The organism is Sphingomonas sp. CFBP 13706 (genome assembly GCF_014842355.1).
Taxonomy (GTDB): domain Bacteria; phylum Pseudomonadota; class Alphaproteobacteria; order Sphingomonadales; family Sphingomonadaceae; genus Sphingomonas; species Sphingomonas aerolata.
Map to the genome: position 1 here is coordinate 57490 of NZ_JACYVM010000011.1, position 56131 is coordinate 113620.

The window sequence follows — 56131 nt, forward strand, 5'->3', positions numbered from 1 at the left end:
TGGCGGTTCGTCGGCTATCTCTGCCTCGGTTATCCCGAAAGCGACGCGGACATGCCTGAATTGGCGCGCGAGGGGTGGGAAGCGCCGCGTCGCACGCCGATCCTGTGTCGATAGGCCCGCGCGCACCCGAGCGTTGTGACCGAGACGGTGTGGCCGGTGCGCAACATCCATGGTGTCAACACCGCGCCTGGCGCAATAATCGCTTGTGCAGTGCATCAACGACTGTCATTCATTTGTCACCGCAGGAAAGACCGCGCTCGGAGGCCATGCCTCGATAGATGCGGCGTCCGCGGGTGCAGGCGGGGACATCGAATTTCCAGTTTCGAAAGGGAAACGATGCGCTTCTCCACTATCCTCTTCGGCGGCCTCGCGCTGGCTGCCGCACCCCCTGCGTTCGCGCAGGATACGGCGCCACCCAAGGACGTCACGGTCAGCGGATCGGTCGGACTTGTCAGCGACTATCGCTTTCGCGGCGTGTCGCAGTCGGACGAAAATCTCGCAGTCCAGGGCGGCATCACGATTGCGCACAAGAGCGGCGTCTATATCGGCACCTGGGGGTCGAACCTCGCCGGCTGGGGCACGTTCGGCGGCGCCAACATGGAGCTCGACCTGATCGCCGGGTACAAGCTTCCCGTCGGTGGCGGCACGCTCGACGTCGGCGCGACGTGGTACATGTACCCGTCGGGCTTCGACAATACCGACTTCATCGAGCCCTATGCCAAGCTCTCGGGCACTGCCGGCCCGGTCGCGCTGACCGCGGGCGTCGCCTATGCGCCCAAGCAGCAGGCGCTGGGGCCTTGGTATTCGAACGGCACCTCGGCCGCCAACGGGGTCTATGACCGCGTCAACGCCAAGGATTCGAACCTGTACCTGTGGGGCGATGTCAGCAGCGGCATTCCTGATACCGGCCTGACCGTGAAGGCGCATGTCGGCTATTCGAACGGCAACAAGGGGCTCGGGCCATTCGCCACCAGCGTGTCGCCGACCGGCGAATATTTCGACTGGCTGGTGGGTGCCGATTACGTGATTCCTGGCACGCCGCTGACCCTGGGCGTCGCCTATGTCGATACTGACATCAGCAAGGCGGAATCGGCGTATCTCCAGCCGAGCTTCAGCCGCGGGCAGGACGGCGTCGGTTCGATCGCCAACGGAAAGGTGCTGGCGTCGCTGACCGCCGCGTTCTGACGTAGCGCGAGTGCTGTCGTCGTCCTGGCGTTCGGCCGGGATGGCGGGAGCGCGCGGTTGCGGCACTTTGCACCGCCGCTTCCTGCCTACCTCTCGTCACCCCAGCGGAAGCTGGGGTATCCACGGGACAGGGGCGGGCGGGGTGGCCATCGACCGAACACGAAAAAGGGCGGCCCCCCTGGGGAGCCGCCCTTTTTCACGTCTTGCGGCAACCGCTCAGTTGGCGGTTGCGCGCGCGTCCTGGCCGTCGCCTTCGGGGGCGGCGACGATGTCGCGCGTGGTCGAGCCCTTGTCGATCACGGTCGTGCCGGGATCGCCCGCGCTCGACCGGATGCCGGGATCGGCCGCGCTGGGGCCAGCTTCGCTCAGCACGCCGGCTTCGGCAGGGCTGCGCGCAGCGGTGCCGCCGAACAGCGCGTCGAGCGTCTGTGCATTGGCGGCGGTATCCTGCGGCCGTGCGGCACCCGGCTGTGGCGGAACCAGCGCGAAATCGGGCGGGATGACCAGCGGAGCCTGGCGGGCGACGGCGAACTCGTCCGGCCGCGCACGATCAAGGCTCTTGCCGGCGCCACAGCCGGACAGCAACGCGACGCTCGCCAGACCGGCAGCCAGGGGCACAAACTTACGCATGGGAATTCTCCACAGGGGGCTTCTCGCGCACGAGCAGCGCCCGGACAAGCAGGACGAGCACGCCGACAGTAATCGCTGCATCCGCGACATTGAAGACCAAAAACGGGCGCCACTCGCCGATATGCAGGTCGGCAAAATCGACGACATAACCGAGCCGGATCCGGTCGAGGATATTGCCGACCGCACCGCCGAGCACGAAGCCCAGCGCGATCTGATCCGCCCGGTTCTTTTCGCGCGTCATCCAGATCGCGACCCCGACCGAGATCGCCCCCGTCAGCAGCACCAGCGCCCAGCGCGTCAGATGGCCATCGGCGGGCAGCAACCCGAGCGAAATGCCGATATTGGGGACGAAGCGCAGGTCAAAGAACGACGTGATCGTCTGCGCATCGCCGAGCGAATCGATCCCGAGCGGGTGCGTCACAGCCCATTTGCTGAGCTGGTCGGCGAGGAACAGCGCGATCGCCGCCCCGAAGCCGGCCTTTGGCAGGTTACGCATGCGCCACCACCTCTTCGCACCGGTCGCAGAGCTCGCCGTCGGTTGTCACCTCGGGAAGGTGACGCCAGCAGCGGCCGCATTTGTGGAAGTCGGTGCGGGTCACGGTGACCGCATCACCCGGCGTGACCTTGGCGACGATGAACGCCTCGGCCAGCGCATCGGCGTCGAGCAGCATCGTCGGGACGGTGATCTCGGCCTCGAGGCTGGACCGCACGGTCTTCTCGCGGCGCAACGGCTCGATCGCCTCGGTGACGGCGACGCGTAGCGCGCGGATCTCCTGCCACTTGGCGCCGACAACATCGTCCGCGTCGAGCGACGGGAGCGACGGCCATTCGAGATAATGGACCGAGCTGTCCTCGCTCGGGAAGCGCGACTGCCAGACTTCCTCCGCGGTGAAGCACAGCACCGGCGCGGCGTAGCGGACCAGCGCGTGGAACAGCACGTCGAGGACCGTGCGATACGCGCGGCGCTTCACGTCGCCGGGCGCGTCGCAGTAGAGTGAGTCCTTGCGGATATCGAAGAAGAACGCGGACAGGTCCTCGTTCGCGAAGTCGGTCAGCAGCCGCGTGTAGCGGTTGAACTCATAGCCTTCCGCCGCCTGGCGCAGTTCGGTGTCGATCATGCCCAGGCGGTGGAGCACGTAGCGCTCAAGTTCGGGCATGTCGGACACCGCGACACGCTCGGACTCGTCGAAGCCCTCGAGCGCGCCGAGCATGTAGCGGAACGTGTTGCGCAACTTGCGGTAGGAATCCGACGCGGTGGCGAGCACCTCCTTGCCGATCTTCACATCGTCGAAATAGTCGGTCGAGGCGACCCACATGCGCAGGATGTCCGCGCCGCTCTCGCCGATGATCTTGAGCGGATCGACGACGTTGCCGAGGCTCTTCGACATCTTGCGGCCTTGGCCGTCGAGCGCGAAGCCGTGGGTGAGGACCGCGTCATAGGGCGCGCGACCGCGCGTGCCGCAGCTTTCGAGCAGTGACGACTGGAACCAGCCGCGATGCTGGTCCGACCCTTCGAGGTACAGGTTGGCGCGGGTGCCTTCGCCGTAGCGCGCTTCGACGGTGAAGACGTGCGTGCAGCCCGAATCGAACCAGACGTCGAGGATGTCCTTCACGACCTCATAGTCGGCGAGGTCGTAGTCGGAGCCGAGCAGCGCCTGGTGGCCGTCGGCGTACCACGCATCCGCACCGTTCTGGCGGAAGGCTTCGACGATGCGCGCGTTGACGGCGGGGTCGTTCAGATACTGGCCGGTGGCGCGGTTGACGAACAGCGCGATCGGCACGCCCCAGGCGCGCTGGCGTGAGATGACCCAGTCGGGGCGGCCCTGCACCATCGACGTGATCCGGTTCTCCGAGCGCGCAGGGATCCAGGTGGTCGCGGCGATCGCGTCGAGCGCGATCTCGCGGAGGGTTGCGCCGTTGCTCGACCCAGGCCCTGCTACTTCGTTCGGGGCGAACGGGGGTGCGGCCGCATCCCCAACCCCGTTCCTGCTGAGCGAAGTCGAAGCACCCTGGGTGCCGACCGACGTCGCCGCATCCATCGGGATGAACCATTGCGGCGTCGCGCGGAAGATCACCTTGGCCTTGGAGCGCCACGAATGCGGGTAGCTGTGCTTGAAGTCGTCGCTCGCCGCGAGCAGCGCGCCGGTCGAGCGCAGGTCGGTGCAGATCGGGCCGTCGGCGGCCACGAACTTCTTGTTGATGACGGACCCTTGCCCGCCGAGCCAGGCCCAGTCGGCGCGGTACATGCCCGCACCGTCGACCGCGAAGACGGGGTCGATGCCGTACTGCTTGCAGAGCTCGAAATCGTCCTCGCCGTGATCCGGCGACATGTGAACGAGCCCGGTGCCCGCGTCGGTCGTGACGAAGTCGCCGGGGAGGAACGGGCGCGGCTTTGCGAAGAACCCGCCGAGTGCGTGCATCGGGTGCCGCGCGGTCGCGCCTTCGAGATCCGAGCCCTTGCCGCGCCACATGATCGCGCCTTCTGCTCCGTCATCCCGGCGGACGCCGGGACCCACCTTACCGCCGTCTCCCACCTGGGTAGATGGGTCCCGGCTTTCGCCGGGATGACGGGAGGAGAGGGTACGGGCATTGAAACTGCCGACGAGCGCCTCTGCGATCAGGAACCGGCGATCGCCGTCCGCGAGTAGAACATACTCGATCTCAGGCCCATAGCTCAGCGCCTGGTTCACTGGGATCGTCCACGGCGTCGTCGTCCAGATCACCGCATGCGCGCCGACCAGCTCGGCCGCGTTCGGCGCGTCGACGATCTCGAACGCGACGTCGATCTGCGTCGAGACGATGTCCTCATATTCGACCTCGGCCTCGGCGAGCGCGGTCTTCTCGACCGGCGACCACATCACGGGCTTCGCACCGCGGTAGAGCTGGCCGCTCTCGGCGAACTTGAGCAGCTCGCCGACGATCGTCGCCTCGGCATCGTACTTCATCGTGAGGTACGGATCGGCCCAGTCGCCCATCACGCCGAGCCGCTCGAACTCGCCCTTCTGCACGTCGACCCATTTTTCGGCATAGGCGCGGCACTCGGCGCGGAACTGGTCGACGGGGACGTCGTCCTTGTTGAGCTTCTTGGCGCGATACGCTTCCTCGACCTTCCACTCGATTGGCAGGCCGTGACAGTCCCAGCCGGGGACATAGGGCGCGTCCTTGCCCATCAGCGACTGCGAGCGGACGATGATGTCCTTCAGCACCTTGTTCATGGCGTGGCCCATGTGGATGTCGCCGTTCGCGTAGGGCGGGCCGTCGTGCAGGATGAACCGCTCGCGCCCAAGCCGCTGTTCGCGCAGCCGGTCGTAAATGCCGAGCTTCGCCCAGCGCTCGAGGATCGCCGGCTCCTTGGCGGCGAGACCGGCCTTCATCGGGAAGTCGGTCTTCGGCAGGAAGACGGTGTCGCGGTAATCGCGGGCGGGCGCAGGAGTATCGGTCATAAGTGGGCCGGGCTGTAGCCGAGCGGAGGGCGCGTTGCCATCCCCCCTCCCGCACGCACCGGCGCCGCCGCGGTCAGCCGAGAATGGTGCGCGCGCGGTCGCAGTCGATGTCCATCTGCGCGATCAGCGCGTCGAGGCTGTCGAACTTCGCCTCGGGGCGCAGATAGTCGATCAGCGCGACCTCGATCGTCTGCCCGTACAGGTTTTCGGTGAAATCGAAGAAATGCGGTTCGAGCAGTTCCTTCGGCGGATCGAAGCTCGGGCGGATGCCGAGGTTCGCCGCGCCCTTGAGCACGCGGCCGTCCTCCAGCCGGCCGGTCACCGCGTAGATCCCGTAGGCGGGGCGCAGATAGTTGCCCATGTCGAGATTGGCGGTCGGATAGCCGATCGTGCGACCGAGCTTGTCGCCATGCTGCACCACGCCCTCGATCGCAAACGGACGCGTCAGCAGCCGCGTCGCGGTCGCCATGTCGCCGGCACGCAGCGCCTCGCGGATCCGGGTCGAGGACACCGTCTCGCCATCCAGCGCAACCGCGCCGACCGTTTCTGCGCGGAAACCGTGGACCGGCCCGCGCGCGGCGAGCGTGTGGACCGTGCCGCTCTTGGCATGGCCGAAGGTGAAATCCTCGCCCGTCACCACGCCGCCGATCCGCAGATTGCGTTCGAGCCGGTCGGCGACGAACTGCTCAGCGGTCAGCGCGGCGAGATCGCCATCGAAATGGAATACCACCATCGCATCGGCGCCAGCGTCTGCGAACAGCCGCTCGCGCTGGTCGAGCGTCGTGAGGCGGAAGGGGGGCGTATCGGGGCGGAAATGGCGAACCGGATGCGGATCGAACGTCGCCACCAGCGCGGGGCGACCCTCCGCCTTGGCCCACGCGATCGCGCGCGCGACCACCGCCTGGTGACCGAGATGGAATCCGTCGAAATTACCCAGCGCCACGATCCCGTCCGCCAGATGCGAAGGGATGGATGCGCCACCGTCGAGCCGTTGCATGCACGGGTCAGTACCCAGACGCCGCGGATGACGATAGTCCTTCCGTGTCGTTGTCTCCCGCGCCTCCTTGTTCTTCCGCGAAGGCGGGAGCCGAGTCCGAGCTCCCGCCTTCGCGGGGGGAACGGTCTTTACCGGCGGGTGAGGGTGACGAAGCTGTAGGGTGGACGCTGCTTTTCGCCCGGGTGGTCTTCGCGGGCAATCTCGTGCCAGCCGTCAAACGCGGGGACGAAGGCGTCGCCTTCGGGTTCGTCATGGACTTCGGTGAGCTCGATCCGGTCTGCATGGGGGAGCAGCTGCGCATAGATCTGCGCGCCGCCGATTACCGCGACGTCGTCCCCGGCCATCGCGAGCGCCTCGTCGATCGAATGCGCCACTTCCGCGCCGTCGGCGTGCCAGTGACCGCGGGTGAGGACGATGTGGCGGCGGCCGGGGAGGGGGCTCGGGAAGCTCTCGAACGTTTTTCGGCCCATCACCATCGGCTTGCCCATCGTCAGCGCCTTGAAGCGCTTGAGATCGGCGGGGAGGCGCCAGGGGAGCTGGCCGTCGCGGCCGATGACGCCGTTGCTGGCGCGGGCGAGGTAGAAGGTGATCATCGGCGCATCATGCCGGATATGGGGGCGGAGGGCTATGCTTGTATCACCACCCCGGCGAAGGCCGGGGCCCAGTTGGGGGACGTTGGTGGTGAAAGACGGCGCTCCGTTACGACCACCTTTCCACCTGGACCCCGGCCTTCGCCGGGGAGGTAAGAAGCGGGTGGATCAGTTCGGAGCGTGTTCCTTGACGTACGCCTCGGGATCCTTCTCGACGACCTTCACGCCGTTCAGGTGGTTCGCCTCGAACGCCGCGAACCGGACGCCCAGCTCGTGCCGCTCTTCCAGCGTCGCATGCTTGCGGAAGTCGGTCAGGCCCTGGCGCTCTTCCTCGGCGAGGTGATCGCTGTTCGCCTTGTTGCATTCGCCGACCGCCTCGAACCACGCGTCCGAGCCGACCGGATGCTTGTCGACCGCTTCGCCGGTTTCGCGGATCTCGTTGTGATCCTCGATCGCGTCCTCGGTCTCCTCGGCGGCCGAGTCGGCGTCGTTGCCGCCGGTGCCGATCTTCATCAACCGCGGGTAGAAGAAGCGCTCTTCCGCCTCGGCATGCGCGTCGAGCAGGTTCTTGAGGCGGGTCCACAGTGCCGAAAGCGCCTCGGTGTCCTTGGCGTCGATGCTGTCGATCTGGGCGAACAGCGCGCGCTGCTGGGCATGTTCGTCGAGGATGAGCTGGGTGATGTCCATGATGGCCTTCCGAATGGGTTCGGACGGTCAACCGCGCGCGCCGTCACGGGTTCCTATTGCGATTCGCTCTCTGTTCGGGCGGCGGGTCTAGACCGCGACGGGTGCCTTGATGTGCGGCTGCGCGACGTAATCGTGGAGTACGAAATCCTCATACTCATACGCATCGATCGAGTCGGGCGTGCGCACGATCTCGAGCCGCGGGAGCGGGCCGGGCGTGCGGCCGAGTTGCAGTCGTGCCTGCTCGAGATGGTTCGAATAGAGGTGGCAGTCGCCGCCGGTCCAGATGAACTCGCCGACCTCGAGTCCGCATTGCTGCGCGAGCATGTGCGTCAGCAGTGCGTAGCTGGCGATGTTGAACGGGACCCCAAGGAAGATGTCGCCCGAGCGCTGGTAGAGCTGGAGCGAGAGCTTGCCGTTGGCGACATGCGTTTGGAACAGGCAGTGGCAGGGGGCCAGCGCCATGGCGTGCAGATCGCCCGGGTTCCACGCGCAGACGATCTGGCGGCGCGAGGCAGGGTTGGTCTTGATCTGGTCGACCAGCTCGGCGATCTGGTCGATATGGCGACCGTCGCCGGCCACCCAGTCGCGCCATTGCTTGCCATAGACGGGGCCGAGATCGCCGCTCTCGTCCGCCCATTCGTCCCAGATCGCGACCTTGCGGTCCTGCAGCCAGCGAACATTGGTGTCGCCGCGCAGGAACCACAGGAGTTCGACGATGATCGAGCGCAGGTGAAGCTTCTTTGTCGTCAGCACGGGAAAGCCCTGCGCCAGATCGAAGCGCATCTGCGCACCGAAGACGCTGAGCGTGCCCGTGCCGGTGCGGTCCATCGTCTCGACTCCGGTCGAGAGCACGCGGTCCATGAGGTCTAGATATTGGCGCATCGCGACGGCCTAGCGGTGCGGGACGGATCGCTCAAGCGGATGCAGTTGTGGATGCGACAGGGGCGGCGATGCGACAGTCGAGGTGGTGCCCGCCTCGCCCGCCTCCGCTCCGATCATTGCCGACCTTGCAGCGGCGTGCGCGCTGTTCGCAAGGCTTGGGCATGCAGCGACCGAGGCGGTGGCGGTCGCCTATCTTGATCCGAATCGGAGGCTTTTGGGCATGCGGCATGTGGCGGGCGGGCGCGATCAGGTGCGGATCGCGGTACGCAGTATCGCTGCCGATGCGCTGGCGTTCGCGGCGCAGGGGGTGGTGATCGCGCACAATCATCCGAGCGGGGACGTGACCCCGAGTACCCGCGACGTGGCGTTTACCCGTGCGCTGGCGGCCGGGTTGCGGACCGTGGAGGTCGTGCTGCTCGATCACGTGGTGATCGCTGGCGACCGGGTGGCGAGCCTGCGCGCGATGGGGGTGGTCTGACGGTCCGGAGCAACACTTGCTCCACCCGGTGGCGCTATTTCGTCCGGCAGGCGCGGATCGCCTCGGGCGCGGGGCGCGGGCCGGTCGCACGGAACATGGCCATATAGCCGCCCGCCGACGGCATCTCGTCCCTGTCGACCTGCGTATAGCCGACCGCCGCGAACTCGCATTTGAGCAGTGCGGGCGGCGTGCCGTGGTTGCGCGTCTCGCGATCGGCATCGACGACGACGACGAGTCCGTCGGGTTTCAGGGAAGGGCGAAGCCGCCACAGGAATTCATAGGGCTGCTCGATCTCATGGTACATGTGCACCATCAGCACGCGGTCGAAACTCGCCGGGGGCAGCTTCGGATCATTGGCTTCACCGAGCCGCACGCTGACATTGGCGAGATCTTCGCGCGCGACGCGCTCCGCCAGCTGGTCGCGCACGCTCGCGACGATGTCCTCTGCGAGAACGCGACCGTCCTTGCCGACCCGCGCGGCGGCGCGGATCGTGTAATAGCCCTCGCCTGCGCCAATATCGGCGACGGTCATGCCCTTGCGGATATCCGCCTTGGTCATGACCTCGCCCGCTTCGTTCAACCGGTCGCGCGCTTCCTCGTTCGACCAGCGCGCGGAGACGATCGACGCGACCGGCCGGTCGGCGGCGGGGAAGGGGCCCGCATCCTTGGGTTCACGCTGGATCAGCGGTTTGCTGCCATCGCATGCCGCTAGCAGCCAGATCGGGGACAGCAGCAGGGCCAGGACGCGCGTCATCTTCAATCGACGTCCTCCACCTCGACCGCCTCGCCGGTCACACGCTGCGACAGCGCGGCGGCCATGAAGGCCTCGAGATCGCCGTCGAGCACGTCCGACGGACTGGTCGAGACCACGCCGGTCCGCAGGTCCTTCACCATCTGGTATGGCTGCAGCACATAGGACCGGATCTGGTGGCCCCAGCCAATATCGGTCTTCGACGCATTCTCGGCATTGGCTGCCTGCTCGCGGATCGCGAGCTCGCGCTCGTAAAGGCGCGCGCGGAGCTGGTTATAGGCCTCGGCCTTGTTCTTGTGCTGCGATCGCTGGTTCTGGCACTGCACGACGATGCCGGTCGGGACGTGCGTGATGCGCACGGCCGAATCGGTCGTGTTGATGTGCTGGCCGCCTGCGCCCGATGCGCGATACGTATCGATACGCAGGTCGCTCTCGTTATACTCGACCTCGATATTGTCATCGACGACCGGATAGACCCAGACGCTGGCGAACGACGTGTGACGACGCGCCGCGGAATCATACGGGCTGATCCGCACCAGCCGGTGAACGCCGCTCTCGGTCTTGGCATAGCCATAGGCGTTCTCGCCCTTCAGCAGCAGCGTCGCGGACTTGATCCCCGCCTGCTCGCCCGAATGCTGGTCGACTAGTTCGACCTTCAACCCGTGGCGTTCGCCCCAGCGCGAATACATCCGGCTGAGCATGCCCGCCCAGTCCTGGCTCTCGGTCCCGCCGGCGCCGGCATTGACCTCGATATAGGTGTCGTTGGCATCGGCCTCGCCCGCGAGCAGCGCCTTGATCTTGTCCTTGTCCGCGCGGGCGGCGAGTTCGGCGAGCGCGGCGACGCCGTCCGCTTCCATGGCGGTGTCGCCCTCGGCTTCGGCCATTTCGATCAGCTCGGACGTGTCGCTGAGCTCGCTTTCGATCGCGCGCGTTGCACTGATCGCCTCGTCGAGACGACGACGCTCGCGCATCACCTCCTGCGCAGCCTTGGGGTCCGACCAGAGCGCCTGATCCTCGACGCGCGCGTTCAGCTCGTCGAGACGACGCAGTGCGCGGTCCCAGTCGAGAAAACGGCGCAATAGCGCCAGCGCGTCCTTGATGGTGTCAACGTGAGCCTGCGCTTCGGCGCGCATGGGTATTCTCCAGTGTTGGGACAGGCATGATCGGCCAGCCCCGGAATATGGGGACGGCTAGTAGATTCCGCCCTGTCTTTGCAAGAAATCGCTGTCGCGCGGGGCCTCTGCCTTGGGGGCGGCGGTCGGCGCGGTGGTGGTGGTGGGGGCGGGGCCCGCACGGCGCGCGGCACGCCGCGGTTCGCTTTCGGGCTTGAACGCTTCCCAGATGACGCCCGGTTTGGGATCATCGGTGTTCGGCCATGTCCCATAGACCGGGCGGCCGCTCCCCCGGTCGATCCGGACCATCCGGATGCCCGCGGGTGCGCGGAATGGCAGCTTGGGCAGATCGGCATAGGCCTTGACCGCGAACTGCTTGAAGATCGGCGCGGCCAGCGTGCCGCCCTGCGCTGCGCTGCCAAGGTTCCGCGGCGTATCGAAGCCGATATACAGCCCGCCCACATATTGCGGGGTTCCGCCGATGAACCAGACGTCGGTCGGGCCATTGTTCGTGCCCGTCTTGCCGAACATCGGCCGATCGAGATCGCGCAGCGTCACCGCGGTGCCGCGCTGGACGACCCCTTCGGTGATGTGAACCATCTGATAGGCGGTCATCGCGTCGAGCACCTGGCGCTGGCGCGCGACCGGACGCGGCATCGGCTTGCCGTCCCAATCGGGGGCGTTGCAGCGATCGCAGGCGCGCCAGTTCTCGGGCCAGATGACCTTGCCGTGACGATCCTGGACGAAGTCGATCAGCGACGGCGGCCCGCCTTTGCCGTTGTTCGCGAGGATCGAATAGGCGTTGACCATCCTCCCCACGGTGGTTTCGCCGGCGCCCAGCGCGAAGGAGAGATAAGGCGCGTAATCGCCGACGCCCATCTTCTTGATGGTGGCAACGACCTTGGGCATGCCGGTCTGCGCGGCGGCGCGGACCGTCATCAGGTTGCGCGACTGTTCGATGCCCCAACGCATCGTGTGCGGCCCGGCGCCGCGCGAATTGCCGAAGTTGCGGAAGCATTTCTGCCCCAGCCGCGCACCCTGATAGACACAGAACGGCCCGTCGACGATGATCGAGGCGGGCGTCATCCCGTTGTCGAGCGCGGCGGAATAGACGATGGGCTTGATCGTCGATCCAGGCTGGCGCATCGCCTGGGTGGCGCGGTTGAACGCCTGGAGCCGGTCGTCGAAGCCGCCCTGCATCGCAAGCACGCGGCCGCTGGCAGGCTCCTCGACGACGAACGCACCCGAAACCTTGGGGATCGCCCGGAGCGCGAACTCGCCGCCTTCGGGTGCGACCGCGATGATGTCGCCGGTCTTGATCGCCCCGAACGCATTGCCGCCCTTGCCGCGCACCGCCATCTGCGCGGCATAGCGCGGCAGCGTGCCGGTCTTGCCGGTGCGGAAGCCCAGGTTCCAGCTATTGCCGTCCTTGCCGGTCACGATCGCCGCGACCCAGTTGCGGTAATCGAGCGCGATGTTGCTGTTGAGCAGCGGCTGGAGCCAGTTGTCGTCCTCGATCTCGACATGGCGGATCGGCCCGTTCCAGCCGCGCCCGCTGTCGAAGCGGACCAGGCCATCACGCAGGGCCTGCTGCGCCAGATCCTGCAACCGCGTGTCGAACGAGGTCCGCACCCAGAGGCCGCCCGAATAGACGCTGTAAGGGCCGTCCTTCGCGCTTTCGCCGAACTTGGCCATTAGCTGGCGGCGGACTTCCTCGACGAAATAGCCGCCGACGCTTTCAAACCGCGGCGTGCGTCGCAGCACGACCCCCAACGGTTCGGCGTTCGCCCCGTCGAATTGCGCGCGGGTGATGAACCCGTTCTCGAGCATCCGGTCGAGCACATAGTTACGCCGCGTCATTGCGCGGTCGTGATAGCGCACCGGATCGTAATTCGACGGACCCTTGGGCAGGATCGCGAGATAGGCGATCTGTGCGAGATCGAGCTGGTCGAGGTCCTTGTCGAAATAGGCGTGGCTGGCGGCTTCGACGCCGAACGCGTTCCGGCCAAGCGCGATCTGGTTCAGATAGAGTTCGAGGATCTGAGGCTTGGTCAGCGTATCCTCGATCTTATACGCCAGCACCGCTTCGCGAAGCTTGCGCGTCGGCGAATATTCGTTGCCGATCAGAAGATTCTTGGCGACCTGTTGCGTGATCGTCGATCCGCCGCGGGCGCGTCGGCCGCTGCCGATCTTCGAGACATAGTCAAAGACCGCGCCGGCAAGTCCCGGAAAGTCGACGCCGTGATGCTCGAAGAACGACTTGTCCTCCGCCGCCAGGAACGCATTGATCAGCATCGGCGGATATTCGGCGAAGCTGAGCTCGACGCGGCGTTCACGCGCATAGCTGTGGATCGGGGCCCCATCGATCCCGCGGACATTGGTCGGCAAGGGCGGTTCGTAGGTGCGCAGCGTATCGACCGAGGGAAGGTCGCGGACGACGATCAGCCAGAAGCCGAACAGCGCGATCAGCCCGAGGCCGAACAACGCGAGCGCCGCCTTGATCCAGCGGCTCGCCCAGACGCGCGCGACACTGCCGCGCAGCCTGTCGGTGGTCCGGCGGGTCGCCGTCGAAGAGTTTGGGGAAGGATCGGACGCCATATTCGTGCCCCGCGTCTAGCAGGTTCGCGCGTCCTTGCCAGCCGCGTTCGGCGGGGTGGGGGCTGGACACGACGGTCGCGGTGGTGCGCGGACCCCTGAAAAGCGGTTGCGCCACGACCGATCTGTGGCAGCAGGCGGCGATGACCCCGCCGCCGCTCCCGATCCTTGCCGTCCTGCCCGACCTGCTCGCTGCGCTGCGTGCGCGGTCCTCCGCCGTGCTCGTCGCGCCGCCGGGCGCGGGCAAGACGACCGCGGTCGCGCCTGCGCTGCTCGCGGAAGCCTGGTGCACCGGCGAGATCCTGCTGCTCTCACCCCGGCGCCTGGCCGCGCGGGCCGCGGCGGAGCGCATGGCGGCGACGGCGGGCGAGCCCGTCGGGCGCACTTATGGCTATGCGACGCGGATGGACAGCAAGCGATCCGCGGCGACGCGCGTCACGGTCGTCACCGAGGGCATCTTCGTCGCGCGGATCCAGTCCGACCCGGAACTGGCGGGGGTGTCCGCGGTGCTGTTCGACGAGGTGCACGAACGCAGCCTCGACGGCGATTTCGGGCTCGCGCTCGCACTCGACGTGCAGGCGGGCTTCCGCCCCGACCTGCGACTCGTCGCGATGTCGGCCACGCTCGACGGCGCGCGGTTCGCGGCGGTGATGGACGACGCGCCGGTGATCGAGAGCGAGGGGCGCAGCTATCCGTTGACGCTGCGGCATATCGGTCGCGCGGCCGAGGCGCGGATCGAGGATGGCATGGCGGCGGCGATCCGCCGGGCACTCGGCGAGGAGCAGGGCGGCGTGCTCGCCTTCCTGCCCGGCGTCGTGGAGATCGAACGGACCGCGGACCGGCTCGCGAACCTGCCCGACGACATCGTCGTGCACGAACTTCATGGCAGCCTCGATCCGGCAGCGCAGCGTGCGGCGATCCTTCCCGAACCCGATGGCCGTCGCAAGGTCGTGCTGGCGACCAGCATCGCCGAGACCAGCCTGACGCTCGACGGGATCCGGATCGTCGTCGATTCGGGTCTCGCGCGGCGCCCGCGTTACGACCGTGCGGCGGGCATGACCCGCCTCGTCACCGAACGCGCGAGCCAGGCCGCGGTCACGCAGCGCGCCGGGCGTGCCGCGCGTCTGGGTCCAGGCACCGCCTACCGGTTGTGGGAAGAGGCCGCGACCGCGGGACTGCCGCGGTACGATCCGCCCGAGATCCTCGAGGCTGATCTGTCCGCGCTGGTGCTCGCCTGTGCCTTGTGGGGTGTCGCCGACCCCCGCGACCTGCGCTGGATCGATGCGCCGCCCGCTGCGGCGATCGACGAGGCGCTGCGCCGGCTGGCGACGCTCGAGGCGATCGACGAAGACGGTCGCCCGACGGCGCATGGCCGTGCGATCGCGAAGCTGCCGATGCCGCCGCGCCTTGCCCATATGCTGTTGCGCGCCGGGGAGCGGGGACTCGCGGACGTCGCCGCGCAGGTCGCGGTGCTGCTCGGCGAGCGTGGGATCGGCGGTCAGGACGTCGATGTCGAAACCCGCCTGCGCCGCTGGAAGACCGAACGTGGCGTGAAGGCGCAGGCCGCGCGCGGGATGGCCGAGCGGTGGGCGCGCCTCGCACCGTCGCGCGGGTCTCTCTCGCCGGCAGACGGGGGCGTCGCCACGTGCATCGCGCTTGGCTATCCCGACCGCGTCGCCCGGCGGCGTGATCCGTCCGGCGAAACCTGGGCATCGGTCGGCGGACGCGGGTTCCGGCTCGATCCGACGTCGCCGCTGGCGCGTGCGGAATGGCTTGCGGTCGCCGATACGCAAGGGTCCGCGGCGGGCGCGCGGATCCTGTCCGCGGCGGTGATCGATCAGCCGACGGTCGAGGCGCTGTTCGCCGATCGGATCGAATCGCGCCGCACGGTCAGCTTCGACCCAGCGACCGGCGGCATCCAGGCGCTCCGCGAACGCCGGCTCGGCGCGATCCGGCTGTCGAGCGGACCCGACAGCGGCGCCGATTCCGACGCGATCCTCGCCGCGCTGCTGGAGGCGGCTTGCGAGCACGGTCTTTCGCTGCTGCCGTGGAGCGACGGCGGGCAGGCGTTGCGCGACCGCGCCGCTTATGCGGGGGTGCCGCTCGACGATGCGGCGTTGCTCGACCGCCTGGACGAATGGCTTGCGCCGCTGCTCGTCGGAAAGCGCCGACTCGATGCGATCGCCCCGGGGGCACTCGTCGAGGCGTTGCGCAACCTGCTCGGCTGGGATGCAATGCAGACGATCAACCGCCTCGCGCCGCCCGATTTCACGAGTCCGGCGGGGAGCACGCACGCGATCGACTATGCCGCCGAGGGAGGGCCCCGTGTCGAACTGCGCGTCCAGGCGCTGTTCGGGCTCGGCGTGCATCCGACCATCGGCGAAGCGCGCGTTCCACTGGTGCTGAGCCTCACGTCGCCGGCCGGACGCCCGATCCAGACGACGCGCGATCTGCCCGGTTTCTGGGCGGGAAGCTGGGTCGCGGTCGCCAAGGAAATGCGCGGTCGCTACCCCAAGCATCCCTGGCCCGACGATCCCGCCGCGGCATCGGCGACGCTGCGCACGAAAAAGGCGGATGCAAGGGGCGCAACTTCGCGATAAGGGGAGCCCATGCCAACCGCCCGTATCTTCCAGCGCCCCAAGAACGCCATGCAGTCCGGCAAGCACCGGACCGACAGCTGGCAGCTCGAATTCGAACCCTCGGAGCCCAAGCGCCCCGACCCGCTGACCGGCTGGGCCGGCAGCGGCGACACGCGCGACCAGCTCCGCCTGTTCTTCCCGACCGCCGAGGCCGCGATCGCGCATTGCGAGCGTGAAGGGTTCGGCTACACGGTCGTACCGGCGCCGCAGAAGACGCTGAAGCTGCAGAGCTACGCGGACAACTTCAAATAAGCGACTACCCGACGCCGTTCCGGCGACGGGGTTGAAAACGGCTCAGCGCGAGCGTCGCTAGAGGATCGATCCCGCGAGGATCAGCAGCATCTTCGCGTCGATCGCAACGCCCGCCTCACGCTTTGCCGCGACGAAGGCGGGAATGTCGGCGAGTGGTACCCGGTGCACGGTGATGTTCTCGTCACCATCGCCGCCGCCATCGCCGACCCTGGTCAGCCCGGTCGCACGGACCAGCGTGAAGCATTCGGACGTCATCCCCGGCGACGAATAGAAGAGCCCCAGATCCTCGATCGCGGCCGCGCGGTAGCCGGTTTCCTCCTCGAGCTCGCGCCCGGCGGCGACCGCGACGCTCTCGCCTGCGGTCTCGTCACCGACCAGCCCGGCGGGCAGTTCTAGGCAGGCGCGGCCCAGCGGTACGCGAAACTGTTCGACCAGAATGACGTCGCCCGCGTCGATCGCAACGATCACGGCTGCCGCGATCTGCCCGCGACGTTCCGCATATTCCCAAGTGCCTTCAGTCTGCACGGTCAGGAACTTGCCCGCCCATACGGTCGTGCTCATAATTCGATCAGCCTGTCGGGAAGTTCGTTGATCGCCGCACCGGCTCGCGGGAAATGCTCGGCGAGTACCGTGCCGATCTGCGCAACGGCATCGGCCATGCCGTCTGCCGGCCGGTCGTCGCGCACCGCAGTGAGGACGGCCGCCATCGCCGCACCCCAGATCTCGTTCGGCACGCGCGAATGGATGCCCGAGTCCGCGACGATCTCCGCGCGGTGTTCGGCTAGCGACAGGTACAGCAACACGCCTGTCGCGCCGCGCGTGCGCTTTTCGGCACCCGCCCGGAACAGCATCACCGCACGCCGGCGCACCCGCCGTGATTTCGTCGCGCCCGGCGTCAGCGCGAGTCGCAACGCGGGGATAGTGAGCAGCAGGCGCATGCCCAGGAACACCAGCGTCATCAGGACGAGCGCGATCGCGAACAACGCGCCCTGTGGTGCCGACTGCCCCCACGGATCGACAAGCCGCGCATAGATCTGGTCAGCCGCCACCGGGTGCAGCGCGAGCACCGCAAGGCTCAGCAGCATGGCAAGCACGGACCATTGCAGCGAGACGTCGTGATAGGCGTCCGACTGGCGCGCGACGATCGTGACGATCTCGCCCGTCGTCGTGGTCTCGGCCTGCGTCACCGCGGCGGTGACGCGGCCGTGATCGGCTTCGCTCAACCGCATGTCACCAACTCCCCGATGCGCCGCCGCCGCCGGCAGAGCCGCCGCCGCCGCCGCCAAAACCGCCGCCCATCCAGCCACCGCCGCCGCTGTCGCCGCCACCGCCGCCCCAGCTGCTGCCACCGCCGCCGCCGCGCCGTGACATCTCGTTGGCGATGCTCCACAGCACGATCGGCAGTGTCCCGTTGCCGCCGCCACCGCTTGAATAGCGGGTGCCACCGGCACGCCGCGAGATCATCGGAATGACGATCGCGGCGGCCACGATCCCGAAGATGATCAGCCCGATCGGCACGCCGCCACCGTTGCCGGACGGCGCGCGGCGATGCGTCTTGTCATATTCGGCCGCCGCTGCGCCGACCTTCGCGCGGGCCTCGGCGTCGGGCAAAGCGAGCTGGTCCGCGACCGCATTCGTGCCCGCGACGATCCCGCCGGTCATGTCCCCGGCCTTGAAGCGCGGCAGGATCTGCTGGTTGATTACGACGCTCGAAAACGCGTCGGTCAGGACCGGTTCCAGCCCGTAGCCGACCTCGATCCGCACCTTGCGATCGTTCGGCGCGACGAGCAGGATCGCACCGTTATTGGCGTCCTTCAGCCCGACCCCCCAGTTCCGCAGCAGGCGATAGCCATAATCCTCGATCGGATAGCCCTGCAGATCGGCGACGGTCGCGACGACCAGCTGGTTGCCCGTCGCCTTTTGCAGATCGTCGAGTCGTTTGGTGAGCGCCGCTTCCTGCTCGGGCGGGATCACGTTTGCCGAATCCACGACGAAGCCGGTGAATTTCGGGAAGGTCTGGGCGCCTGCGGTGCCGCTGCCGAGCAGCACCGCGAAGAGGAGCGCCGCGAGGACGCGGATCATGCCGCCGGCCCCGCGATCAGCTCGCGTTGCCGAAGTTCACCGTCGGCGCCGTCTCGGCCCCCGGCGTGGTCGCGGCAAACGGCACCATCGGCTTTGCGCCATAGAAGATCTTCGCGCCGACCGCGTCGGGGAAGGTGCGGATCTTGGTGTTATAAGCCTGGACCGCGCCGTTATAGTCGCGCCGTGCGATCGTGATGCGGTTCTCGGTGCCTTCGAGCTGGCTCATCAGCGTGGTGTAATTGGCCTGGCTCTTTAGCTCGGGATAGGCTTCCTGCAGTCGCTGCAGCGACAGCCCGACAGCACCCTGCACGCGCGAGAACTGCTCGATCTTCGCAGGGTCGGTCAGGTCGTCGCCAGAGACCTGCACCGTGCTCGCCGCGGCGCGCGCCTGCGTCACCTCGACCAGAATGCTCTTTTCCTGCGCGCCGGCCGCCTTGACCGTCGCGACGAGGTTGGGGATCAGGTCGGCGCGACGCTGATAGTCGTTCTGGACATCGGCCCAGCGCGCCTTCACATTTTCCTCGGCGGTCGGGATGCTGTTGATCCCGCAGCCGCCAAGCGTCGCCGCGAGCGCAACGACGGCGGATCCGCGAAGAATCTGGGCATAGGACGACATCGGGGCTCTCCTGCTGGTCTGTATCACCCCCATAGGACAGCGGACCGGCTTGGCGAAACCGAAATCGATGGCTAGCGTGCAGTGGACTGGAAAAGGGGGCGCAAATGCTCAAGGAATTCAAAGCGTTCATCATGCGCGGCAACGTGCTCGATCTGGCTATTGCGGTGATCATCGGGGCGGCGTTCAGCAAGATCGTCACCTCGCTGACCGACGACGTGCTCATGCCGGTGATCGGCAAGATTTTCGGTGGGCTCGACTTTTCGAGCTATTTCTGGCGGATGGGTCCCGTCCCCGCAAACTATGTCGGGTCGCTCAGCGACTATGCCGCGCTGAAGAAGGCGGGGGTGCCGTTGCTCGGCTATGGCGCGTTCGCGACGCAGCTTGTCAACTTCGTGATCGTCGCCTTCATCATCTTCATGATCCTGCGCGTGGTGAACCGCGCGGCGGCGCTGATCGAGCGTGAAACCGCGCGGCTCAAGCGTGAGGAAGAAGCGACGCCAGTCGCGCCAGCGCCCGAGCCGGTCGAGATCGCGCTGCTGCGGGAGATCCGCGACGAGCTCAAGGCACGCGGCTGATCGACCGGTCCCTCTCCCCGCGCGGGGAGGGGGAGATCAGGCTGCGGCCAGATCCTCGGCGTTGGCATCCGCCAGGCTCGTGCCGTCGAGGATCCGTGCAGTCTCGTCGCGGACGCGCATCATCGCAAAGCGGATCGCGCAGTCTGCCTCGCTCTTGCAGTCGAGGCAGGGCCGATAGGCGGTCCGGCTTACGCAAGGCACCAGCGCGAGGGGGCCCTCGATGATCCGGATGATCTCGCCGAGCGAGATCAGGTGGCTGGGGCGCGATAGGCGATAGCCGCCCATCTTGCCGCGATGGCTGTGCAGCAAACCGGACTCGCGCAGGTCCGCAAGGATCAGCTCGAGAAACTTGCGCGGTACATTGGCCTCGGCCGCGATGCGGGTCATCGGGATCGGTGGACCACCGACCGGGGCACCGCCAAGGAAGATCATCGCGCGAAGCGCGTAGCGAGAGCGCTGCGTCAACATAATACAGATTTCTATGCACGCGGTTTGTGGCGAGCGAAAGGCCGCAAAGGGCAAAATCACGGGCTTTTAATCGGCCGACCGCCGCTCTATATCACAAGCGTCATCGGGGGAATTCTCTCCTGGTGACTATGGCGATAAACCGTGGCGTGTCATAGACACAGCGGACCCGGGGGCAGTACCCGGCGACTCCACCACCGCCCTCTTCGCAAGAGGGGGACGATGACGGGGTCGAACTAGGATCGACGTGTGTTCAACGACGCTATGTTTCGCTCGGAATGGGACCACCGCAACGGCCCATACACAAGTGCCAACGATAACGAAGCACTCGCAATTGCCGCATAACTGACGGTCTAACGACCTAAGTTATACGGACGAAAGCGCGGTTCGGGCCACACCGGGCAACAGAAGTGGAAACCGGCGGTACGGGGGGCACCGAGCAACAGAAGCTCCCCACTCAAATCATACTCAAGCGCGCGCCCGCCGTCAGGCGGCAAGTTGCGCGACCAGCTTGTCGAGCCGCGGGCTGAACCCGACGATGTCGATCAGCAGCTGTACGAGGGTCAGCATTCCCGCGCCCCACCAATAGGCCAGGTGCACCCGCCCGCGCAGTTGCGCATCGAACAGCATCGCAGCCCCCAGATAGACCATGGTGGCGACGAATATCGCCCATGTGCCGGACGGGCCCATGAGCGGCATCGGCAGAATGCGCCCCAGCGCCGGCGACATGATCAGGATCGTCGCGCACAGCATCAGGCGCTTGTGCCAGTCGGACCGGTGTCTCAACTGGATCGCCCAGCCCGCCAGGATGGCAAAGCCGATGATCTGAAGGTCGAGCGCGAGGAAAAGGCCCGGCGTGAAGAAGGGCGGGACGCGGTTTAGCCGCACGGCCATGACCGTCGTCGCGACGCCCACCACGACCATGACCGGGATCAGGCATGCGGTCGCGACGCCCAGTCGCCGGTGCATCGCGATTGACCCCCGGTCGACCAGCCAGTTCTGCGCGACGTAGAGGATGATCCAGCCGAAGAAGACGGCAGCGTGCAGATGGACCTGGGCGGGAAGCCCGACGATGTTCCAGTCCGTCCGCTGCAGGTCCAGCCCGAACCCCGCGAAGACGGTGACCGCGATGATCGCAGCCAGCATGAGATAGAAACGCCGCTCGGCGGTGATCGCCGACACGCTGGTCGCCAAGGTTGCCATGATGCCCCCGCATCTTTGCTGCCTTGGCCGAGAATGCGCATGCACGCTGGACGCTGCAAGCCGATAGCAGCGTGTCCGGCCGTCATTCTCGTACAAATTGCCGAGCGCGGATCCCGCGGCATCGCGCCGCCGGCTTCCGCAATCGTGATCGCCACGAAAAAGGGGACCCGGTTGCCCGGATCCCCTTTCGCTAGTTGCCAGTCGGCAAGATCGCTTAGTCGCGATCGCCCGTCAGGAACGCCGGAGCGAACTCGGGGGCCTTGTCGCCGTCCGAACGCTCGGCGCGGGGAGCGCGCTCGCCGCCCTGGCCACCGCCGTCGCGACGCGGGCCACGGCCACCGCCGTTGCCGCCATCACGACCGCCATCGCCGTCACGACGCGGGCCACGGGGACCACGATCACCGCCGCCGCCTTCGCCGCGCGGGCCACGGCCGCCACCGCCGTTACCGGCGTCACGACCACCATCGCCATCGCGACGCGGACCGCGCGGACCACGGTCACCGCCTTCGCGCGGCTCACGGGCAGGACGCGTGTCCTCCAGCTCTTCGCCGGTCGTCTGATCGACGACGCGCATCGACAGGCGAACCTTGCCGCGCGGATCGATCTCGAGGACCTTGACCTTGACTTCCTGGCCTTCGCTCAGCGCATCCGAGACCTTCTCGACGCGCTCGTTCTTGATTTCGGACACGTGGACGAGACCGTCCTTGCCACCCATGAAGTTCACGAACGCACCGAAGTCCACGAGGTTGACGACCTTGCCGTCATAGACCTTGCCGACTTCGGCTTCCTCGACGAGGCCCTTGATCCACTTGATCGCGGCTTCGATCTGCGCGGGGTCGGACGACGACACCTTGATCACGCCCTCGTCGTCGATGTCGACCTTGGCGCCGGTCTGCGCGACGATCTCGCGGATCACCTTGCCGCCGGTGCCGATGACTTCACGGATCTTCGACTTCTCGATCGTGAAGGTCTCGATACGCGGTGCGTGTGCCGACAGCTCCTCACGCGTGTGGTCGAGCGCCTTGGCCATTTCGCCCAGGATGTGCGCGCGGCCTTCCTTGGCCTGTGCAAGCGCCTTGCCCATGATCTCCTCGGTGATGCCGGCGATCTTGATGTCCATCTGCATCGTGGTGATGCCCTCGGACGTGCCGGCGACCTTGAAGTCCATGTCGCCGAGGTGATCCTCGTCGCCCAGGATGTCCGACAGAACCGCGAAGTTCTTGCCCTCGAGGATCAGGCCCATCGCGATGCCCGAGACCGGACGCTTCAGCGGAACGCCCGCATCCATCATCGACAGCGAACCGCCGCAGACCGTCGCCATCGACGATGAGCCGTTGCTCTCCGTGATGTCCGACAGAACGCGGATCGTGTACGGGAACTCTTCCTTCGACGGCAGCACCGGGTGCAGCGCGCGCCAGGCGAGCTTGCCGTGGCCGACTTCGCGACGACCCGGCGCACCGAAGCGACCGACTTCACCGACCGAGTAGGGCGGGAAGTTGTAGTGGAGCATGAAGTTTTCGTACGAAAGCCCATTGAGGCCGTCGATCATCTGCTCTGCGTCGCGCGTGCCGAGCGTGGTGGTGCAGATCGACTGCGTCTCGCCGCGCGTGAACAGCGCCGAGCCGTGCGTCCGCGGCAGGAAGTGCACCATCGCCTCGATCGGACGGATCTGCGTGGTGGTGCGGCCGTCGATGCGGGTGCCGTCCTTGAGGATGGCGCCGCGGACGATCTCCGCCTCCAGCTTCTTCATCAGCTTGCCGGCCGCCATCTGGTCCTGCGGGGTCGCATCGGCAAAGGCGGTCTTGCCCTTGGCGCGTGCGGCGTTCAGCAGGTCCGAGCGCTTGGACTTGTCGGTCACCTTGTAAGCAGCCGCAATGTCCTTGCCGATCAGCTTCTTCAGCTTGTCCTTGGCGGTCGACAGGTCGGCCTGCTCGGCCATTTCCCAAGGATCCTTGGCAGCCTGCTCGGCCAGATCGATGATCAGGTTGGCGGCTTCGCGGCATGCCTTATGCGCGAACTGGACCGCGCCGAGCATGATCTCTTCCGAAAGCTCCTTGGCTTCCGACTCGACCATCATCACGGCCTGGCCGGTGGCGGCGACGACGAGGTCGAGGTCACCCGCCTTGGCTTCGTCGAGCGTCGGGTTGAGGATGTAGGCGCCATCGACATAGCCGACGCGTGCTGCGCCGATCGGACCCATGAACGGCACGCCCGAGATCGTCAGCGCCGCCGATGCCGCGACCATCGCGAGGATGTCCGGCTCGTTCTCGCCGTCATACGACAGAACCTGGCAGATCACGTTGATCTCGTTGTAGAAACCCTCTGGGAAGAGGGGACGGATCGGGCGATCGATAAGACGGCTGGTCAGCGTCTCCTTTTCGGTCGCGCCGCGCTCACGCTTGAAGAAGCCACCGGGAATGCGGCCGCTTGCGGAGAACTTCTCCTGGTAATGGACGGTGAGCGGGAAGAAATCCTGCCCTTCCTTGACGGTCCGTGCAGCCGTGACGGCGCACAGAACGACGGTCTCGCCGAGGGTGGCGAGCACGGCGCCGTTTGCCTGACGGGCCACGCGGCCGGTCTCGAGCGTCAGCGTCTTGCCGCCCCACTGGGCGCTTACGGTTTTGGTATCGAACATTTCGTTTCCTTCACTCCGGCGGCCAGATGCCGACCGGGGCCTATGTGCGAGCTAAGCCGGCTCGCGGCGGTGTGGAGCGAGTTGTCGCTCCTTGCCAGTCCACCGAATTGCGTCCTGGCGTTTGCCTCCGCGCGCGATGGCGCGGAATCAAAGTCGTATATACAAAAACGGCCCCCCGAAGGGAGCCGTTCGTTTTACTTGCGGAGACCGAGCTTCGCGATCAGATCCAGATAGCGCTGGCCGTCCTTGTGACGGAGATAGTCCAGCAGCGACCGGCGCTTGTTGACCATCATCAGGAGACCACGACGCGAGTGGTTGTCCTTCTTGTGGCCCTTGAAGTGCTCGGTCAGGTTCTTGATCCGCTCGGTCAGGATCGCGACCTGGACTTCGGGCGAACCCGTGTCGCCGTCCTGGCGTGCGTGGATCTTGACCAGCTCGGTCTTGCGTTCAGCGGTAATCGTCATGAATTCTCAGTCCTTCGACATCACAGATTGAAACCGCGAACGACCCGGACGTCTCCGTCCTCGACCTCGACCAGCGCGACCGGGACAGCGTCCAGCTCGGCGAAGTATTGGCCATCGTCTGCGGCGATCCCGGCCAAGATACGCCCCTGTCGGAGCGCCCCTGCCTGGTCGGGGGTGAGGGAGAGAGCCGGGATGTCGTCCAGCGCCACCCTCAAGGGCAGTAGTACATCTTCAAGCGCGGAGGCCTTAGCGAGTTCGTCCAGTTTGTCCAGCGATATCGCCGATAAGAGGTCGAACGGACCGGCCTTGACGCGCCGCAGCATGGTGACGTGGCCGACGGTTCCGAGCGCCAGCGCGATGTCGTGTGCGAGGGAGCGGATATAGGTGCCTTTGGAGACGTGCGCGGTGAGGGTGACTGCCTCCAGTTCCTCCCCGACCTCGTCATCCAAAAGACGGGTGGGGTGGGTGGTGAGCGTGTGGATCGTCACGTTCCGGCTGGCGAGCACCACGTCCTGCCCGGCGCGGGCGAGGTCGTAGGCGCGCTCGCCATCAATCTTGAGTGCGGAATAGGCGGGGGGCACCTGCGCGATCGGGCCGGTGAACTGCGCCAGCACCGCCTCGACCGCTGCCATCGTCGGGCGCACGTCGGAGGTGGCGATGCTCACGCCCTCGGCGTCGAGCGTGTCGGTCTGGACCCCGAACATGATGGTGAAATCATAGATCTTGTCGCTGTCGAGCATCCGCCCGGCAAGCTTGGTCGCCTCGCCGACCGCAATCGGCAGCACGCCGGTCGCGAGCGGATCGAGCGTGCCGCCGTGGCCGACCTTGAACTTGCCATAGCCGCCGTTGCGCAACGCGCGCTTCACCGCGGACACGCCCTGCGTCGAGCCCAAGCCCAGCGGCTTGTCGAGAATGATCCAGCCATGCATGTCGTAGGATCCTTGAATATCGGGGGCTCGTCCGGCCCTCCCGTTCGTCCTGAGCGAAGTCGAAGGACATGAGGCAGAAGTGCTTCGACTTTGCTCAGCACGAACGGGTAGGGATAATGGGAAGGCCAGGGTTCAGCCCAGAGCCTCGGTGAAATGCCGTCGGCATAGCGCGACATAGCGGTCGTTGCCGCCGATCTCGGTCTGCTGCCCCTCGGCGATCGCGCGGCCGTTCGCGTCGACGCGCAGGTTCATCGTCGCCTTGCGCCCGCACATGCACACCGACTTGATCTCGACCAGCGAGTCGGCCAGCGCCAGCAGCCGCGCCGAGCCGGGGAACAGCGCGCCCTGGAAATCGGTCCGCAAGCCGTAGGCGAGCACCGGGATGCCGACCACGTCGCAGATCTGCGCGAGCTGGTCGACCTGAGGCGCAGTCAGGAACTGTGCCTCGTCCACCAGCACGCAGGAGATAGCATCCTCGGCGTGCTGCCGGGCGATGCAGGCTCCGATATCGGTCTCCGCGTCGAACGCGATCGCCGGTGCCTCCAGCCCGATCCGCGACGTGATCGTGCCCGCCGCAAAGCGGTCATCGATCGCGGCGGTGAACAGCATCGTCCGCATCCCGCGCTCGCGGTAGTTAAAGTCCGCCTGGAGCAGGTTGGTCGACTTGCCCGCGTTCATCGACGCATAATAGAAATACAGCTTGGCCATCGGCTCAACCCAAAGACGCGTCGCGCGGCGGCGTCAATCCTCGGACAGGTCACGCGCGATATGCGGATCGCGCAGCAGTGTGTCGATGTGCGTGCCCTCGTCGAAGCTCTCGTCGGCGACGAATTTCAGCTTGGCGGCATAGCGCGTCTGCACGCGGGTCGCGACTTCGCGCTGGAGATAGGCGGTGTTCGTCCGCAGCGCCTTCAGCACCTTTTCCTCGTCCTTGCCGAGCAGCGGTTTCACGAAGACGGTGGCGTGACGCAGGTCGGGGGACATGCGCACCTCGGTGATCGTGACGAGGTGCTTTTCGAGCACCGGATCATGCACGTCGCCGCGCGCGAGGATGTCGCTGAGCGCGTGACGCGCCTGCTCGCCCACGCGCAGCGCGCGGACGGTTTTGATCTCTGGGGTATCGGTCTTCATTCTTCTAACTCCCTCGCCCCTCCGGGGAGAGGGTGGGGATGAGGGGCGGCCGCAGGCGTTACCGCCCGGTACTGCCCCTCACCCAACCCTCTCCCCGAGGGGGAGAGGGTTTCAGTATTACAGCGTGCGGTCGCGCATCTCGACTTCGAACGTCTCGAGGACGTCGCCGGCCTTGATGTCGACGAAGTTCGACGTGAACGTCACGCCACACTCCAGCCCGGCACGCACTTCGGCGACATCATCCTTGAAGCGACGCAGCGATGCGATTTCGCCCTGATAGATGATGACGTCGTTGCGCGTGATACGTGCCTTGAGCGCCTTGCGGATATTGCCCTCGGTAACGAGCAGACCTGCCGCCTTGCCATGCTTGCCCGCCGAGAAGACCTCGCGGATATCGGCACGACCGACAACCGTCTCGAACGCTTCCGGCCCAAGCTCGCCGGCCATCCCCGCCCGGATCTCGTCAATCAGGTCGTAGATCACGTCATAATATTTGAACGCGACCTTCTGGCGCTCGGCGATCTCGCGGGCCTTGGCGTTCGGACGAACGTTGAAGCCGATGATCGGTGCACCCGATGCCGCCGCCAACGTGACGTCCGATTCGGTGATGCCACCGACGCCCGAGCTCAGCACGCGCGCCTTGATCAGATCGGTGGAGATCTTGTTGATCGCCCCGACGATTGCCTCGACCGTGCCCTGCGTATCCGCCTTCACGACCAGCGGATATTCGATTGCCTGCTTTTCCTTCAGCGCCGAGAACATGCTCTCGAGGCTGGCCGGAACCGATGCGGTCCGCTTGTCGGTCTTCACGCTGCGACGATATTCCGCGACTTCGCGGGCCCGTGCCTCGTTCTCGACCACCTGGAACGGATCGCCCGCCGACGGCACGCCCGACAGACCGAGGACCTCGACCGGCATCGCCGGACCCGCTTCCTTGATCTGCTTGCCCTTGTCGTCGACCAGCGCACGAACCTTGCCGCTCTCGCCGCCGACCACGAAGATGTCGCCCACCTTGAGCGTACCACGATTGACGAGGATCGTCGCAACCGGACCACGACCCTTGTCGAGCTTGGCCTCGATCACCGTACCCTCGGCCGCGCGATCCGGATTGGCGCGCAGTTCGAGCAGTTCGGCCTGGAGCTGGATCTTCTCGATCAACGTGTCGAGACCGATCTTCTTGGTCGCGGAGACTTCGACGTCCTGGACGTCGCCGCCCATGTCCTCGACCACGATCTCCTCGCTCAGCAGGCGCTCGCGCACCTTCTGGGCATTGGCGCCTTCCTTGTCGATCTTGTTGATCGCGACGATCATCGGCACGCCCGCCGCCTTGGTGTGGGCGATCGCCTCCACCGTCTGCGGCATCAGGCCGTCGTCCGCCGCCACCACCAGGATGACGATGTCGGTGACGTCCGCACCACGCGCACGCATCTGCGTGAACGCCTCATGGCCCGGCGTGTCGAGGAAGGTGATCTTCGACTTGTCCTTCAGCGTGACCTGATACGCGCCGATATGCTGGGTGATGCCACCCGCTTCGCCGCGCACCACATCGGTGCCGCGCAGGGCATCGAGCAGCGACGTCTTGCCGTGATCGACGTGACCCATGATCGTGACGACCGGGGCACGCGGACGCAGAGTCTCCTCGGCATCGTCGATCGTGTCGTTCGCCAGATCCTGGTCGACATCGCTGACGCGCGTCAGGTTGTGACCGAATTCGGTGACGAGCAGTTCGGCCGTATCCTGGTCGATCGTTTGCGTCATCGTGACGGGCATGCCCATCTTGAACAGCGCCTTGACGAGGTCTGCACCCTTCTCGGCCATACGGATGGCGAGTTCCTGCACGGTGATCGCCTCGGGGACGACCACGTCGCGGACCTGCTTGGCCTGCGGCTCACGTGGACCACCGGTGCCACGACGCTCCTTCTCACGCGCACGCTTGAGCGCGGCGAGCGAACGGGCGCGGGCGCCATCGCCATCACCGAGGGCACGGTTGACGGTCAGCTTGCCTGAGGTGCGACGATCATCGCCCTTGCGGTCACGCTGCTGCGGCCGTGCCGGGGGTGCGTCGCGACGGACGCCACCAGCCGGCGCGTTGGCACCGGTTGCACCAGGGCGCGCTGCGGTCGTGCCGGCATTGGCGGTCGCCGCCGGCGCTGCAGGCGCAGGTGCCGGAACGGGCTTCGGCGGCGGCGGAGGACGCTCGGGACGGGCGACTGGCGAGAACCGGCGGGGTGCCGGCATCGACGGATCGCGCGACAATTCGAGAATCGGCGGCGGGGCCGGCGGTGCGACGGGCGCGGGCGCCGGCTTGGGGGCCGGTGCTGGCGCCGCTACCGGAGCTGGCGTCGGAGTCGGCGCGGGTGCCGGGGCCGCAGCGGGGGCAGGGGCCGCCGCAACGGGGGCTTCAACCGGCGCGGCAGCGGGCGTCGGCGCTACGACCGGCGCTGCTTCGACGACGGGTGCCGGTGCAGGTGCGGGCGCCTCGACGGGCTTCGGCGCAGGTGCAGCCTTGGCTTCCGCCTCGGCACGCGCGCGTTCGGCGATGCGGTTGCGCTCGTCCTCGGCGGCCTTGGCGCGCTCGGCTTCCTGGCGACGACGCCCCTCTTCGAGCGTGTTCATCCGCTGCTCTTCCGCCTCGCGGAGAAGTTTGGCCTGCCGCTCCTGCGGCGACAGGTTGCTCGGTGCCTGCTGGCGTACCGGTGCGGGGGCGGGCTGTGGCGCACGCGCCTGCGGAGCCGGTGCGGGGGCCGCAACCGGCGCGGGCGCGGCAACCGGCGCATCGGCGACCGGACCGTCGGGCTCGCCCGGACGGCGCAGGACGCGCGCACGCTTGGTTTCCACGATCACCGTATTCGATCGGCCGTGGCTGAAGCTCTGCTTCACCTGGCCGGTCTCGACCGTGCGCTTCACACCCAAAGGTGCGCGCATGCCAAGTTTCGGCTTCTCGTTGTCCGTGTCGCTCACTCAAATTCCTCAGTCATGTCCACGGCCGGGCTGTGTCCGGTCGATCCGGACGCCCCTGTTATGGGTGACGTCCCGTTTTGTTGAGACGCCGATGCGCCCTGCGAGGCCGTTTCGCAAGACACGGGAGAAGGTTCGGGGCCGATAAAATGCAGCCAACGGTCGAGCGCTTCGCTCACCCGCTTTGCTGCAGCGCGGTCAGTCAGGCCAATGTGTACCACATTCTCCCGCCCCAGCGCCAATGCCAATATGGTACGTGACGCAGGCAGTGCCAACCCCCGCAGGCCCGAGCCTTCGACATCGTTGCCGATGCGCCACGCCTGGTCGAGCTTGCGGTTGCCGTCCTCGGCCGCATCGGACGCATGATACAGCGCCTTCAGCTTGCCCTGGCGCGCATTCTGTTCGATCCGGTCCGAGCCAATCAGCACGGTGCCCGAGCGCGATTCGAGCCCAAGCCGGTCGAGTGCGTTGCGCTCGAGCGCGGCTTCGATCTGCGCGGGCAGTTCGGGGGGAATTGCGAACTCGCCGGTCTTGAACGCACGCGCGAGCGCGCCTTTCAGCTTGCCCTTCTTGATCGCAGCCTCGAGCTCGACGCGGGTGACGCCGATCCACGCACCACGACCAGGCGCCTTGGCACGCACGTCGGGATGGATCTGCCCGTCGGGCGCAAGCGCGAGTCGCACGAGATGTGGCCGAACATCGCGCTCGCCCGATAGGATGCACTTGCGAATGGGGGCGTCTTCATCCCCCTCGCGCACGCGGGATGGGTTAGGCTCGCGCCCACCTGCACCCTTGTTCTTAGCCGAGGCCGGGCGCCCACCCTTCGGTCCTCTCCCGCTTGCGGGAGGGGAGGAAGGAAGGTCGTCGGTAGCGCCTAGCGTCTCATCGGGAGGGTTCCGCATGTGCGTCCTCCTGCGCCGGAGTCGTCTTCGGGGCGTCGCGATCGACCAGCAGCTGGCCGCCCGCGCCGTAATTCTCGGTCGACACCTCTTCGATCACGATCTGCACCGCAGCCGGGTTCTTTCCCAGCCGCTCGACGAGCGACTGGGTGACGTCGGCGACGATGCCGGCCTTCTGGTCCTTGGTCGCGGACCCCGAAATGCGGATGCTGACAAACGGCATCAGGCCTTGTCGTCCTCGCTCTTCGCGTCGGTCGTGTCCGCAGCGTCATCCGCCACGACGTCATCCGCCGCAGTGTCCTCAGCCGCAGTGTCCTCAGCTGCAGTGTCCTCGGCCGAAGCCTCTTCCACCGGCGCCTCGTCCGCCTCGACGGCGTCAGCCTCAGGGGCCTCGTCCTCGAACCAGTGCGCGCGCGCGGCCATGATGATCTCGTTGCCCTGTTCGTCGCTGAGACCATATTCGGCGAGGATGCCGCCCTTGGGCTCGGGACGCTTGGGCGCGTCGTCGTTGCGGCGGCGCGGTTCGGCGCGCTTCTTCTCGACGAGCTCGTCGGTCGCAAGATCCGCGAGATCGTCGAGCGTCTTGATGCCCGCCTTGCCGAGCGTGACGAGCATCGCCTCGTTCAGATACGGCATGTCGATCAGCGCGTCCTCCACGCCGAGCGCGGTACGCTCTTCGCGGCTGGCCGCGTCGCGACGCTCGAGCGCCTCGGTCGCGCGGTTCTGCAACTCGCCCGCCAGGTCCTCGTCGAAGCCCTCGATGCCGGCGATCTCCTCGACCTCGACATAGGCGACCTCCTCGAGGCTGGTGAACCCTTCGGCGACCAGCAGCTGTGCGAGCGTCTCGTCGACGTCGAGCTCCTTCTCGAACATTGCCGAGCGCTCGACAAAGTCCTTCTGGCGCTTCTCGGAGGCATCGGCCTCGGTAAGGATGTCGATCGCCTTGCCGGTCAACTGCGACGCGAGGCGGACGTTCTGGCCACGACGGCCGATCGCCAGCGAAAGCTGGTCATCGGGAACGACGACCTCGATGCGCTCTTCCTCTTCGTCGATCACGACGCGGCTGACCGAAGCCGGCTGCAGTGCGTTGACGACGAAGGTCGCGATGTCGGGCGACCAGGGGATGATGTCGATCTTCTCGCCCTGCATTTCCTGCACGACGGCCTGAACTCGCGACCCCTTCATGCCGACGCACGCGCCGACCGGATCGATCGACGAATCATGGCTGATCACGCCGATCTTCGCGCGCGAACCGGGATCGCGGGCCGCGGCCTTGATCTCGATGATGCCGTCGTAGATTTCGGGGACTTCCTGCGCGAACAGCTTCTTCATGAAGTCGGGGTGCGCGCGGCTGAGGAAGATCTGCGGCCCGCGGTTCTCGCGGCGGACGTTCAGGATCAGCGAGCGGATGCGGTCGTTGACGCGCACGACTTCGCGCGGGATCTGCGCGTCGCGGCGGATAACGCCCTCGGCGCGGCCCAGGTCGACGACGACATGGCCGAACTCGACGCGCTTGACGACGCCGGTGATAATCTCGCCTGCGCGGTCCTTATACTCTTCGAACTGGCGCTCGCGCTCGGCGTCGCGGACCTTCTGGAAGATGACCTGCTTGGCGGCCTGGGCGGCGATGCGGCCGAACTCGATCGGGGGCAGCGGGTCGACGATGAAGTCACCAAGTGCCGCGTCCTTCTGGAGCTTCTGCGCGCCCTTGACGTCGACCTGCTTAAAATAGTCGTCGACCGCCTCGACCACTTCGACGACACGCCACAAGCGCAGATCGCCGGTGTTCGGATCGAGCTTGGCGCGGATGTCGTTCTCGGCGCCGTAGCGCGAACGGGCGGCGCGCTGGATCGCGTCCTCCATCGCCTCGATCACGATCGCCTTGTCGATCATCTTCTCCGACGCGACCGAATTCGCGATCGCGATCAGTTCCGCGCGGTTTGCGGTGACTGCCGTGGCCATCAATGCTGTCCTTCTTCGGTCTCGACGCCGCGAGCATCAGGCTCATCGGACGTATCTTGATAGAAAACCTCGTCCGCGCCTTCGGTCGAAAGCGGCGCGGTCGCGGCGATGAGTCGGTCGGTCATGACGAGCTTGGCGTCGGCGACTTGGCTGAAGTCGATCGTCATGATCTTGTGCTTGTTCACGTCGACGGTGATCTTGGTGCCCTCGACGCCCATCAGATTGCCCGAGATCTGCTTGCGATCCTCGAACGGCTCGACGAGGCGGATGCGCGCCTCCTGGCCTTCCCAATCGGCAAAGTCCTGGAGCCGGGTCAGCGGGCGGTCGATACCGGGGCTCGACACTTCGAGACGATAGGCGTCCTCGCCGACCGGGTCCTTACCTTCGGCTTCGAGCGCATCGAACTTGTCCGAGATGCGGCGCGACAGCTCGGCGCAATCCTCGATCACGAGCTGGCGGGTGTCGGGCCGCTCGGCCATCACCTGCAGCGTCGGATCGGACTTGCCGCCCTGCATGCGCACGCGCACGAGGCTGAGGCCGAGCGCCTTGGCTTCGGGTTCGATCAATTCGGTCAACAGGGCGATATTCGCCATCGCAATTCCAAACAGGGCCAAAGCACAGGTGATCAGCGCCGCGGAGCGAACCCCGCAGCCTCTTCATCTGGCGATGTAGAGAAAGTAGGATCTCCATACCCGCGATGGCAACGCTTCGCAAGCGGGAGCAACCTTCGTTCGTCACGCCGCGTTGGCGCAGGGATTTCCGGGAGAAGATCATGATCCGTCGCATATTGGCCGCCACCGGCCTGATATCCGCCACTTTGCTCGCCGCCGCTGCCTGTTCCGCACAGCCCGCGCCGGGGGAAAAGCCGTTCAGCGAAACGGTCGTCGCCGATTTCGAGTCACCCTGGGCGATGACGGTGCTGCCCGACGGGCGGATGCTGGTGACGGAGAAGGCCGGTGAAATGCTCCTCGTTTCGGCCGATGGGAAGCAGCGTCAGACGGTCGCGACGATCACGGTCGATTCGGCAGGGCAGGGCGGGTTGATGGACGTCGTCCTCGCGCCCGACTTCGCGACGAGCAAGCGCGTGTATTTCAGCTATTCCTCGGCGGGTGCGGGCGGCAAGGGGGTAGTCCTCGCGCGAGGTCGGTTGCGGCCTAACGGTGGTGGGGGCGAGCGGCTCGGCGAGATCGAGGTGATCTTCAGTGCGCGGCCGTTCGTCGAGGGCAATGGCCATTATTCGGGCCGCATCGCGTTTTCGCCAGACGGCAAAGATCTGTTCTTCACCAATGGCGACCGCCAGAAATTTACCCCGGCGCAGGATCCCAAGGTCACGCTCGGCAAGGTGTTGCGCCTGACGCTCGACGGCAAGCCCGCGCCAGGCAATCCGCTCGCGGCCAAGGGCTTCGCACCCGAGATTTGGAGCTATGGCCATCGCAACCTGCTTGGCATCGCATTCGACGCGCAGGGCAATCTCTGGGAGCAGGAGATGGGGCCGAAGGGCGGCGACGAGGTCAATCTGATCACGCCCGGCCAGAATTACGGCTGGCCCAACGCGTCGAACGGCAGCCATTATGACGGGCGCGACATTCCCGACCACAAGCCCGGCGACGGCTATGCGGCGCCCAAAGTGTCATGGAACCCGGTGATCTCCCCCGGCGGGCTGATGATCTATTCGGGCAGCATGTTCCCGCAGTGGAAGGGCGATGCGTTCATCGGCGGGCTGTCGTCGAAATCACTCGTCCGCGTCGACCTGAACGGCACCAATGCCGCCAAGGGCGACCAGTGGGACATGGGCGCGCGTATTCGCGAAGTGGAACAGGGTCCCGACGGCGCGATCTGGGTGCTGGAGGACGGTGGCGAATCGCAGGGACGGCTGATCAAGCTGACGGCGCGGTAAGGCTGTGCCGCCTCCCGCCCGCGGGCGGGGGGCGGGGTCAGTCGCGGACGATCAGGTAATTCATCCTCGCGGCCGCGATCGGCTTGTCGCGGTCGTCCTGCCACGCGGTCGCCTCGACATTGGCAACGCGCGTGCCGAGCCGGGTGACCACGCCCGCCGCGCGCGTCGGCTTGTCGCGGCCGCCGCGCATGAAATCGACAGTGACGGTCACCGGCTTGATCCGCACGCTGGCGTCGTCAGGCCCCTCGGTCTCGATCGCATGGTAGAGCGCGGCGATCGCCGCGACCTCGAGCAGCCCCGATATCGCGCCGCCGTGGAGGAATCCGGGGCGGCCGATCACGTCGTCGCCGAACGGCATCAGCAGCACCGGCCGACCCTCCGCGTCGCGTTCGATCTCGACGCCCAGCGTTGCGGCATAGGGTGGCAGCGTGCTCACCATGACCCGAGCACCATGAACGTGCCCGCAACATGCGCAAGCGGATCGGCGGGATCGCCGTCATGCGCCTGGCCGCGGACGAACGCGATCGACCGGGTGATCCGGTAGCATTCGCCGCGCCCGATCACCGTCTTCCCGGGCGTCGCCGGGCGCAGATAATCGACGCGCAGGTCGAGCGTCGCATGCGGCACGAACGCCGCGCGGCGGATCCAGATCGCGATGCTGGCGGCCATGTCCATCATCGTAATGATCGGCCCCGACGCGATCACGCCGCTGGCCGGATCGCCGATCAGCTTTTCGTCATAGGGCAGCGCAAGCTCCGCCCAGTCCGCGCCATGCGCATGATAGCGCATCCCGAGCGCGGCGCCGTGCCCGCCGAACCCGTGTCGTGTAAACCGCTCTGCGTCGAAGCCATCCATGCCCCGACCTCTACACGCCAGCGACCGCCACGCAACATTGCCGCACATGCGGGGCGGGGCTAGCATCGGGCGCAACGAGATCAGGAGAGAGGATCGCCATGAACGACCGGGTCACCATCGCCGTCGCGGACGGGATCGCCGATGTCCGCCTCAACCGCGCGGACAAGATGAACGCGATCGACCCGGCGATGTTCGAGGGGATTGCCGCCGCGATCGACCGGCTGGCGGGGATGGCCGAGGCGCGCGTCGTCGTGCTGTCGGGCGAGGGCCGGGCGTTCTGCGCGGGGCTCGACATGGCGTCGATGGCGGGCGGCGGGTCGGGGCTTTCGCTCGACGACCGGACGTATGGCGATGCCAATCTGGTGCAGCAGGTCGCCTGGGGCTGGCGGACGTTGCCGATGCCGGTGATCGCCGCGGTCCACGGCGTCGCGTTCGGTGGCGGGTTCCAGATCATGTCGGGCGCCGACATCCGTATCGCCCACCCACAGGCGCGGTTCGCGATCCGCGAGACGCATTGGGGGCTGGTACCCGACATGGCGGGGATCGCGCTGTGGCGGACGCTGGCGCGCGACGACGTGCTGCGCGAGCTGACGTACACCGCGCGCGAGTTCGACGGGGCGGAGGCGCTGCATCACGGCTTTGTTACGCGGCTCGACGACGATCCCCATGCCGCCGCGATGACGATGGCACGTGCGATCACCGCGAAGAATCCGCAGGCGATCCGGGGGGCGAAGGCGCTCTACACGCTCGCCGCCGATGCGGACTCGGCGGCGATCCTGCGCGCCGAAAGCGACGCGCAGGGGCAGGTGATGCGCAAGCCCAATCAGATCGAACAGGTCCGCGCCAATCTCGAAAAGCGCACAGCGTTGTTCGTCGACTAGGCGCTACTTCATCAGTACGAGCTCTTCCGCCATCGTCGGGTGCAGCGCGAACGTCGCGTCGAAATCGGCCTTGCTGAGCCCCGCCTTCACCGCCACCGCGGCGGACTGGAGGATCTCGGGACAGTCGGGGCCGATCATGTGAATGCCGACGACGCGGTCGGTCTGGCCGTCGCAGATCATCTTGTAGAGCGACCGCTCGTTGCGCCCTGCCAGCACGTTCTTCATCGGCCGGAAGTCCGACGTGTAGACCTTCACCGAGCCCAGAGCCTGCTTGGCCTGCGATTCGGTCATGCCGACGCCGGCCATTGGCGGGTGGCTGAACACCGCGGCGGGGACGTTGGCGTAGTCGACGCGGGTCGGCTTGTTGCCGAAGAAGGTGTCGGCGAACGCCTGTCCCTCGCGGATCGCGACCGGGGTCAGCTGGATGCGGTTGGTGACGTCGCCGACCGCGAAGATGCTGTCGCAGCTCGACCGATTGTCTTCGTCGACCACCACTGCGCCCGCCGCGTCGAGTTCGACCCCGGCCGTCTCGAGCCCGAGGCCCTTGGTGTTCGGCAGGCGGCCGGTCGCGAACAGGACGAGATCGACGACGATCGGCTCGTGCCCGCTGGTATGCACGGTCAGGCAACCGTCCTCGCCCCTGTCGATTCCCTGGAACGCCGCGTTGAAGCGAAAGTCGATGCCCTTGCTCATCGAGATCTGGAGCAGCCGGTCGCGGATCGATTCGTCATAGCCGCGTAGGATCACATCGGTGCGGTTGATCAGCGTGACGTGCGCGCCGAACTGATGGAAGATGCCGGCGAATTCATTGGCGATATAGCCCGCACCCGCGATCAGCACGCGCTTCGGCACATCGTCGAGATGGAACACCTCGTTCGAGGTGATGCCGTGCTCGGCACCGGGGCAGTCCGGCACCAGCGGGTGCGCGCCGACCGCGATCAGGATCTTCGCCGCGGTCTTCTTGCTGCCGTCGGCGAGCGTGACTTCGTTGGGGCCCGAGACGACCGCGCGCTGGTGGATGATGTCGACATGGTTGTTCTCGAGCGTCTGGGTGTAGGCGCCGTTGATCCGGTCGACCTCCTCCATGACGTTGTCGCGCAGCGTCGGCCAGCTGAACGCGCAGTCGTCGGGCACCTGCCAGCCGAAGCGCTTGGCGTCCTTCAGATCCTCGGCGAAATGCGCGCCGTAGATCAGCAGCTTCTTCGGCACGCAGCCGCGGATGACGCAGGTGCCGCCGACGCGATATTCCTCGGCGACCGCGACGCGCGCGCCATGCGCGGCGGCAACGCGCGATGCACGCGTGCCGCCCGAGCCGGCGCCGATGACGAAGAGGTCATAGTCGAATTGGGTATCGGTCACGGGCTATCCTTATACGTCGCGCCGCCGCGCTGCGGCTTTGGGTGCCATCTGGGGCAGGCGGGATGCGCGGACAAGGCCGGCGCGGCGATCAGGGTGATCGGCTGGCTCTATCGCCGACCCGCCCTGCGCATCGGCATCGCGTCGATCGTCCGCTCCAGCACGGCGGCGGGAAAGGGGTGTGCGCTGCGCAGTTTCTCGCCGCCATCCTTGCCGATGAGGATCGCGGTGAAGGTGGCGGGAAGGCGGAACTTGCGGCGCAGCGCGGGGGCGCTGTCCCCGGCGCCGCGGACCTGATCGCCGACGATTTCGACGACGGTGAGGTCGCGCTCGTCGCGTTTCGTGGCCCAATTGTCGAGGATGCGGCGCTGCTCGGCGAGTTCCGGGTCCTGCGGGGAGGGGGCCGCAACGATCAACACGCGGCGCTCCCATCGCATCTGCGCGAGGGTGGGAGAGGCGGCGAGCGCTACGGCGAGGAGGATGGGCATAGCGCGGTAACGCTCGAGGTACGCGCACGGTCCCCCCAATACCACCCCGGCGAAGGCCGGGGCCCAGTTGGGAAGGCCTCACTGTGATAAATTGGGGTTCGCCCAACTGGACCCCGGCCTTTGCCGGGGTGGCGGAGTGGGGTGGGGCGCACTCAGCGCACGCCCACCCCAAAAATCACCCGAAGGCGCGCTTTATCAGATCGTCGGTCGAAGGATCGAACGTCTGCCCGCCCTTCTCCGCCGCCTTCGCCATTTCCTTGCCCAGCTCCACCCCGAACTGGTCGAACGAGTTGATCCCCAGCAGCACGCCGTTCACGAACACGCGGTGCTCGTAGAACGCGATCAGCGCCCCGAGCGTGCGCGCGTCGAGATCGTCGAGCAGCAGCGTCGACGACGGCCGATCACCCGAATAGCTGCGCGCCGGATCCTCGACCTGCTTGCCCGCCATCAACGCCGCACCCTGTGCGAACGCGTTGAGCAACAGCGCCTTATGATGCTCCTCGGGCAGCGTATCGCCCGGCTCGATCGACGCGACGAACTCGACCGGCACCAGGTGCGTGCCCTGGTGGAGCAACTGGAACACCGCATGCTGCGCCTCGGTGCCGACGCCACCCCAGGTGATCGCCGCCGACGGCCGCCCGAGCGGCTGGCCATCCGCGGTCACCGACTTGCCGTTCGACTCCATCTCCAGCTGCTGGAGATAGCTCGGCAGCAGCCGCAACCGTTCGTCATAGGCGAAGGTCGCGCGCGTCTCGGCATGGCGGATCTGCGTGTAATAAAGATCGGCGAACGCCGCGAGCACCGGCGCATTCTCGTGCAGCGCGGCGAGGCGGAAATGGCGATCCATCTCGGCCGCCCCCTCGAGCAGCTCCTCGAACCGGTCCCAGCCGAGCGCGATCGCGGCGGGAAAACCTATCGTCGACCAGAGCGAGTAGCGCCCGCCGACGCTCTCGGCGAACGGCAGGATCCGCGTCTCGTCGACGCCCCATTCCATCGCCTTTTCGGGCGCCGCGGTCAGCGCGATCACGCGGCCGTAAGGGTCCTCGACATTGTGTTCGTTCATCCACTGAAGCACCGCTTCGGCGTTCATCAGCGTTTCGGTCGTGGTGAACGTCTTCGACGCGACCACCAGCAACGTCGCTGCCGGATCGAAGCGTTCGAACACGTCCTCCAGCGCGACGCCGTCGACATTGGCGACGATCCCGACATCATAACGCTTGTCGTCGCGCCCGAGCGAGTCGACCAGCAATTGCGGCCCCAGCGCGGACCCGCCGATGCCGACGTGCAGGATATGGCGCACGGGGCCGAGCGCATCCGCCTCGATCGCGTCGATCAGCGTGCGCATCCGCGAATGGCTGGCCTGTGCGATCGCGACGCTCTCGGGCTTGCCTTCGCCGCGCTCGGCGGTGTGCTCGACCGCGCGGCCTTCGGTGACGTTGACGATCTCGCCCGCGAACATCGCCTGGCGCTTGCCCGACAGGTCCTGCGCCTTGGCCATCTCCTCGAACGCGCTGACCATGTCCGTGGTCAGGTGCGTCTTCGACCAGTCGAAGTGGATGCCTGCGACGTCGAGGCTCAGCTTGGACAACCGCTCAGAGTCGGCGGCGAACAGGTCGGTGAGTTTGGCGGCGGGCAGGGCTTCGAGTTTGGACCAGTCGGCGGTCATGCAAAGTCTCCGATTTGGAATTCGTGCGCACCGATACGGCGACGCGAGCAAGAACACCATAACGTCCCGGGAGGCGATTGGGTCTCCGGGGGTGTCCGGATGGTCTCCGGACATGGCGGATGCTGCATATGCTTGACGGCGCGCGCCGGTTGAGCAAACCCGCGGCCATGGCAAAAGACGCGAAGACCAAACCGGCCCGATCCGAAACCGCAGAGACGTTCCGCTTCCTGCTGAAGCTGGCGGTGGTTGTGCTGATTCTGCGCAGCTTCATCTTCGCGCCGTTCAGCATTCCGTCCGAATCGATGCTGCCCCGGCTGCTGATCGGTGATTATCTGTTCGTGTCGAAGTGGAGCTACGGCTATTCGCGCTGGTCGCTGCCGGGTGGCGTGCCGTTGATCCCCGGCCGGATCTTCGGCAGCACGCCGACGCGCGGCGACGTCGTCGTCTTCCGCGCCCCCGAAGTGCTCGATCACGACGTCATCAAGCGCGTGATCGGCCTGCCCGGCGAGACGGTGCAGATGCGGCAGGGGACGCTGTACCTGAACGGCACCGCGATCCCCAAGGCGCGGATCGCCGACTTCACGATCCCGCTGACCGCCAATTTCGATGCGGAGAAATGCGGCGCGCCGTTCGTCGACGTCGCCGACGGGGTCCAGATCTGTCGCTATCCGCGCTACCGCGAGACGCTGCCCGGCGGCCGCAGCTATTCCGTGCTCGACCAGGCGCAACTGCCCGATCGTGACGACACGGGTGTCTATACCGTGCCTGCCGGCCATATCTTCGTGATGGGCGATAACCGCGACGACAGCGGGGACAGCCGGTTCCCCGCACCAAGCGGGATGGGCTATGTCCCGCTCGAGAATGTCGAGGGCAAGGCGGTCGTCAGCTTCTTCTCGACCGACGGCAATGCCGAATGGCTGAAACCCTGGACCTGGGTCAGCGCCGCGCGCTGGGAGCGGATCGGGGAAGGCTTTTGAGCGACCTCGGCGACTGGCTGGCGGGCGTGTTCGGTCGCCGGCCGCGCGATCTGGCACCCTATGAGCGCGCACTGACGCATGGCAGCCAGGCGAAGGCGAATTACGAGCGGCTGGAATTTCTCGGCGACCGCGTCCTGGGGCTGATCGTCGCCGAATGGTTGTACGAACTGTTCGCGACCGATCCCGAGGGGTCGCTGTCGAAACGGCTGAACGCGCTCGTCACGGGCCCGGTCTGTGCCGAAGTGGCGCGTGAACTGGGGGTGCGCGCGCATCTGAAGCTCGGCAAGCAGGCGCGCGACGATGGCGCCAGCGACAGCGACAATGTGCTGGGCGACGTGATGGAAGCGCTGATCGGCGCCTGGTACCAGGAGGCCGGGCTCGACGCCGCGCGTGCGTTCGTCCGCGGCGCCTGGGGGGACCGCGTTCAGGCCGGTGCCAAGGCGCCGCAGCACCCCAAGTCCGCGCTTCAGGAATGGGCGGCCGCGCATAACCGCAAGCCGCCCGAATATACGATCGTCGATCGTACCGGCCCCGGCCACGCCCCCAAATTCACGATGCTGGTCTCGATCGGCAAACTCGCCGAGGCGACGGCGACCGGCTCGAGCAAGCAGGAGGCCGAAACCGCGGCGGCCAAGGCGTTGCTGGAGAAGCTGGGCTAAGAAGGCTTTTGTTCGCGCGGAGACGCGGAGTCGCGGAGGGGGGCAGCGAATGGAACTCCGGTCCTGCCCCGAACGACTCCGAGTTGATCGACGGCGCATAATCGCAGACGGCGCGAGCCCCATCCACACCATCTCCGCGCCTCCGCGTGAACCAAACTGCCTTGTCGCGACGCGATGACGAACAGCCGTTTTCGCTGTACAGGTGCCCGCAACACCAGTTCGAAAAGAGCATATGTGACTGAAACGAATACCACGCCCGACCCGAAGCATTGCGGCCTAGTCGCCATCGTCGGCGCGCCGAACGCAGGCAAGTCGACGCTCGTCAACGCGCTCGTCGGCCAGAAGGTCGCGATCGTCAGCCCCAAGGCGCAGACCACGCGCGCCAAGCTGATGGGCGTCGCGATCGAAGGCGACACGCAGATCCTGCTGGTCGACACCCCCGGCATCTTTGAGCCCAAGCGCCGCTTCGACCGCGCGATGGTCGCCGCCGCCTGGGGTGGTGCGGAAGGGTCAGACATCATCGCGCTGGTCGTCGACGCCAAGGGCGGGATCGGCGGCAAGGTCACGACCATCGTCGAGTCGCTGGTCGGCCGACCTGAGCCGATCTGGCTGATCCTCAACAAGGTCGATCTCGCCGACAAGACCAAGCTGCTGATCCACGCCGAAAAGCTGAACGCGCTGCTTCCCTTCGCCGAGACGTTCTTCATCAGCGCGGGCACCGGCGACGGTCTCGCTCACTTCAAGACGCAACTCGCCAAGGCGATGCCCGAAGGCCCGTGGCATTATCCCGAAGACCAGGTCTCCGACTCGACCGAACGCGCGCTCGCGTCCGAGGTCACGCGCGAACAGCTCTATCTCCAGCTCCACGCCGAGCTCCCCTATGCGAGCACGATCGAAACCGAGCAGTATATCGAGCGCCAGGACGGGTCGTTGGAGATCCACCAGCAGATCCTCGTCGAACGCCCGACGCAGCGCGCGATCGTGCTCGGCAAGGGCGGCGTGCGGATCAAGGAAATCGGCGCCCGCTCACGGATCGAGCTCGCCTCGATCACGGGCAAGCCGGTGCATCTGTACCTGCACGTCAAGGTGAAGCCGGGCTGGGACGAGGACCGGGAAGTGTACCGCGATATCGGGCTAGACTGGGTCGACTGACCCGCGACCACAACCACAATTACTACACGCCACCCCGGCGAAGGCCGGGGCCCAGTTGGGAGACGGTCGTCACGACGGACAGCGCTCCGTTACTCAGGCCTTCCCAACTGGACCCCGGCCTTCGCCGGGGTGGTAGCGTTCGGGCGGATGACAGAGTTCGGCTCGGCACTCCGTTACGCCCACGCCTATTGTACCAAACCCGCGACCTCCTGAAATCTATTGATGCTACCGTGGACCTCACGGGCTGACCCGGACGAGGACCACGCGATGCCGACCCTGATCGATGCGACGTCTGCGATCCGCTACGACCAGTTGCATCTGTCGCCGGTGGCGCTGGATTTCGGCCTGTTCCAGATTCGATGGTACGCGCTCAGCTATATCGCGATGATCGCGCTGGGCTGGTGGTATCTGCGGAGGATGCTCCGCCGGTCCGGTGCGCCGATGACGGCGGGGCATGTCGACGATCTCGTCTTCTACCTGACGCTGGGCATCATCATCGGTGGTCGGCTCGGCTATTGCGTGTTCTACCGGCCCGAAATCTGGCGCGCGCCGCTCGACGTGCTGAAGCTCTGGCAGGGCGGCATGTCGCTGCATGGCGGGTTCCTGGGGGTGATCGTCAGCCTGGTCCTGTTCACGCGGCGCCACCGGCTGTCGCTGCTCCGAGTGTGCGATTACGTGGCGTGTGCAACCCCGTTCGGCCTCGTGCTGGTGCGGATCGCCAATTTCGTGAACGGGGAGTTGTGGGGCCGGCCAAGCTCGCTTCCCTGGGCGGTGATCTTTCCCGGCACGCAGGACGGCATACCCCGCCACCCGAGCCAGCTCTACGAAGCCGCGCTCGAGGGCGGACTCAGCATGATCATGCTGGCCTATCTGTTCTGGCGCACCGACGCGCGGGTTCATCCCGGACACCTGCTCTGCGCGGGGCTGATCCTGTACGGCACCGCGCGGTTCCTGCTCGAATTCGTCCGCCAGCCCGATGCCGGGCTCGACCATCTGTGGTGGGGGCTGACGATGGGGCAGACGCTGAGCGTGCCGATGATCGGCGCGGGCATCTGGTTCTACGTCCGGTCGCTCAAGCGCGCGCGCGTCGCCCCGTGACTATCGCCCCAGGACCTCATCGACCCAGGCCGGCACCAGCACCCCGGCCGCGCCGATCCGCGTCTCCTCGAAAAACACGCTCCCCATCGAGGGGTCGAGGTTCAGCTCCAAGGTAGCGGCGCCGTGATAGGCCGCGGTCTGCACGAAGCCGGCCGCCGGATAGACCGCCCCCGACGTCCCGATCGACACGAACAGATCGGCCTGCGCCAGTGCTGCCTCGATCCGCTCCATCTGGTACGGCATCTCGCCGAAGAACACGATGTCGGGCCGCAGCGCCGCAGACCCGCAGGCGCCGCATATCGACCCCTCTGGCAAGCTGCCGGCCCAGGGTTCGCGCACGCCGCAGACGGCACACAGCGCCGACCGCAATTCGCCGTGCATATGCAGCATCCGCGTCGCGCCCGCCCGCTCATGCAGGTCGTCGACATTCTGCGTGACAATCAGCAATCCGCCGCCCCATGCTTCGTCCAGCCGCGCCAGAGCACGGTGCGCGGCATTGGGCTCGACCGTCGCCAGCGCCGCCCGGCGGAGATCGTAGAAGCGGTGTACCAGTTCCGGATCTGCGGCGAGCGCCTCGGGCGTGCAGACGTCCTCGACCCGGTGTCCTTCCCACAAGCCGCCCGGGCCGCGGAACGTCGCGATGCCGCTTTCGGCAGAAATTCCTGCACCCGTCAGAATGACGATGTTTCGTAGATCCTGCATCGTCACCCTCTACGTATGGCGCTGTCGCCAGGATAGCCGCAGTCACGCCGATATCTCGCGTCTCCGAGCATCGGGTCGGCGGGATGCGCCCGGTTGCTCGTTTACGGCGTTGAACCGAACCGACCATGTCTTTGTGGCCGGCCGCACACCGTTCGCCGATGCCGTCATGGCACCGCGCGCCATGATATTCGAAGGATCCAATGCGATGGTGACCAAAAAACTGATGCTGTTGAGCGGCGTGATCGCGGTCCTCGGCGGCTGTGGCGACACGACATCGACCGGCGCCAACACCGCCACCGTCAATACCAGCGCGGCGGCGAGCGCAGCGCCCGACGTCACCCGCGTTCGCGGCGTGATCACCGCGGTCGGCGCCGACGCGGTGACCGTCCAGACCTATGACGGCAAATCGGTCAGCGTTCCGCTCGACGCCAAGACCAAGGTCGCCTGGGTGGTGAAGTCCGAGCTGTCGACGCTTAAGGACGGCGACTTCATCGGCACCGCGACGACCGGTCCCGACGACGCACTGCGCGCGGTCGAGCTCGTCATCTTCCCCGAGGCGATGCGCGGGACCGGCGAGGGCCATTATCCCTGGGACGTTCCCGGCGTGGTCGCGGCCGCTGGCGGCGGCGCGGCCGATGGGCAGAGTGCAATGACCAACGGCACCGTCGACGGGCAGAGCGCGATGACCAACGGCACGGTCGACCAGCAGAGCGGGATGACCAACGGGACGGTAACCGGCGGCGCGGGCAAGGCCGGCGAAACCAAGCTCAGCATCTCGTACAAGGGCGGCAAGGCGCAGGTCGTCGTGCCCGTCGGCACGCCGATCGTCCGGTTCGAGCCGGCTGAGCGCTCGGTGCTTGCTAAGGGCCAGAAACTGTTCGCGATCACCTCGGCCGGCGCGTCGGGGGCGAGGTCCGTCGCGGTCGGCAAGGATGGCCTGACGCCGCCGATGTAAGACTGCTGCACGTAATCACAGCCTGAGGGGCTGGAGTGGTGATGTGTCCACTCCAGCCCCTTTTGTTTGGAGAACCTCACACGTCGGACCTCGTGCAAGCGCGGACGTCTTGGCGGGTCGCGCGGCGATCCCCGACCAACCCTATCTTCATAAATCACCCGATCGCCGCTAAGACGCCTGCAAACCCGTATCCGTAAAGGCGCTGCATGACCGTCATCACCGAAGCCGACCTGATCGAAAGCGTCGCCGACGCGCTCCAGTTCATCAGCTACTACCACCCGATGGATTACATCCGTGCGCTGGGCGTCGCGTACGAGGCGGAGAAGAGCCCCGCCGCCAAGGATGCGATCGCGCAGATCCTGACCAACAGCCGGATGTGCGCGGAGGGCCATCGCCCGATCTGCCAGGATACCGGCATCGTCACGATCTTTGTGAAATGGGGCCAGGACTGCCGTCTCGATTCAACCCGCAGCCTGCAGGAGGTCGTTGATGAAGGCGTCCGGAAAGCGTATCTCAACCCCGAGAACAAGCTGCGCGCCTCGATCCTCACCGATCCCGCCTTCACGCGCCGCAACACCAAGGACAACACGCCGAGTGTGATGCATGTCGAGATGGTGCCCGGCAACACGGTGTCGATCGACGTCGCGGCCAAGGGCGGCGGGAGCGAGAACAAGTCGAAGTTCAAGATGATGAACCCGAGCGACTCGATCGTCGACTGGGTGCTCGAGATGATCCCGCAGATGGGCGCCGGCTGGTGCCCGCCCGGGATGCTCGGCATCGGCATCGGCGGCACCGCGGAAAAGTCGATGATCCTCGCCAAGCAGTCGCTGATGGGCGCGATCGACATGGCGCAGCTGAAGGAGCGGGGCCCCAGGAACGACATCGAGGCGCTGCGGATCGAGATCTACGACAAGGTCAACGCGCTCGGCATCGGCGCGCAGGGGCTGGGCGGGCTCTCGACCATCCTCGACGTCAAGATCTTCGACTGGCCGACGCACGCCGCGTCGAAGCCCGTCGCGATGATCCCGAACTGCGCCGCCACGCGCCACGCGCATTTCGTGCTCGACGGGTCGGGGCCGGTGTATCTGGAGGCGCCGAAGCTCGAGGAGTGGCCCGATGTCAACTGGACACCCGACAAGGCCGCGATCCGCGTCGATCTCGACACGCTGACGCCCGAGGTCGTGCAGACCTGGAAGCACGGCGACCGCCTGCTGCTGAACGGCAAGATGCTGACCGGGCGCGACGCCGCGCACAAGCGGATCGCCGACATGCTCGCCAGGGGCGAGGAGCTGCCCGTCGATTTCCGCGGTCGCGTGATCTATTATGTCGGACCCGTCGATCCGGTCGGTGACGAGGTGGTCGGGCCAGCCGGTCCCACCACCGCGACGCGGATGGACAAGTTCACGCGCATGATGCTCGACCAGGGCCTGCTCGCGATGGTCGGCAAGGCCGAGCGCGGCGGCGATGCGACCAAGGCGATCGCCGAGGCCAAGTCGGCCTATTTGATGGCGGTCGGCGGTGCGGCCTATCTGGTCGCGCGCGCGATCAAGGGATCGAAGGTCGTCGGCTTCGAGGATCTCGGCATGGAAGCGATCTACGAATTCGAGGTCGCCGATTTCCCGGTGACCGTCGCGGTCGATTCGGCGGGAGAGAACGTCCACCAGCTGGCGCCACTCGTCTGGCGCGAGAAGATCGCACGGGAGCGGTTGCTCGCGCCGGCGTGACTGCTCGTCCTGATGACGTGGAACGGGGAGGGCGGCCCTTCCGTTGAGCTTGCGAACCAGAGGAGTTTCGTATGTTCAAGCCCGCCAACCCCGTCGTCGCGATCGCGGTCGCAACATTGATGACGACGAGCGCCGTTGCCCAGAGCGGGGCACCCGCGCCCGCGCCCCGTACGTCCAGCGGGGGCCTCGGTAGCCTGGGTGACAGTCTTGGCGGGCTGGGTGGCGGATTGGGTGGCCTGCTTGGCGGTGGCGCGTCGGGCATCGGTTCGATCGGTGCGGGCAATGCGGCAGGTCTGTTAGGCTATTGCCTCAAAAACAACCTGCTCGGTCAGGGCGGCGCACTAGGCGCGTTAACGGGGCGGCAAACGGCGCCCCAGACCCGGACGCAGTCCCCCGCGACGGGCCAGGCGGCAGGCGCGCAGTCGATCCTGCAGCGGTTGACCGGGCAGCAGGGCGTGCGGACGTCGCCCGGCTTTGCTGCGGGACAGGCGGGGGAGCTTCAGGCGCCGAACGGTCAGGGGCTGTCGCTCGACAATCTCGGCGGACAGGTGAAGACGAAGATGTGCAGCCTCGTGCTCAACCGGGCCAAGGCGTTTTTGTAAGCGGCGCGTGCGCTAGGGCGGCTAGCCGTCGCCCGTCCCGTCATCCTGACGAAAGTCAGGATCCAGGGTAATTAGGGGCAACCTGCGTGGCTCTGGATCCTGACTTTCGTCAGGATGACGGTGTGGGTTGGGGGAGGGCTGTTCTCTTAAAGATGCGGGGCCACGTCAGCAGCCTCCAACCAAAACCACCCAGAAATGAAAAGAGGTTGCCGGGGCGTCTCACGACGACCCGGCAACCTCCTAACATGGTCAGCGGCCGGAGAGCTCCAGCCCGGAGGACCATGCGTACCACCTCATCCTGTGCCATGCGCGTTGATTGGAGGGCGATACCTCCCGCACATGCCGTCGGATATCAGTAGCGCGTCCCCCGAACGAACCGAACCGAACTCACTGCTGAACCATGAGACATCGGATCACCTCCTTTCGCTTGTTGAAAAAACGCGGCCAAGCCTGACCGCAACCGCAATGTGTGCCGGGCGCCCTATTGATACAAGTCTTGTTTTGCAGAAGATTTCGCGCAATCCTCAAAGGCTGTCCGACAGGCTGCGCGAATGCCGGCCCTTACCCGCGACAATCCTCGGTCACGCGCTCGATCTCCGCCCATGAGGGGATGACGAGGGCAGGCTGGCCCTGCTGGTCGATCACGAACCGACCGCGGCTGAACCCCATCGCCTCGAGCAGCGGATCGCTGGCCGGCAGCGTCGCCGTCACGGTGCCGGGCGTGCTGCCGGGCTGGACCGCCAGCGCGCGCGTGACGCTCGACGTGCGGATCGTCATCGGCGTGGCGGCCGCGGCGGTGCGCGACAGATGGATTTGCCGCGTGCCGGTATCGCACTGCAGTGTCAGCGCGGGCAGCGCCGCCTGCGTTCCGAAGCTCGCCAGCGATCCGCGCGGATCGCGGCGATAGGTCCAGCTTCCCGGCGTATAGGGCCAGTCGCGCCAATCCGCCGCGAGCGGGGCGGGGCGTGGGGCGGGGGCGGGCGCCTCGACGCGCGGTGGCGGCGGCGGCGGTTCGGCGCGCGGCGGCGCGACGCAACCGGCGATCAGCGTCAGCGTGGCGAGGCCGGCGGCGATGGGCCAGCCAGCGGCGATAGGGGTGTGGGCGCGCATGACCCGCTATGCGGCACACCCGGCGGCCGCTCAAGGCGCGAGGACGGCGATCGGGTGGGAACCGGCGCACGCTGCTACCGGTTCAGCGACGGAACACTGTAAATCAGGAGACGATCCATGTCCGATACCGTTGCCCAGACCCCAACCCAGCTGCTCGTGCAGGCCAATATTTCGGGGACGATGAAGGTCGAGAGCCGCGATGGCGACGCGGTGGGGACGGTCTATGCCTTCATGGTGCACAAGGGTACCGGGCGCGCGACGCACGCCGTGCTGAGCCTTGGCGGGTTCCTGGGCATGGGCAAGAGCTTCTACCCGCTGCCGTTCGCGCTGCTTCAGTTCGACGCGGTGCGTGACCTGTATGTGGTGACGATCGACAAGCGCGTGCTTGAGGGAGGCCCGAGCTGGTCGAACAACGCGCCGGTCTTCGACCAGGCCTATGCCGACCGGGTGGCGAGCTATTACGGATCGAGCAGCGAGGATCTTGTCGTCGGGTAACGCTGATGCGGGGAAGGGGCGGTTTGTATGGCTCTGGATCCTGACTTTCGTCAGGATGACGGATTGATTTAAATGCGCTGTCCCTTTCCCATGTCATCCTGACGAAAGTCAGGATCCAGGGTTATTGGCCCCAACCCTCACGACCAAAGCAATGAGCGGCCTCAGCGAGACCGAGAGCCACCCATCCGCATCTTCTGGCTCTTCCCGTACCGTGTCTTGCGCGTGCCCGGCTTGCCTTCGTTCGAGCGGCCCATGACCGGCGCCTTCTGCTGATCCACCGGCAGACCCAGCTCCTCGTTCTCCAACTGCCGGATCTCGTCGCGCAGCCGCCCGGCGGTCTCGAACTCCAGATCCGACGCGGCCTTGCGCATCTGCTTTTCCAGATCCTCGATATAGGCACGCAGGTTGTGGCCGACCATGTGCGGGCGGTCCTCGTCGATCGGGACCGTGACCTGATCCTGGCTGGCGACATGCGCGATGATGTCGCCGATGTTGCGGCGGATCGTCGTCGGCGTGATGCCGTGTTCGGTGTTGTACGCGACCTGCTTCTCGCGGCGCCGAGCCGTCTCGTTCATCGCGCGCTCCATAGAGCCCGTGACGCGGTCGGCGTACAGGATTACGCGCCCGTCGACGTTACGCGCCGCGCGCCCAATCGTCTGGATCAGTGAGGTCTCGGACCGCAGAAAGCCCTCCTTGTCCGCATCGAGGATCGCGACCAGCCCGCATTCGGGAATGTCCAACCCCTCGCGCAACAGGTTGATGCCGATCAGCACGTCGTACACGCCAAGCCGCAGGTCGCGGATCAGCTCGATACGCTCGAGCGTCTCGACGTCGCTGTGCATGTAGCGGACCTTGATCCCCGCCTCGTGCATATATTCGGTCAGATCCTCCGCCATCCGCTTCGTCAGCGTGGTGACGAGCGTGCGGTACCCTAGAGCTGTCGTCTTCCCGACCTCGACGATCAGGTCCTGCACCTGCTCCTCGACCGGCTTGATCTCGACGGGCGGATCGATCAGCCCGGTCGGGCGGATGACCTGTTCGGCGAACACGCCGCCGGTCTGCTCCATTTCCCAGCTGCCCGGCGTCGCCGAGACATAGGTCGTTGGCGGGCGCATCGCGTCCCATTCGTTGAACCTCAGCGGCCGGTTGTCGATCGCCGAGGGAAGGCGGAAGCCATATTCGGCCAGCGTCAGCTTGCGACGGTGATCGCCGCGCGACATGCCGTTGATCTGGCCGATCGTGACGTGGCTCTCATCGACGAACAGCAGCGCGTTGTCGGGCAGATATTCGAACAGCGTGGGCGGCGGCTCACCCGGCATCCGACCGGTGAGGAAGCGCGAGTAATTCTCGATTCCCGCGCAGCTGCCGGTCGCCGCGATCATCTCCAGATCGAAGTTCGTCCGCTGCTCCAGCCGCTGCGCCTCGAGCAGCTTGCCCTCGAGCACCAGCTCCTTCAGCCGCTCGGCCAGCTCGTGCTTGATCGCCTCGCCTGCCTGTTTGAGCGTCGGGCCGGGGGTCACGTAATGCGAGTTCGCATAGACGCGCACCGAGTTGAGCGACGCTACCTTCTTGCCGGTCAGCGGGTCGAACTCGGTGATCTCCTCGATATCGTCGCCAAAGAACGAGATGCGCCACGCGCTGTCTTCGTAATGCGACGGGAAGATCTCGAGCGTGTCGCCCTTCACACGGAAATTGCCGCGCTGGAACGCCGCGTCGTTGCGCTTGTACTGCAGCGCGACGAGCTTGCGCACGATCTCGCGCTGGTCGACCGTCGTGCCCTTTTTCAGGTCGAAGATCATCGCCGAATAGGTCTCGACCGAGCCGATGCCGTACAGGCACGAGACCGACGCGACGATGATCACGTCGTCGCGTTCGAGCAGCGCGCGCGTCGCCGAATGCCGCATCCGGTCGATCGACTCGTTAGTCGAGGACTCCTTCTCGATATACGTGTCCGACCGCGCGACATACGCTTCGGGCTGGTAATAATCGTAATAGCTGACGAAATATTCGACGGCGTTCTCGGGAAAGAACGACTTCATCTCACCGTAGAGCTGTGCTGCGAGGATCTTGTTCGGCGCGAGGATCAGCGCCGGCCGCTGCACGCGTTCGATCACGCTCGCCATTGTAAAGGTCTTGCCCGAGCCGGTGACGCCGAGCAGCACCTGATCCTTCTCGCCCTCGCCGATCGCCGAGACGAGTTCGGCGATCGCGGTCGGCTGGTCGCCCGCAGGCGCATAGTCGCTGACGAGCTTGAACCGCTTGCCGCCCTCGACCTTTGCAGGGCGCGCAGTCGGGCGGTGCGGGACGAAGGTGTCGCCGGTTTCGGGTTCGGCGAGGCTGGTGCGGATCTGGATGGCCATCGAGGGGGAATATGGGGAACACCCGTCGAGTCGGCAACGTGCTGGTCGGCCCTGATCCGTCATCCTGACGAAAGTCAGGACCCAGTATCCCGGGGGCAGTCCTTTGCGGCCCTGGGTCCTGACTTTCGTCAGGATGACGGGAGGGGCGGCGAAACCGATACCGCTGCATTGTGCGGCCCCAAGCTTTGCTAATGTTGACCCACTGCACGCGCATCCATAATGCGACCGTTTCGCAAGCCATCGACCCGCCGGCGCGACTCCGCGCGGCCAAGGAATAGACGCATGACCGCCGAAACCCTCGAAACCCGCGCGCCCGTGCTCATCCCGGAGACGCCCGCATTCCTCAACGCCAAGGTTCTGTGGGTGCGCCACTGGAACGAGCATCTGTTCAGTTTCGCGATCGAGCGCCCGTCGACGTTCCGCTTCCGCTCGGGCGAATTCGTGATGATCGGCCTTCCGCAGGAGGGCGGAAAGCCGATCATGCGCGCCTATTCGATCGCGAGCCCGCATTATTCGGAAGAGCTCGAATTCCTGTCGATCAAGGTCGAGGACGGCCCGCTGACCTCGAAGCTCCAGCTGATCCAGCCGGGCGACGAGGTGTATCTGGGCAAGAAGCCGACCGGCACTTTGGTGCTCGACGCGCTGCTCCCGGGCAAGCGGCTGTTCATGTTCTCGACCGGCACAGGCCTCGCGCCGTTCCTCAGCCTGATGCGCGATCCCGATGTCTATTCGGCCTATGAGCAGGTGATCGTCGTGCACAGCGTGCGCCGCGTCAGCGACCTTGCCTATCACGACGAGATGGTCGCCTTGCTCGCCGAGGATCCGCTGATCGCCGAGGAGGCAGCTACGCAGTTCCACTACATCCCGACCGTCACGCGCGAGCCGTTCCGCACCACGCGGCGGATCGGTGCGCTGATCGAGGACGCGTCGCTGTTCGGCCATCCGGTGCGCGGCGACCAGAAGCTGAACCCCGAGACCGACCGCGCGATGCTGTGCGGATCGACCGAGATGATCAAGGAGTTCGCGGTGATGCTCGAGGCGCAGGGCTTCGAGGAGGGCGCGAATTCCAAGCCCGGTACGTTCGTGATCGAGCGCGCCTTCGTCGGCTGACCCGCCAGGGCGCTTGGCGCGCCGTCCGATCCCCGATAGCGTCATGCTAAAGGGGACTGAAAATGCGCCATATTATCTCGGGAATCCTGCTCGCCACCGCCGCCATGCCAATGGCGGCGGTGGCCAGGACCGTCGCGGTCGAGGAACGCTCGATCGATCAGCTTCAGGCGAGCATGACGGCGGGGACGGCGAGCAGTGTCGATCTGGTCCGGGCGTATCTCGCGCGGATCGCGGCGATGGACCGCAAGGGGCCGACGCTGCGCAGTGTGATCGCGCTCAATCCCGACGCGCTGGCCCAGGCCAAGGCGCTCGACGCCGAGCGTCGGGCGGGGCGGGTGCGCGGACCGCTGCACGGCGTTCCGGTGCTGATCAAGGACAATGTCGAGACCGCCGACGCGATGCCGACCACCGCTGGCAGCCTGGCGCTCAAGGACAATATGACGCGCCGCGACGCGCCGGTGGTCGCGCAGCTGCGCGCGGCAGGCGCGGTGATCCTCGGCAAGACCAACCTCAGCGAATGGGCGAACATCCGGTCGACGCGGTCGATGAGTGGGTGGAGCGCGGTCGGTGGGCTGGTCCGCAATCCCTATGCGCTCGACCGGACCGCGTGCGGATCGTCGAGCGGGTCGGGCGCGGCGATCGCGGCGAGCTTTGCTGCGACCGCGATCGGCACCGAAACCGATGGTTCGGTCGTATGCCCGTCATCGATCAACGGGCTGGTCGGGCTGAAGCCGACGATCGGGCTGGTCAGCCGCACGCATGTCGTGCCGATCAGCCATAGCCAGGACACGCCAGGGCCGATGGCGCGCAGCGTGCGCGACGTGGCGACGATGTTCTCGGCGATGATCGCGGCGGATCCGGCGGATGCCGCGACCGCGGGGGCAGGCGCGTACAAGCGCGACTATGCCGCCGCCTTGTCGACGAGCGCGCTGTCGGGGTTGCGGATCGGGGTCGTCCGGCCCGAGATGACCGCGGACGTCGCGGCGCGGTACGAGGTCGCGCTGGGCGTTCTCAAGGCCGCGGGCGCGGTGCTCGTCGAGGTCAAGCAGCCCAAGCTCGACGGGATCGGCGAGGCGGAGCTGCTGGTGCTCCAGACCGAGCTGAAGGCCGATCTCGACACCTATCTCGCGACCACGCCGGCGACGGTGCGGACCCGGACGCTCGATCAGGTGATCGCGTTCAACCGCGCCAATGAAGCAGCGGAGATGCCGTTCTTTGCGCAGGAGACGTTCGAGGCGGCGGCCAAGACCCGCGGGCTCGACGACCCGGCCTACAAGGCGGCACGCGCGAAATCGCTGCGGCTGGCGGGCGCCGAGGGGATCGACGCGATGCTGAAGACCGCGCGGGCGACGGTGCTCGTCGAGCCGACCTATGGTCCCGCCTGGCTCAGCGAGCCGGTGTACGGCGACCAATATGGCGGGCCGAGCGCGAGCGAACTGCCTGCGGTTGCCGGCTATCCCAACCTGACCGTGCCGATGGGGCTGGTCCGCGGGCTGCCGGTCGGGCTGTCGTTCATCGCGACACGCTACGGCGACGGCACCGTGCTGAACGCGGGCTATGCCTATGAACAGCGGGCCAAGGCGCGGACCGCGCCGCGTTACCTGCCGTCGGCGGCGGTGGGCACCGGACTCGACGGGGCCCGCTGATCGGGGGCGACGAACACGCGGTCGTTGCGCAGATAGACGGCGCTGCGATCCTTCAGCCGGCGCGTGGTAAAGACGAGGCGATAGTCGCTCGCGAGCGTCGCCTTCAGCGCGCGCAGGCTGCCGACGTTCCAGATCGACAGGCGGCGCGTCGAGGTGACGATCACCGGCGGACGGTTGGCGAGGATACGGCGGACCTCTGCCGCCTCGTCGATCCCGGTCGCACCCTGTTCGGTCGACAGGCTGAGCAGGTTGGGAAAGGCGTAGGGCGTCGGCACGCAGGTCCGCGCGAGCAGATAGGTGACGGTGTCGCCGCGGAACACATAGGGGCATTCGTCGCCGCTGTTCGCCTGGACGATGCGGGCCAGCGCATAGGCGCCGGCGGCGTCGTCGCGCCGGACGATGCGTTCGACAGCGAGGATCGTGAAGGGGACGATCAGCGCGATCGCGAGCAGCTTGGCATGGCGTGACAGCGCGGGCGCGGCGGCGATCGCCAGCGGGGCGACCAGCGGCAGGCCGTAATGATCGAAGAAGGTACCGATCGCGAGGAAGCCGAGCGACGCTGCGATCAGCCAGCCAAAGGCGAGCCGCGCGACCGCACGGTCGGTCCCGAGATGCGCGCGGCGATGCCAGGTGATCGCCGCGGCGGCGATCAGCGGGAGCAGCTGGACGAGGATGCCGAGCAGCCGCATCACCACCTGCCCGAGCGGATAGCCGGGGCGCAGGAAGATCGAGGTGACGTTGGCGAACCAGAAGGTCGCGAACAGGTCGTGCGCGGTGTACCAGCCAAGCGCGGCGAGCGACGGCGCGAGCCCGACGGCGATCCACAGCAGCGCCGCACCCAGCGTCGCTGAGACCGGCGCGCCGGTGCGGCGGTGGAACCAGAGATGCGCCAGCCCGAAGAACGCGCCTTCGAAGGCGGGCGTGTATTTCATCTGGATCGCGATCCCTGCGAGCAGGCAGGCCAGCGCGCCGCCACGCACGATCGCGCGGCGGTCGTTCGCCGCCGCGAGTGCGGGCAGGCGGAAGGTCAGCAGCGCGGCGATGGCGATCGGCAGATTGTAGAAGACCGGCGCCTGCCCGCCGCCGCCGCTGAGCAGCGACAACCCGGCCAGATAGGTCGCTCCTGCCGCCAGCGCACCACGCCGCGTCGCGCCGATCCGCATCGCGCCGTGATGAACGAGGACCGCAGTCAGCCAGGCGCAGCCGGTCGCGACCAGCTGATAGGCGAGAATCCCGTCGCCGGGGAGCAGCCGGATCGCCGCGAACAGCAGGAAAAGACCGATCGGCTTGCGATCCCAGATGTCGAGAAAGGGGATCGCGCCGTGCAGCATACGGTCGCCGACTAGCAGATAATATTGCTCGTCGACGGCGATCACCGGATTGCCGAAATCCCAGACGCGGATCGCCAGCGCGATCATCAGCAGGATCAGCGCGGGGGTCCAGCGGGATCCGGACGATGCAGTCGTGGACGATGTCATCAGTAGAAAGTCCTGAGCGTCAGCGTGCGCGTCGTCCCGTCGCACAGCCCGAGTCGGACGACGCTGCCGGGCGGGCGGATGGTCCAGTCCGCCAGCGGGCTGGTTGGATAGTCGCGGGGGATGGGCTGGCCGTCGATCGAACAGATCAGGTCGCCGACCTGCCACCCGCTCGCCTCGGCCGGGCCGCCGCGCATCACGTGCAGGACCTTCAGCCGGTTGCTTTCGACACCCATCAGCAGGCCGCTGGTCGACCGGATGGGGCGGGGATCGGCGACGTCACCGCGGCGCAGGACCATCCGCGCCGCGCTCGGGTCGAGCAGCACGCGATAATGCTGGAGAAACCCCGAGCCGAGCCGCCCGGCGGCGCCGATCGACTGCGAAAAGCCCGCCTCGGGCTCGATCCGCACCTCGGTGTCTCGCGCGACGAGCGTACCGACCCGGATCTCGGGGGCGATCGCGAGGCCGCTGACGACCGAGCCGCCGAGCCCATAGGCGATCGCGGTGGTGGTCGGCAGCCCCGGCGGCGCGGCACGGCGCCAGCCCGCCGCGGTCACGGTGATCGCCGATCCGTCGCCGGTATCGACGACGATCGGCGCCAGCGCGTGCGTGCCGATGCGGATCGCGCTTTCATAGACGCGGCGATCGGACGAGATCGTCAGCGGCGCGGTCTCGCCCGCGAACGGCAGCCGCCCGGTCGGGATCAGCCGGAAGCGGCGCGCGGCATAATCGATGTCGAGCGCGTGCGCGGCGAGCAGGTCGC

54 protein-coding genes and 1 other RNA gene (2 of these 55 running past the window's edge) are annotated in these 56131 nt (G+C 66.7%); 19 read left to right on the top strand and 36 right to left on the bottom strand.

Annotated elements, in window-relative coordinates:
• Together bluB and IFS44_RS16815 are read left to right on the top strand one after the other, a co-directional pair.
• Positions 1-114: the final stretch of a 5,6-dimethylbenzimidazole synthase gene (bluB, locus tag IFS44_RS16810; protein ID WP_192099313.1), read on the top strand. The gene continues 540 nt to the left of window position 1, outside the view; 114 of the gene's 654 nt are visible here — the last part of the coding sequence; its start codon lies off the left edge, out of view; the stop codon is at positions 112-114.
• A gap of 222 nt (positions 115-336) precedes the next feature.
• On the top strand, positions 337-1185 hold the full coding sequence (locus tag IFS44_RS16815) for a TorF family putative porin (protein WP_031395899.1): 849 nt from the start codon (positions 337-339) through the stop codon (positions 1183-1185).
• Positions 1186-1401: 216 nt separating this feature from the next.
• On the opposite strand, the gene IFS44_RS16820 is transcribed toward IFS44_RS16815, so the two are convergent.
• The 7 genes from IFS44_RS16820 to IFS44_RS16850 form a co-directional block, all read right to left on the bottom strand.
• On the bottom strand, positions 1402-1815 hold the full coding sequence (locus IFS44_RS16820; protein ID WP_031440002.1) for a DUF3035 domain-containing protein: 414 nt from the start codon (positions 1813-1815) through the stop codon (positions 1402-1404).
• Positions 1808-2311, bottom strand: a complete 504-nt coding sequence (gene lspA / locus IFS44_RS16825) for a signal peptidase II (RefSeq protein ID WP_192099314.1) — start codon at positions 2309-2311, stop codon at positions 1808-1810. Before lspA ends, IFS44_RS16820 begins: the two co-directional genes overlap by 8 nt.
• Entirely contained in the window at positions 2304-5258 is a 2955-nt protein-coding gene (locus IFS44_RS16830) for an isoleucine--tRNA ligase (protein WP_192099315.1), read from the bottom strand. The genes lspA and IFS44_RS16830 overlap by 8 nt, the downstream gene beginning before the upstream one ends.
• Before the next feature lie 73 nt (positions 5259-5331).
• Positions 5332-6255 carry a bifunctional riboflavin kinase/FAD synthetase gene (locus IFS44_RS16835; protein ID WP_192099316.1) on the bottom strand — a complete coding sequence of 308 codons (924 nt, stop codon included), beginning with the start codon at positions 6253-6255 and terminating at the stop codon, positions 5332-5334.
• Between the two features lie 128 nt (positions 6256-6383).
• Positions 6384-6848: a dihydrofolate reductase gene (locus tag IFS44_RS16840; protein ID WP_037530279.1), complete on the bottom strand. Its 465-nt coding sequence runs from the start codon at positions 6846-6848 to the stop codon at positions 6384-6386.
• Between the two features lie 165 nt (positions 6849-7013).
• Positions 7014-7532: a hemerythrin domain-containing protein gene (locus tag IFS44_RS16845; protein WP_192099317.1), complete on the bottom strand. Its 519-nt coding sequence runs from the start codon at positions 7530-7532 to the stop codon at positions 7014-7016.
• 87 nt (positions 7533-7619) lie between these two features.
• Entirely contained in the window at positions 7620-8414 is a 795-nt protein-coding gene (locus IFS44_RS16850; RefSeq protein WP_056405265.1) for a thymidylate synthase, read from the bottom strand.
• 85 nt (positions 8415-8499) lie between these two features.
• Here IFS44_RS16850 and IFS44_RS16855 point away from each other — a divergent pair, with 85 nt between their 5' ends.
• Positions 8500-8892, top strand: coding sequence for a JAB domain-containing protein (locus IFS44_RS16855; RefSeq protein WP_192099318.1), 393 nt, complete (start codon positions 8500-8502; stop codon positions 8890-8892).
• A gap of 34 nt (positions 8893-8926) precedes the next feature.
• Here the strand turns inward: IFS44_RS16855 and IFS44_RS16860 are convergent, their stop codons facing one another.
• From IFS44_RS16860 to IFS44_RS16870, 3 genes are read right to left on the bottom strand one after another with little or no spacing between them, the layout of a single operon-like run.
• Complete coding sequence (locus IFS44_RS16860; protein ID WP_107932122.1) at positions 8927-9646, bottom strand: class I SAM-dependent methyltransferase; 720 nt, start codon at positions 9644-9646, stop codon at positions 8927-8929.
• Positions 9647-9648: 2 nt separating this feature from the next.
• The gene (gene prfB, locus IFS44_RS16865) at positions 9649-10776 is read right to left on the bottom strand and encodes a peptide chain release factor 2 (RefSeq protein ID WP_031394840.1); all 1128 of its coding nucleotides are present in this window, start codon (positions 10774-10776) and stop codon (positions 9649-9651) included.
• A gap of 57 nt (positions 10777-10833) precedes the next feature.
• The gene (locus tag IFS44_RS16870) at positions 10834-13353 is read right to left on the bottom strand and encodes a penicillin-binding protein 1A (RefSeq protein ID WP_192099319.1); all 2520 of its coding nucleotides are present in this window, start codon (positions 13351-13353) and stop codon (positions 10834-10836) included.
• Between the two features lie 140 nt (positions 13354-13493).
• Between IFS44_RS16870 and hrpB the strand changes: the two genes are divergently transcribed.
• Together hrpB and IFS44_RS16880 are read left to right on the top strand one after the other, a co-directional pair.
• Positions 13494-15950: an ATP-dependent helicase HrpB gene (hrpB, locus tag IFS44_RS16875; RefSeq protein ID WP_192099347.1), complete on the top strand. Its 2457-nt coding sequence runs from the start codon at positions 13494-13496 to the stop codon at positions 15948-15950.
• 9 nt (positions 15951-15959) lie between these two features.
• On the top strand, positions 15960-16241 hold the full coding sequence (locus IFS44_RS16880) for an ETC complex I subunit (protein WP_031440756.1): 282 nt from the start codon (positions 15960-15962) through the stop codon (positions 16239-16241).
• Positions 16242-16298: 57 nt separating this feature from the next.
• On the opposite strand, the gene IFS44_RS16885 is transcribed toward IFS44_RS16880, so the two are convergent.
• The 4 genes from IFS44_RS16885 to IFS44_RS16900 are packed head-to-tail and all read right to left on the bottom strand — an operon-like array spanning position 16299 to position 18939.
• Complete coding sequence (locus tag IFS44_RS16885) at positions 16299-16802, bottom strand: NUDIX hydrolase (protein ID WP_197977924.1); 504 nt, start codon at positions 16800-16802, stop codon at positions 16299-16301.
• Positions 16799-17470: a TPM domain-containing protein gene (locus IFS44_RS16890; protein WP_192099320.1), complete on the bottom strand. Its 672-nt coding sequence runs from the start codon at positions 17468-17470 to the stop codon at positions 16799-16801. Before IFS44_RS16890 ends, IFS44_RS16885 begins: the two co-directional genes overlap by 4 nt.
• A gap of 1 nt (position 17471) precedes the next feature.
• Positions 17472-18323: a TPM domain-containing protein gene (locus IFS44_RS16895; RefSeq protein ID WP_192099321.1), complete on the bottom strand. Its 852-nt coding sequence runs from the start codon at positions 18321-18323 to the stop codon at positions 17472-17474.
• A 16-nt stretch (positions 18324-18339) separates the two neighbouring features.
• Positions 18340-18939, bottom strand: coding sequence for a LemA family protein (locus IFS44_RS16900; RefSeq protein ID WP_031394860.1), 600 nt, complete (start codon positions 18937-18939; stop codon positions 18340-18342).
• Between the two features lie 104 nt (positions 18940-19043).
• Here IFS44_RS16900 and mscL point away from each other — a divergent pair, with 104 nt between their 5' ends.
• Positions 19044-19514 (top strand): large conductance mechanosensitive channel protein MscL, encoded by a 471-nt coding sequence (gene mscL, locus IFS44_RS16905; RefSeq protein WP_056679956.1) that lies wholly within the window; start codon positions 19044-19046, stop codon positions 19512-19514.
• Between the two features lie 36 nt (positions 19515-19550).
• Here the strand turns inward: mscL and IFS44_RS16910 are convergent, their stop codons facing one another.
• A complete protein-coding gene (locus tag IFS44_RS16910; protein ID WP_031394858.1) occupies positions 19551-19982 on the bottom strand; it encodes an RrF2 family transcriptional regulator in 432 nt (143 codons plus the stop codon).
• A 60-nt stretch (positions 19983-20042) separates the two neighbouring features.
• On the opposite strand from IFS44_RS16910, the gene ssrA reads away from it, so the two are divergent.
• Positions 20043-20398, top strand: a transfer-messenger RNA (tmRNA) gene (gene ssrA / locus IFS44_RS16915).
• A 67-nt stretch (positions 20399-20465) separates the two neighbouring features.
• Here ssrA and IFS44_RS16920 read toward each other — a convergent pair.
• The 11 genes from IFS44_RS16920 to rimP all read right to left on the bottom strand — a co-directional run bounded on the left by IFS44_RS16920 (position 20466) and on the right by rimP (position 32753).
• Complete coding sequence (locus IFS44_RS16920) at positions 20466-21182, bottom strand: hypothetical protein (protein WP_192099322.1); 717 nt, start codon at positions 21180-21182, stop codon at positions 20466-20468.
• Positions 21183-21396: 214 nt separating this feature from the next.
• The gene (gene pnp / locus IFS44_RS16925; protein ID WP_056405276.1) at positions 21397-23817 is read right to left on the bottom strand and encodes a polyribonucleotide nucleotidyltransferase; all 2421 of its coding nucleotides are present in this window, start codon (positions 23815-23817) and stop codon (positions 21397-21399) included.
• A gap of 194 nt (positions 23818-24011) precedes the next feature.
• A complete protein-coding gene (gene rpsO, locus IFS44_RS16930; RefSeq protein WP_031394369.1) occupies positions 24012-24281 on the bottom strand; it encodes a 30S ribosomal protein S15 in 270 nt (89 codons plus the stop codon).
• 20 nt (positions 24282-24301) lie between these two features.
• A complete protein-coding gene (truB, locus tag IFS44_RS16935; RefSeq protein ID WP_192099323.1) occupies positions 24302-25210 on the bottom strand; it encodes a tRNA pseudouridine(55) synthase TruB in 909 nt (302 codons plus the stop codon).
• Positions 25211-25342: 132 nt separating this feature from the next.
• Positions 25343-25918, bottom strand: a complete 576-nt coding sequence (locus IFS44_RS16940) for a thymidine kinase (RefSeq protein WP_107045963.1) — start codon at positions 25916-25918, stop codon at positions 25343-25345.
• 33 nt (positions 25919-25951) lie between these two features.
• Positions 25952-26341 carry a 30S ribosome-binding factor RbfA gene (gene rbfA / locus IFS44_RS16945; RefSeq protein ID WP_031396110.1) on the bottom strand — a complete coding sequence of 130 codons (390 nt, stop codon included), beginning with the start codon at positions 26339-26341 and terminating at the stop codon, positions 25952-25954.
• Between the two features lie 117 nt (positions 26342-26458).
• Entirely contained in the window at positions 26459-29302 is a 2844-nt protein-coding gene (gene infB, locus IFS44_RS16950; protein ID WP_192099324.1) for a translation initiation factor IF-2, read from the bottom strand.
• Positions 29299-30057: a DUF448 domain-containing protein gene (locus IFS44_RS16955; RefSeq protein ID WP_342354764.1), complete on the bottom strand. Its 759-nt coding sequence runs from the start codon at positions 30055-30057 to the stop codon at positions 29299-29301. The genes infB and IFS44_RS16955 overlap by 4 nt, the downstream gene beginning before the upstream one ends.
• 124 nt (positions 30058-30181) lie before the next feature.
• The gene (locus tag IFS44_RS16960) at positions 30182-30421 is read right to left on the bottom strand and encodes a tautomerase family protein (RefSeq protein ID WP_031392998.1); all 240 of its coding nucleotides are present in this window, start codon (positions 30419-30421) and stop codon (positions 30182-30184) included.
• Positions 30421-32160 (bottom strand): transcription termination factor NusA, encoded by a 1740-nt coding sequence (gene nusA, locus IFS44_RS16965; protein ID WP_192069835.1) that lies wholly within the window; start codon positions 32158-32160, stop codon positions 30421-30423. The genes IFS44_RS16960 and nusA overlap by 1 nt, the downstream gene beginning before the upstream one ends.
• Positions 32160-32753 (bottom strand): ribosome maturation protein RimP, encoded by a 594-nt coding sequence (gene rimP, locus IFS44_RS16970; protein ID WP_159511724.1) that lies wholly within the window; start codon positions 32751-32753, stop codon positions 32160-32162. The genes nusA and rimP overlap by 1 nt, the downstream gene beginning before the upstream one ends.
• 179 nt (positions 32754-32932) lie before the next feature.
• On the opposite strand from rimP, the gene IFS44_RS16975 reads away from it, so the two are divergent.
• Positions 32933-34057 carry a PQQ-dependent sugar dehydrogenase gene (locus IFS44_RS16975; RefSeq protein WP_192099325.1) on the top strand — a complete coding sequence of 375 codons (1125 nt, stop codon included), beginning with the start codon at positions 32933-32935 and terminating at the stop codon, positions 34055-34057.
• 37 nt (positions 34058-34094) lie between these two features.
• Here IFS44_RS16975 and IFS44_RS16980 read toward each other — a convergent pair whose 3' ends face one another.
• Positions 34095-34496, bottom strand: coding sequence for a PaaI family thioesterase (locus IFS44_RS16980; protein ID WP_056405287.1), 402 nt, complete (start codon positions 34494-34496; stop codon positions 34095-34097).
• The gene (locus IFS44_RS16985) at positions 34490-34912 is read right to left on the bottom strand and encodes a PaaI family thioesterase (protein ID WP_031440034.1); all 423 of its coding nucleotides are present in this window, start codon (positions 34910-34912) and stop codon (positions 34490-34492) included. The genes IFS44_RS16980 and IFS44_RS16985 overlap by 7 nt, the downstream gene beginning before the upstream one ends.
• 98 nt (positions 34913-35010) lie before the next feature.
• Between IFS44_RS16985 and IFS44_RS16990 the strand changes: the two genes are divergently transcribed.
• Positions 35011-35793, top strand: a complete 783-nt coding sequence (locus IFS44_RS16990; protein WP_192099326.1) for a crotonase/enoyl-CoA hydratase family protein — start codon at positions 35011-35013, stop codon at positions 35791-35793.
• 3 nt (positions 35794-35796) lie between these two features.
• Here the strand turns inward: IFS44_RS16990 and gorA are convergent, their stop codons facing one another.
• The 3 genes from gorA to pgi all read right to left on the bottom strand — a co-directional run bounded on the left by gorA (position 35797) and on the right by pgi (position 39303).
• Positions 35797-37152 (bottom strand): glutathione-disulfide reductase, encoded by a 1356-nt coding sequence (gene gorA, locus IFS44_RS16995; protein ID WP_192099327.1) that lies wholly within the window; start codon positions 37150-37152, stop codon positions 35797-35799.
• A gap of 107 nt (positions 37153-37259) precedes the next feature.
• Positions 37260-37637, bottom strand: a complete 378-nt coding sequence (locus IFS44_RS17000; protein WP_192099328.1) for a DUF4174 domain-containing protein — start codon at positions 37635-37637, stop codon at positions 37260-37262.
• 175 nt (positions 37638-37812) lie between these two features.
• Positions 37813-39303: a glucose-6-phosphate isomerase gene (gene pgi / locus IFS44_RS17005; RefSeq protein ID WP_192099329.1), complete on the bottom strand. Its 1491-nt coding sequence runs from the start codon at positions 39301-39303 to the stop codon at positions 37813-37815.
• A gap of 167 nt (positions 39304-39470) precedes the next feature.
• Here pgi and lepB point away from each other — a divergent pair, with 167 nt between their 5' ends.
• The 4 genes from lepB to lgt all read left to right on the top strand — a co-directional run bounded on the left by lepB (position 39471) and on the right by lgt (position 43189).
• On the top strand, positions 39471-40280 hold the full coding sequence (gene lepB / locus IFS44_RS17010; protein WP_031395171.1) for a signal peptidase I: 810 nt from the start codon (positions 39471-39473) through the stop codon (positions 40278-40280).
• Positions 40277-40939: a ribonuclease III gene (gene rnc, locus IFS44_RS17015; protein WP_416365465.1), complete on the top strand. Its 663-nt coding sequence runs from the start codon at positions 40277-40279 to the stop codon at positions 40937-40939. Before lepB ends, rnc begins: the two co-directional genes overlap by 4 nt.
• Positions 40940-41173: 234 nt before the next feature.
• The gene (gene era, locus IFS44_RS17020) at positions 41174-42091 is read left to right on the top strand and encodes a GTPase Era (protein ID WP_333950987.1); all 918 of its coding nucleotides are present in this window, start codon (positions 41174-41176) and stop codon (positions 42089-42091) included.
• Positions 42092-42358: 267 nt separating this feature from the next.
• The gene (gene lgt, locus IFS44_RS17025; RefSeq protein ID WP_192099332.1) at positions 42359-43189 is read left to right on the top strand and encodes a prolipoprotein diacylglyceryl transferase; all 831 of its coding nucleotides are present in this window, start codon (positions 42359-42361) and stop codon (positions 43187-43189) included.
• On the opposite strand, the gene IFS44_RS17030 is transcribed toward lgt, so the two are convergent.
• Complete coding sequence (locus IFS44_RS17030) at positions 43190-43891, bottom strand: NAD-dependent deacylase (protein ID WP_192099333.1); 702 nt, start codon at positions 43889-43891, stop codon at positions 43190-43192.
• Positions 43892-44096: 205 nt separating this feature from the next.
• Here IFS44_RS17030 and IFS44_RS17035 point away from each other — a divergent pair, with 205 nt between their 5' ends.
• The 3 genes from IFS44_RS17035 (at position 44097) to IFS44_RS17045 (ending at position 47172) form a co-directional block, all read left to right on the top strand.
• The gene (locus tag IFS44_RS17035; protein WP_192099334.1) at positions 44097-44846 is read left to right on the top strand and encodes a hypothetical protein; all 750 of its coding nucleotides are present in this window, start codon (positions 44097-44099) and stop codon (positions 44844-44846) included.
• A 206-nt stretch (positions 44847-45052) separates the two neighbouring features.
• Complete coding sequence (locus IFS44_RS17040; RefSeq protein WP_192099335.1) at positions 45053-46570, top strand: fumarate hydratase; 1518 nt, start codon at positions 45053-45055, stop codon at positions 46568-46570.
• A gap of 71 nt (positions 46571-46641) precedes the next feature.
• Entirely contained in the window at positions 46642-47172 is a 531-nt protein-coding gene (locus tag IFS44_RS17045; RefSeq protein ID WP_192099336.1) for a DUF2501 domain-containing protein, read from the top strand.
• 561 nt (positions 47173-47733) lie between these two features.
• Here the strand turns inward: IFS44_RS17045 and IFS44_RS17050 are convergent.
• Complete coding sequence (locus IFS44_RS17050) at positions 47734-48282, bottom strand: hypothetical protein (protein WP_192099337.1); 549 nt, start codon at positions 48280-48282, stop codon at positions 47734-47736.
• Between the two features lie 117 nt (positions 48283-48399).
• On the opposite strand from IFS44_RS17050, the gene IFS44_RS17055 reads away from it, so the two are divergent.
• Complete coding sequence (locus IFS44_RS17055; RefSeq protein WP_031395809.1) at positions 48400-48777, top strand: PRC-barrel domain-containing protein; 378 nt, start codon at positions 48400-48402, stop codon at positions 48775-48777.
• A 161-nt stretch (positions 48778-48938) separates the two neighbouring features.
• Here IFS44_RS17055 and uvrB read toward each other — a convergent pair whose 3' ends face one another.
• Positions 48939-51137 (bottom strand): excinuclease ABC subunit UvrB, encoded by a 2199-nt coding sequence (gene uvrB, locus IFS44_RS17060; RefSeq protein ID WP_192099338.1) that lies wholly within the window; start codon positions 51135-51137, stop codon positions 48939-48941.
• 282 nt (positions 51138-51419) lie between these two features.
• On the opposite strand from uvrB, the gene IFS44_RS17065 reads away from it, so the two are divergent.
• Positions 51420-52247: a ferredoxin--NADP reductase gene (locus tag IFS44_RS17065; RefSeq protein WP_037530558.1), complete on the top strand. Its 828-nt coding sequence runs from the start codon at positions 51420-51422 to the stop codon at positions 52245-52247.
• 62 nt (positions 52248-52309) lie between these two features.
• Positions 52310-53893, top strand: coding sequence for an amidase (locus tag IFS44_RS17070; RefSeq protein ID WP_192099339.1), 1584 nt, complete (start codon positions 52310-52312; stop codon positions 53891-53893).
• On the opposite strand, the gene IFS44_RS17075 is transcribed toward IFS44_RS17070, so the two are convergent.
• Positions 53845-55371: a hypothetical protein gene (locus IFS44_RS17075; protein WP_192099340.1), complete on the bottom strand. Its 1527-nt coding sequence runs from the start codon at positions 55369-55371 to the stop codon at positions 53845-53847. The two genes, IFS44_RS17070 and IFS44_RS17075, sit on opposite strands and share 49 nt — an antisense overlap.
• Positions 55371-56131: the 3' portion of a PDZ domain-containing protein gene (locus IFS44_RS17080; RefSeq protein WP_244650386.1), read on the bottom strand. Its footprint extends 487 nt past the window's final position; only the last 761 of its 1248 coding nucleotides appear in the window; the start codon falls outside the window, past its right edge; the stop codon is at positions 55371-55373. The genes IFS44_RS17075 and IFS44_RS17080 overlap by 1 nt, the downstream gene beginning before the upstream one ends.

What these genes read in the sequence shown, in the direction of transcription:
- IFS44_RS16815 (WP_031395899.1), top strand. Translation starts at nt 337, where the DNA reads ATGCGCTTCTCCACTATCCTCTTCGGCGGCCTCGCGCTGGCTGCCGCA.
- IFS44_RS16820 (WP_031440002.1), bottom strand. Translation starts at nt 1,815, where the DNA reads ATGCGTAAGTTTGTGCCCCTGGCTGCCGGTCTGGCGAGCGTCGCGTTG.
- lspA (WP_192099314.1), bottom strand. Translation starts at nt 2,311, where the DNA reads ATGCGTAACCTGCCAAAGGCCGGCTTCGGGGCGGCGATCGCGCTGTTC.
- IFS44_RS16830 (WP_192099315.1), bottom strand. Translation starts at nt 5,258, where the DNA reads ATGACCGATACTCCTGCGCCCGCCCGCGATTACCGCGACACCGTCTTC.
- IFS44_RS16835 (WP_192099316.1), bottom strand. Translation starts at nt 6,255, where the DNA reads ATGCAACGGCTCGACGGTGGCGCATCCATCCCTTCGCATCTGGCGGAC.
- IFS44_RS16840 (WP_037530279.1), bottom strand. Translation starts at nt 6,848, where the DNA reads ATGATCACCTTCTACCTCGCCCGCGCCAGCAACGGCGTCATCGGCCGC.
- IFS44_RS16845 (WP_192099317.1), bottom strand. Translation starts at nt 7,532, where the DNA reads ATGGACATCACCCAGCTCATCCTCGACGAACATGCCCAGCAGCGCGCG.
- IFS44_RS16850 (WP_056405265.1), bottom strand. Translation starts at nt 8,414, where the DNA reads ATGCGCCAATATCTAGACCTCATGGACCGCGTGCTCTCGACCGGAGTC.
- IFS44_RS16860 (WP_107932122.1), bottom strand. Translation starts at nt 9,646, where the DNA reads ATGACGCGCGTCCTGGCCCTGCTGCTGTCCCCGATCTGGCTGCTAGCG.
- prfB (WP_031394840.1), bottom strand. Translation starts at nt 10,776, where the DNA reads ATGCGCGCCGAAGCGCAGGCTCACGTTGACACCATCAAGGACGCGCTG.
- IFS44_RS16870 (WP_192099319.1), bottom strand. Translation starts at nt 13,353, where the DNA reads ATGGCGTCCGATCCTTCCCCAAACTCTTCGACGGCGACCCGCCGGACC.
- hrpB (WP_192099347.1), top strand. Translation starts at nt 13,494, where the DNA reads ATGACCCCGCCGCCGCTCCCGATCCTTGCCGTCCTGCCCGACCTGCTC.
- IFS44_RS16880 (WP_031440756.1), top strand. Translation starts at nt 15,960, where the DNA reads ATGCCAACCGCCCGTATCTTCCAGCGCCCCAAGAACGCCATGCAGTCC.
- IFS44_RS16885 (WP_197977924.1), bottom strand. Translation starts at nt 16,802, where the DNA reads ATGAGCACGACCGTATGGGCGGGCAAGTTCCTGACCGTGCAGACTGAA.
- IFS44_RS16890 (WP_192099320.1), bottom strand. Translation starts at nt 17,470, where the DNA reads ATGCGGTTGAGCGAAGCCGATCACGGCCGCGTCACCGCCGCGGTGACG.
- IFS44_RS16895 (WP_192099321.1), bottom strand. Translation starts at nt 18,323, where the DNA reads ATGATCCGCGTCCTCGCGGCGCTCCTCTTCGCGGTGCTGCTCGGCAGC.
- IFS44_RS16900 (WP_031394860.1), bottom strand. Translation starts at nt 18,939, where the DNA reads ATGTCGTCCTATGCCCAGATTCTTCGCGGATCCGCCGTCGTTGCGCTC.
- mscL (WP_056679956.1), top strand. Translation starts at nt 19,044, where the DNA reads ATGCTCAAGGAATTCAAAGCGTTCATCATGCGCGGCAACGTGCTCGAT.
- IFS44_RS16910 (WP_031394858.1), bottom strand. Translation starts at nt 19,982, where the DNA reads ATGTTGACGCAGCGCTCTCGCTACGCGCTTCGCGCGATGATCTTCCTT.
- IFS44_RS16920 (WP_192099322.1), bottom strand. Translation starts at nt 21,182, where the DNA reads ATGGCAACCTTGGCGACCAGCGTGTCGGCGATCACCGCCGAGCGGCGT.
- pnp (WP_056405276.1), bottom strand. Translation starts at nt 23,817, where the DNA reads ATGTTCGATACCAAAACCGTAAGCGCCCAGTGGGGCGGCAAGACGCTG.
- rpsO (WP_031394369.1), bottom strand. Translation starts at nt 24,281, where the DNA reads ATGACGATTACCGCTGAACGCAAGACCGAGCTGGTCAAGATCCACGCA.
- truB (WP_192099323.1), bottom strand. Translation starts at nt 25,210, where the DNA reads ATGCATGGCTGGATCATTCTCGACAAGCCGCTGGGCTTGGGCTCGACG.
- IFS44_RS16940 (WP_107045963.1), bottom strand. Translation starts at nt 25,918, where the DNA reads ATGGCCAAGCTGTATTTCTATTATGCGTCGATGAACGCGGGCAAGTCG.
- rbfA (WP_031396110.1), bottom strand. Translation starts at nt 26,341, where the DNA reads ATGAAGACCGATACCCCAGAGATCAAAACCGTCCGCGCGCTGCGCGTG.
- IFS44_RS16960 (WP_031392998.1), bottom strand. Translation starts at nt 30,421, where the DNA reads ATGCCGTTTGTCAGCATCCGCATTTCGGGGTCCGCGACCAAGGACCAG.
- nusA (WP_192069835.1), bottom strand. Translation starts at nt 32,160, where the DNA reads ATGGCCACGGCAGTCACCGCAAACCGCGCGGAACTGATCGCGATCGCG.
- rimP (WP_159511724.1), bottom strand. Translation starts at nt 32,753, where the DNA reads ATGGCGAATATCGCCCTGTTGACCGAATTGATCGAACCCGAAGCCAAG.
- IFS44_RS16975 (WP_192099325.1), top strand. Translation starts at nt 32,933, where the DNA reads ATGATCCGTCGCATATTGGCCGCCACCGGCCTGATATCCGCCACTTTG.
- IFS44_RS16980 (WP_056405287.1), bottom strand. Translation starts at nt 34,496, where the DNA reads ATGGTGAGCACGCTGCCACCCTATGCCGCAACGCTGGGCGTCGAGATC.
- IFS44_RS16985 (WP_031440034.1), bottom strand. Translation starts at nt 34,912, where the DNA reads ATGGATGGCTTCGACGCAGAGCGGTTTACACGACACGGGTTCGGCGGG.
- IFS44_RS16990 (WP_192099326.1), top strand. Translation starts at nt 35,011, where the DNA reads ATGAACGACCGGGTCACCATCGCCGTCGCGGACGGGATCGCCGATGTC.
- IFS44_RS17000 (WP_192099328.1), bottom strand. Translation starts at nt 37,637, where the DNA reads ATGCCCATCCTCCTCGCCGTAGCGCTCGCCGCCTCTCCCACCCTCGCG.
- pgi (WP_192099329.1), bottom strand. Translation starts at nt 39,303, where the DNA reads ATGACCGCCGACTGGTCCAAACTCGAAGCCCTGCCCGCCGCCAAACTC.
- lepB (WP_031395171.1), top strand. Translation starts at nt 39,471, where the DNA reads ATGGCAAAAGACGCGAAGACCAAACCGGCCCGATCCGAAACCGCAGAG.
- lgt (WP_192099332.1), top strand. Translation starts at nt 42,359, where the DNA reads ATGCCGACCCTGATCGATGCGACGTCTGCGATCCGCTACGACCAGTTG.
- IFS44_RS17030 (WP_192099333.1), bottom strand. Translation starts at nt 43,891, where the DNA reads ATGCAGGATCTACGAAACATCGTCATTCTGACGGGTGCAGGAATTTCT.
- IFS44_RS17035 (WP_192099334.1), top strand. Translation starts at nt 44,097, where the DNA reads ATGGTGACCAAAAAACTGATGCTGTTGAGCGGCGTGATCGCGGTCCTC.
- IFS44_RS17040 (WP_192099335.1), top strand. Translation starts at nt 45,053, where the DNA reads ATGACCGTCATCACCGAAGCCGACCTGATCGAAAGCGTCGCCGACGCG.
- IFS44_RS17045 (WP_192099336.1), top strand. Translation starts at nt 46,642, where the DNA reads ATGTTCAAGCCCGCCAACCCCGTCGTCGCGATCGCGGTCGCAACATTG.
- IFS44_RS17050 (WP_192099337.1), bottom strand. Translation starts at nt 48,282, where the DNA reads ATGCGCGCCCACACCCCTATCGCCGCTGGCTGGCCCATCGCCGCCGGC.
- IFS44_RS17055 (WP_031395809.1), top strand. Translation starts at nt 48,400, where the DNA reads ATGTCCGATACCGTTGCCCAGACCCCAACCCAGCTGCTCGTGCAGGCC.
- uvrB (WP_192099338.1), bottom strand. Translation starts at nt 51,137, where the DNA reads ATGGCCATCCAGATCCGCACCAGCCTCGCCGAACCCGAAACCGGCGAC.
- IFS44_RS17065 (WP_037530558.1), top strand. Translation starts at nt 51,420, where the DNA reads ATGACCGCCGAAACCCTCGAAACCCGCGCGCCCGTGCTCATCCCGGAG.
- IFS44_RS17070 (WP_192099339.1), top strand. Translation starts at nt 52,310, where the DNA reads ATGCGCCATATTATCTCGGGAATCCTGCTCGCCACCGCCGCCATGCCA.
- IFS44_RS17075 (WP_192099340.1), bottom strand. Translation starts at nt 55,371, where the DNA reads ATGACATCGTCCACGACTGCATCGTCCGGATCCCGCTGGACCCCCGCG.